We start from the raw sequence: 51,935 nt of genomic DNA, 5'->3' as shown, positions 1-51,935 counted from the left end.
AAGAAATGAAGCATAAATTGACTGTGTCATCTTGCGATGATTAAGGTCACTCAGTTCATTGATAAATCTTTCGACTTAAAATTTCACGAGTGCCCACACAGATTGCATGGTCAAATTGTTAAAGAACGTTGACTTTCAATGCCTTGGCGTTGAACGCTTCAGCAAGTCAGGACGCGTATAATACGCTGCAAATTTATTAAGTCAACAAGTATTTTCGAAAGATAATTTCAAACCCTTGTAGACTCTAGCTTGAGTAAAGAAAAGTTAGAGTTTTAACACTTAAACCAACATTACTTGAGCTGGGCGGTAATTTTAGATAAAAACAAAAGCATGTCAAGCATCCTTTATGACGTTTTTATTTACCACCTTAAATATCGACAAGTTATACACAGCTTATAAATAGCTTACTAACCGTGATACATCCTGTTGATGTGGCTGCATTATAGGGAGCTCTGGCATGATAACAATAGTTTTATTGTCTTTTTTGCCTGTTTGCTGATTAATCAAACCAAAAGCATCAAAAGAAACAAAAAAGCAGCTATCAGTGAGCAGGCGAAACTCCACATATAGTGTTAAAAGACACAACCTTTGATTAAAAGGGACTTTAAGCTTAGTTGAATACGATAAAAGTAGCGTCTTAAGATAGAGGCAATAAGACAACTAGCATTCTAGTTGCCTTACTTATTAACAGAAGGTGGTTAAATAATGGAAACTATAAAGGAGGGGTTTAGTAATTTGTCTCTATGGTACTGAAGCTCTTCGCCATCTAATTGTAGAACAGCAGCTCCCGCACTTTCAGCAACACATTGCCCAGCAGCTGTGTCCCACATCATCGTTGGACCTAAACGGGGGTAAGACTGAGCTACCCCTTCAGCAATAAGACAAAATTTTAACGACGATCCTACTTCGACCATATTATGATCGCCCACCTCTTGTAGATAATTAGCCATGTCAGGGCTTGGATGAGACCGACTTCCAACAATGGTCGGTGTAGTTGCTGCTATCGCTCTAATTTCATTGCGTCCAGATGCCGTGTCTAACCACGCTGTCGAACCATCTGCGAGCCAACTTTTATTTAATGCTGGCGCATGAACAACGGAGAGAGTTGGTTTCCCCTCTTCTATTAAAGCAATGTTAACGGTGAATTCACCATTTTGGCGTAAGAACTCTTTAGTGCCATCTAATGGGTCCACCAGCCAAAACACGCTCCAATTCTGCCTTTCAGACCAAGACGTATGTGCTGACTCTTCAGATAAAATGGGAATGTCAGGTGTTAGCATCATTAAACGTTCAACGATAATATCATTCGCTGCTATATCGGCAGCAGTAACCGGACTGTGATCCGCTTTTTCTTCGACATAAACATCAGAGTGATAGTGATTCATGATCGCCTTGCCTGCATCCAAAGCAATTTCATAAATAGACTCAAGTAAAATACTCACTCATAACTCCTTTTAATCGCGAATAATTGCTCGTTTTCGTAATGAATGTAGTGACAACTCAACCAGCTCTGCAACAGTTTTATCGCCAGCGTGTAAATGGATTTCAGGATTAACAGGCGCTTGATACTCGGAATCAATACCGGTGAACTGTTTTATTTCCCCTGCACGTGCTTTTTTATACAGCCCTTTAGGGTCACGCTTCTCGCACACATCTAATGAGGCATCAACAAACACTTCGATAAACTCACCATCTGGTAGTAAGTCTTTTACTAATTGGCGTTCTGCTCTATGTGGTGAGATAAATGCGCTTAATACAATAAGGCCCGCATCTGCCATTAACTTAGCAACTTCCCCAATACGACGAATATTTTCACGACGATCTTCTGACGAAAAACCAAGATCACGACACAATCCATGACGCACATTATCGCCATCCAATAAATAGGTATGATAACCAAGCTCAACTAAGCGATTTTCAAGTGCGCCCGCAACGGTAGATTTACCTGCACCACTTAACCCTGTGAACCATAATACACATGGCTTCTGCTTCTTTTGCTCAGCTCGTGAAGACTTATCTACATTATGTCTATGCCAGACTATGTTTTCATTATCATGGGATTTAACTATCGTGGTCATCATTGACTCCGTTCCATCGTGCGTGTTCATTAAATTCAAAAAGGAAATAAGATAGGGATTAAAGTGAGCACTACTACTGAGTAAACAATCGAAATCGGTAAGCCGATACGTAAATAATCCCGTAATTTATAATTACCGACACTAAAAACTAATAAATTGGTTTGATAACCATAAGGAGAAATGAAACTTGCACTAGCACCAAACAACACAGCCATAATAAAAGGCATAGGGTCTGCGCCATATCCTAATGCTAAGCTATAACTAATCGGAAATGACAAAGCAGCGGCTGCATTGTTTGTTACCAACTCGGTCAATATTAGAGTCAATAGATATACAGCAATCAAAGCACCGTATATTCCCCAACCATTGAATGACACCATCAACATGATTCCCATTCGTTCAGATAAACCACTGGTTATCATTAATTGCGCGAGGGACAATGCCGAGCCTACTATGACAAATATATCAATTGGAAATTGGCGTCTTAACTCAGTGAAAGAAATGATTCCTGTTGCAAGTAAAACCAATATATAAGCAGCCAACCCTTTAATAAGCGGAAAAATACCGGATAATGCAGCAACAATTACCATTAAAAAGCCAATTAGAACGCCTAAGCTTTTTGTTCCATCTAAGCGAGCACTTGAATCTAAACCATTAACCAGAACAAATTCTCGATTAAGCTTCTGCTTTTTATCATGGAATTTTTTACCTGGTACAATCACTAACGTATCGCCAGCATGTAGTTCTATATTGCCTAAGCCACCAGCTAACCTTTCATGTCCCCGCCGTATTGCAACCACAACCGCATCAAAACGATCTCTGAATTCGACATCTTTTAACGTCTTACCCCGTATACCTGCAGAGTGGCTCACAATCACTTCCATCATTGATTGACCATTGAGGTGATGTTGACCAAATAAATGCAATCCGTTGATCTCTTGTAGAGTGGTAACACTTTCTACATCACCACAAAATAATAAAGTATCACCAGCCTGAAGCTTGGTATCAGGACACACTGGTGCAATAGTTTGTCCGTCTCGTAATAACTCAGCTAAAAAAAGGCGGCGTAAAGCTCGGAGTCCGTTTTCTGATACGGTTTTACCCACTAACGGAGAGCCACCTTCGATTCTCGCTTCTAAAAAGTACGGTAATTCGTCATCCGCGCCGTCATCATAGCTAGGAAGGAAATGGCTAAGCGGGATCAGAACAATTAAACCTACAAACAAAACAGCTAGGCCAATCATCGTAGGGGCAAAGAAGCCGAGACTCGGTAAACCCGCATCTTCAACAAAGCTATTTATAATTAAATTAGTTGATGTACCAATTAAGGTGAGTGTTCCACCTAATATCGCAGCATATGACAGTGGAATAAGTAACTTCGACGGAGCGTGGGTTTGATTACGCTTAACCGCACCAATCAACGACACCACTACGGCGGTATTATTGGTAAAAGAAGAAAGAAACGCCGTTGATAAACCCAGTTTTGCGACAACCAGAGAATGTCCACCCTCTGAAATTTGTCGCCCAACCCAGCTTATCAAACGGGTTTTTTCTAAAGCAATAGAAGCAAGTACCAACAAAACTAACGTTAATAATGAAGAATTAGTAAAATTGCCTGCCAACGTTGGCAAATCAATCATTCCCGTTTGAAATCCAATAAAAGCTGAACCTGCAAACAAATATGCAGGTTTAATTTTCGTGGTTATCAAACACGTCACTATCACCATTAGCATGGCCAGAACGACACCCTGCTCCCAGTTCATGCTGCTACCCCAGTAACTTACTAATGTCGTTGGCATTCCAATGAGGGAAGTGCTTACGAACTAATGCATTAAATTCAATTTCAAATGCACTGAAATCACCAGTAGGTAATACGGTTTGATCAATTAATGCTTCACGCACCATACCAGCGCCAACCGTCACATTAGTTAAACGATCGATGATAATGAATCCACCAGTATCGATACTATTTTGGTAAGCATCTACCGCAATGGCTTCATTTAATACCACCTCACATAAACCAATACCGTTTAATGGCAATGCCTCGATAGTAAAAGTCTCAAGGTTATTGATATCAACTTGATGACGAATACCTTGTACTGAACCAACCGTCTTCTTACCTGCGACTTTGATATCGTACTGGCGACCAACCTCTAATGGTGCCTCTGCCATCCAGACAATGTCAGCCAACAAGTTATTACTTAATGGAACATCATCATCAGCGGCAACAATTGTATCGCCACGACTAATATCGATTTCATCTTTAAGTGTTAATGTTATCGCTTGCCCTGCGTATGCTTCAGGTAGATCACCATCAAATGTCACGATACGATCAATCGTCGAGATTTTCCCTGACGGTAATGCTTTAACTTTATCGCCTACCTTCACAAGGCCTGACGCAATCGTACCTGCAAAACCTCGGAAATCTAGGTTGGGACGATTAACATATTGCACAGGAAAACGAAAATTGCTGGAATCTTGCTCCTGAACAAAATCAACATCTTCAAGTAACGTTAGTAATGAGTCACCTTTATACCATGGCGTTTTCTCACTAAGACTCACTACGTTGTCGCCATCTAAGGCTGAAAGTGGTATTAATTTGATATCAATATGTTTATTTAGTTTTTCAGCAAATTCTAAATATTCATCGCGAATGGATGTAAAGCTTTCTTCATCAAACTCCACAAGATCCATCTTATTGACTGCCACGATAAAATGGCGAATCCCTAAAAGGCTTGCGATATACGAGTGACGACGTGTTTGATCTAATACGCCTTTACGAGCATCGATCAAGATAACAGCGACATCACAGGTTGATGCCCCCGTAGCCATGTTTCGTGTGTACTGCTCGTGCCCAGGAGTATCAGCAATGATGAACTTACGCTTTTTCGTCGAGAAATAACGATATGCAACATCAATGGTAATCCCTTGTTCACGTTCTGCTTGCAGCCCATCAACCAATAATGCGAGGTCGGGTTTATCACCCGTGGTCCCTACCTTTTGGCTATCGGTATGAATAGCAGCTAACTGATCTTCATAAATTTGATGAGAATCATGGAGCAAACGCCCAATCAAGCTACTTTTTCCGTCGTCGACGGAACCACACGTCAAGAATCGAAGCAGTGATTTATGATGGTGTTGGTCTAAATAGGCTTCGATACCTATCTCTGCCACTTGTTGTTCAATAATACTGTTCATTCATCTTTCCTTAGAAGTAACCTTGACGCTTTTTCAATTCCATCGAGCCAGACTGATCGTGATCAATCGCTCGACCTTGACGCTCACTTGAGGTCGCCACCAGCATCTCTTCAATAATGCCGGGCAATGTATCGGCTTTCGATTCAATCGCACCCGTTAGCGGATAACATCCTAATGTTCGAAAACGGACACTCTTGTGTTCAATCTTCTCGCCCGGTTGCAATTTCAATCGGTCATCATCAGCCATGATCAACATACCGTCACGCTCAACAACAGGCCGTATATCCGACAAATAAAGCGGGACGATCTCGATATTTTCTAGATAGATGTATTGCCAGATATCCAACTCGGTCCAATTTGATAATGGGAAGACACGAATGCTTTCACCTTTATTAATTTGACCGTTATAGGTTTTCCATAACTCAGGACGTTGATTTTTTGGATCCCAAGTATGGTTTTTGTCACGGAATGAATAGATGCGTTCTTTAGCTCGTGATTTTTCTTCATCACGACGCGCACCACCGAATGCCGCATCAAAACCGTATTTATTCAATGCCTGTTTCAAGCCTTGGGTTTTCATTACATCGGTATGTTTTGAAGAACCGTGCTCAAAAGGGCTAATCCCCATCGCCATACCTTCAGGGTTTTTATGTACTAGAAGCTCAAAACCGTATTTTTCTGCGGTACGATCACGAAACTCGATCATCTCGCGAAATTTCCAGTCGGTATCAACATGTAAAAGAGGAAATGGAATTTTCCCTGGATAAAATGCCTTCCGAGCTAAGTGCAACATGACTGATGAATCTTTCCCGATGGAATACATCATCACAGGGTTATCAAACTCAGCAGCCACTTCACGAAGAATATGAATACTTTCCGCTTCAAGTTGCTTGAGGTGAGTTAATCGTTTTGGATCCATGACTCTCTCCATGTTATGCCAGCTTTACAACAGCAGACTGTTGTAATGACTGCTCCTGTTTTCCGAACCAATGTAACTTTTCTGATAAATTAACCACCTCACCGATAACAATTAGTGATGGTGACTCAGCATTTTTCGCCAGTTGCTCAAGTTCGCTCAACTGACCTTTGATAACTTTCTGATTTTTCTGCGTGCCCCTTACAATAATCGCGATCGGCGTATCACCTGAACGACCATTAATAAGCAGTTGTTGCTGAATATGACCCGATTTCATCAAGCCCATATAAATAACGAGAGTTTGTTTACCGCGCGCTAATGTCGACCAATCCATCTGATCGCTTTCAGCTTTTAAGTGACCAGTAACAAACATTGCGGTTTGGGCATAATCACGGTGAGTTAACGGAATACCGGCATAAGCTGTCGCCCCAGCCGCCGCGGTTATACCTGGCACAACTTGAAAAGGGATATTGGCGTCAAATAACACTTCAAGCTCTTCAGCACCCCGACCAAAGACAAAAGGATCGCCCCCTTTCAAACGCACAACACGTTTTCCTTGCTGGGCATATTTAACGATAAGCTGATTCGTCTCTTCTTGGGGCACACTGTGGAAGCCTGCTTTTTTCCCGACACATACCAACTTGGCATCTCGGCGGACTAAATCCATCACCTCATCAGAAACGAGGTAGTCATATAAAATCACATCGGCTTGTTGCATTAACTGCAATGCACGCAAGGTCAATAATCCTGCATCACCTGGACCAGAACCAATAAGCGCAACTTGACCTTTAGGTGGAATAGATAGAGGTGAAATAGATTGTGTTAGATTAATTAACTCTTGCTTGGCATCTTGCTCTTGGCCAGAAGCCACAAGCTCTGCAAACCGACCATCAAAAGCTTGTTCCCAAAATTGACGACGAGCAGAAAATGAGGTGACTGTTTTCGCTAAGCGAGCACGAAAATTACCCGCTAGAGTCGCCATGCGTCCTAAATGCTGTGGTAATAACGCTTCTAGCTTTTCACGGATTAAACGCGCAAGAACAGGGGCTTTGCCTGATGAGGAAACCGCAACAAGAATAGGAGAGCGATCAATAATAGAAGGAATAATAAAACTACAACGCTGTGTATCATCCACCACGTTGACTAATACTTGGCGCTGATTCGCCGATTGATACACCAGTGCATTAACGGCTTTACGGTCAGTCGCCGCTATCGCAAGAAAAATACCATCAAGGTGTGAAGGTTCAAATTCATCAGCTACATGGCTGACTTGCTGTTGCTCAATGGCTTGTTGAAATGCTTGATTCAACACTGGTGCAATAACACGAACATCCGATCCGGCTTTCAATAGCATGCGAGCTTTACGCCATGCCACATCACCACCGCCCACCACGAGGCAAGGTCTACGCTTCAGATCCGTAAAAATTGGCAAATAATCCATTTCCAGTGCCCTACATTTATTAACTTAACTGCACTATAGCTGTAGGGTGATATTACTTGTAATTCTATAATCTAATCTTTTATTCCAAAAAGTTTGATCAAAAACAAAAAAAGACATCAACGATGAAAATTGAACAATAAAAGCAGAATTTAGCTAAAAAGAGTCCTTATCACAGAACAATTTAGTAATAGAACTAAAATAAACTAGATCCGTTGGACTTAACTTATACCTTTTTTATCTTAGTAAAATGAATGGAAATCGTTTAAATCCCCATCGGTAACAAATTGAATATGCTCTATGCCTCAAAAAAACGAGATACGAAGCACAATAATATGAGAGGCACTAATTACTTCCACGGTATATTTGCTACCTTAAGCATGCTTTCCCATGCCTAACCTTCTGGAGAAATACATGAAATTATCTGCCAAGCCACTGTCATTAGCCATATTGGGTGGTCTACTAATGATGGCTGGTCCTGCTACTGCTGAAACCATTAAGCTGCGTATTTTAGAAACAACAGATATCCATACAAATATAATGGATTATGATTACTATAAAGACGCACCAACAAAAAAAACTGGCCTTGTTCGTACCGCGACATTAGTAAAAGAAGCACAAGCAGAGGCAACTAACAGCGTATTGGTAGATAACGGTGATTTGCTGCAAGGTAGCCCAATGGGTGACTACATGGCAGCAAAAGGGATTAAAGCAGGCGAAGTTCACCCTGTATATAAAGTAATGAATCAGCTTGGTTATGAAGTGGGGAACTTGGGTAACCACGAATTCAACTACGGCTTAGACTTCCTAAAAACATCTATTGAAGGGGCTAACTTCCCTTACATCAACTCGAACGTGATTGACCTAAAAACAGGTAAAAACATGTTCACACCATACATTATTAAACCTTACATGTTTAAAGATACTGATGGTGTAGAGCACGAAATTAAAGTGGGTTATATCGGCTTTGTTCCACCTCAGATCTTAATCTGGGATAAGAAAAACCTAGAAGGCAAAGTTGAAGCGTTAGACATCAAGCAAACTGCTGAAAAATTTGTACCACAAATGAAAGCAGAAGGTGCAGATGTTATTGTGGCGATTCCACACTCAGGTGTATCAACCGACCCGTATAAAGTGATGGCTGAGAATTCTGTTTATTATCTCACAGAAGTAAAAGACATCGATGCTATTGCATTTGGTCACTCACACGGTGTATTCCCAAGTAAAGAATTTGCCAATGTTCCAAATGCTGATATTGAGAAAGGTACCATCAATGGTGTCGCTGCTGTTATGCCGGGTCGTTGGGGTGATCACCTTGGTGTCATGGATTTAACACTTAATAAAGAAGGCGATTCTTGGGCTGTTACTAACGCGCAAACAGAAGCTCGTCCAATTTTTGATAAATTCGAAGGTAAGCCAATCGTTGAAGCCGATGCAGAACTAGTCAAAGCCGTTAGCGAAGATCATGACGCTACACGTACATTTGTAAACCAACCAATTGGTAAAGCAAGTGATGTGATGTATAGCTTCCTAGCGTTAGTACAAGATGATCCAACCGTACAAATCGTCAACTTGGCGCAAAAAGATTACGTTGAGCGCTTTATTCAGGGCGATCCTGATTTAGATGGTACACCAGTACTTTCTGCAGCAGCACCATTCAAGGCCGGCGGTCGAGGTAATGATCCTACAAACTTTACTGAGGTTGAGTCAGGCCAGCTAACATTCCGTAATGCAGCAGATCTTTACCTATACCCTAACACCCTTGTTGCAATGAAAGTAACGGGTAAAGAAGTGAAGGAATGGCTAGAGTGTTCAGCAGGCCAGTTCAATCAAATTGATCTGACTAGCTCCGATCAACAAGGTCTTATTAATTGGGATGGCTTCCGCACTTATAACTTCGATGTAATGGACGGCGTTGAGTACGGAATCGATTTATCGCAACCAGCACGTTATGACGGTGACTGTAAGTTAATCAATGCAGATGCAGAGCGTATTACCGGTTTAACCTTCAATGGCAAGCCCGTTAATCCTAAACAACCGTTTATTATTGCAACTAATAACTACCGTGCTTACAGTGGTAAATTTGCAGGTACAGGCGAAGACTTCGTTGCTTTCGCAGCTCCTGATGAAAACCGTACCGTTGTTGCCGATTACATCAGTCGCGTAAGTAAAGAAGAAGGTCAGGTTGTACCAAGTGCTGATAATAACTGGTACTTCACACCGCTGAAGAGTGATAAAAAGTTAAACATCACTTTTGAAACCTCACCAAGTGAAAAAGCCGCGGCGTTTATCAAAGAAAAAGGTCAATATCCAATGAAAAAAGTGGATACAGACAAAGTGGGCTTTGCGGTTTACCAGTTAGATCTTCAAGCTAAATAAGCACCATTTATCATAAAATGAAGATATAGATATACCGCGGCTTAGGCTGCGGTATTTTTTTGCTATGATGCTTAAAAAGAAAAATGAATCGATATTAATATGAAAGAAGCACTAAACCAGTTTTTACAACAGCTAGGTGCCACCAGCGAGCAAGCGCACTACATATCAGAACAGGCTAAGTTATTAGAACTTCCCACTCGCCATATATTACTCAATCAAGGCGAGTATTCAGAACATTGCTTCTTTTTACTCGATGGGGTTTGTCATGCATGTTATTTAACAGAAGACGGCAATCAATTCAGCAAAGAGTTTTATTGGGATCAGGACGTTTTATTAGGGTTTGAAAGCCTTATAACCCATCAAGCATCGCCTTTTTTATTAGAAACATTGTCTGCCTGCCAGTTGCTTTCTTTACCAATCCAATTATTACAGGAATGGCGAGAGCAAAATAATCCTCTTTACATCAAGCTTATTGAACGCCAGTTAATCTACAAAGAACAGAAAGAGCGTTTTATGTTAATGCATACACCTGAAGAACGCTTCAAACTCTTTAGTGAAAATTTCCCTGCTTTATTAGAGCGTATAACAGATTATCAATTGGCGTCTTACCTTGGCATTAGCCCGATAAGCTTAAGCCGTATAAAAAAGCGTATAAATGAAGAATAATCACAGGATATATTAACAATTGTTAAGGCGGAGCCGCCACGAAACCATTACCTTATAGATATCTATCTCGATTATCTAATAGCCTCATCCAGGAGTAAAACGTATGCAGTGGCAATGCCTTTCTTTCAATCAATTATCAACAGACCAGCTGTACGACCTGATTAAACTGCGGATCGACATTTTCGTTGTTGAACAAAATTGCCCTTTCCATGATCTCGATAACCTCGACCGAAGAGACGGCACTCATCACTTACTTGGTTATAAAAATGATGAATTAGTCGCTTATCTCCGTTTATTACCTGCAGGTACAACTTACGATAATGTCAGCATGGGCCGTGTGGCTACCTCAGATTCCGCGCGAGGTACAGGTATTGGGCATCAGTTATTAATACAAGGTCTTGAGCATGCCGAATTGCTTTGGCCAAAACAAGATATCGATATTGGTGCACAAGAGCACTTACAAGCTTATTACAAGCAGCATGGTTTCAACGTAATTTCAACCATGTACTTAGAAGATGATATTCCACATGTTGATATGCGTTTAACGAAAAGCTAATCCCACGAATTAAGCATCGCTATTTATTCGTGTTCCCATATAAAAAAGGTCACCAATGTGACCTTTTTTATGCAGAGAGACTGACGGTTATAGACTACTTCCCACGCGCAAAACTTCCATCAGAACGACGGAAATACATCGTAGAACCAGCACTACTTTCAATCTGCAGCGCATCGAGTTTACCATCTGGGGTTTGCTTATAACGCAACCATTGCCCTGATTTAATCTGACTTAATGGCTTACCTTCCCCTTCTATTGCGGCAACTGCATATAAATCCGATAACGGCAGTGACTTTTCGCGGAAGATATTCGATAGGGTTTCACCTTTCTGCACTTGGTGTTTTGCCCACTCACTCGAAATAGAACTCTTCGTTGTCTTTACTGACGCAGACGGTGATACAACAGCAGCCTTAGGTTTAACGGTATTTAATGGCTGAATCTTATTTGTAATAGCACGAACTCGTTTTTCAACAGGCTCTTCAAACTGCGCAGCTTCTTCGCTTGTTGTCATTTCTTCACTGGTAATGTTTAACGCAATATCTCGTCGAACAGAGGTATCTTGTACTCCAATGTCATTATTAAGTTGCTCTGTTGTGGGAAGCATAAGCAGCACTAACACACCAGGAACAAGAACCAATAGTACACGACGGTGTAAAACAGGAAATTGCTGCCACCTATTTACTAGTGGCGTCATTTTCTCTAGTAATGAGGTTTTTACTTTACTGAAATTCACTTTATCAAAAGAAAATTCAGGTAGTTTAAATTCACTTTTCTTCACTGAACGGCGTTTGGCCTGTCCCATATACAACACTCCCGAGCTTCTTAAGCCACACAATCACGGAATACTAATTCAAACATTTACCCAGTGGGGTCGAAACTGTTATCCTTCCTGCTTTAATTCACTCTACATTAAGAGATGACAAAAATGTCTGACGTTAAACTAGATACAGTTGAAACTAAAGCAAGCTACGGTATTGGTCTACAAATGGGCCAACAACTAGCACAAAGTGGTCTTGAAGGCCTTAACGTTGCTGCTATTGCTAAAGGTATCGCAACTTCATTAACTGGCGACATGCCAGAAATCGAAGTTGATGAAATCAACAATGCACTTCGTGAGCTTCACACTACTGCTGATGCTGCTCGTCAAGAGCAAGCTAAAGTTGCAGCTGCTGACGGTGAAGCTTTCCTAAAAGATAACGCACTACGCTCAGAAGTAACAGTAACTGAGTCTGGTCTTCAGTTTGAAGTTCTTGTTGAAGGTAACGGCGAAATCCCTACTTCTGACAAGCAAGTACGTGTTCACTACCACGGTGAGCTAACTGACGGTACTGTATTCGATAGCTCAGTAACTCGCGGCCAACCTGCTGAGTTCCCTGTAACTGGCGTAATCGCTGGTTGGGTTGAAGCTCTACAGATGATGCCTGTTGGTTCTAAGTGGAAACTATGTATCCCTCAAGATCTTGCATATGGCGAACGTGGCGCAGGTGCTGCTATTCCTCCATACGCAGCGCTAGTATTCGAAGTTGAATTACTAGACATCCTGTAAGTTCCCCTCGGTAACTTCCAGTAGATTACAAAGAAGACGAGACAGTGTTCACATTGTTTTGTCTTCTTATTCCCTCGCTCTACTTTGCCCTTCTAGTAAATCACATTTAAGCTATATTAATTATAACTTTCACACTTTCTCCACTAGGATTATGAGGAACCTATCAGGAGAATGACATGGATAACATTCAAAAAATAACCCGCCGTATTTTCAGTTTTACAACACTTTTCGTTCTACTGGTTTCCAGCCAAGTCAGTATGGCATTTAGTCTCTCTGACATTTTTGGTGGCGGCGATGAAGAACAAGCATCAGTTGCAACGAACCCTCTTACAGAGTTGCTCGCAGGACAGCTTGGCGTTTCACCAGAACAAGCAGCCGGCGGTGCAGGTGCACTTCTCTCTATGGCTAGCAGCCAACTTTCAGGCGATCAAGCCACTGAACTGGCCAATATGATCCCCGGCAGTGATGCTCTAACCAGTGCTATTCCTGCAGGGTTAGGCAGCCTACTTGGTAACACCGAGGGGTTAAATCAAGTTTTCTCTGCACTTGGTATGGATGCTAGCATGGTCAGCCAATTTATACCTGTTGTTCTACAATTCGTGGGTGATCAAGGTGCAAGTGCTGGGCTGGTTGAATCCTTAGGTAAAGTGTGGAGTCCTACAAGTTAATCATATCCAAAAAAAATCACGTCAAAATCATACAAGTAAAATATTGTATCTTGTCATGAACACGTAAAATAATGACATAAAAAAAGCCTTATCTACTAATAGGTAAGGCTTTTTTACAGTAAGCAAATATTACACATTAACGATTAAATACCAGATCCATCCGATTCCGCATCTTCTTCATGTAAACCACACTCTCGCTTTAAACCAAAGAAACGGGTTTCTTCTTCCGTCATTCCAGGCTCCCACTTTTTAGTCGTATGTGTATCCCCCATAGAAAGGTAGCCTTCATCACGAAGAGGATGATAAGGAAGGTCATATTGATTCAAGTATTGCTCGATATCATGATCCGTCCAATCGATAAGAGGCAAGAATTTAAATACACCGTTTTGAATCGCCAACACCGGCAATGATGCACGAGAACTTGATTGTTCACGACGTAATCCTGAAAACCATGCGCTTACATTCAATTCATCTAATGCGCGTCGCATAGGTTCGACTTTATTCAAGCGGTTATATTGTTTAATACCGTCAACCCCTTGCTCCCACAACCTACCGTATCGTGCCTCTTGCCATGCAGAGCTTACTTCTGAACGGTACACATAAAGGTTTAACGATAAACGGCGAGTCAGCAGATCAATGAATTGATAGGTTTCAGGAAACAAATACCCCGTGTCCGTTAAAATAACTGGGACTTTAGGGGATTCATTCGTGACCAAATGCAACATCACAGCAGATTGAATACCAAAACTAGACGCAAGGGCAAATTCACTACCAAGATTCGCCAGTGCCCAACGTACTCTTTCCTGTGCAGAAAGCGCTTCAAGTTCAGCATTAATCTCAGCCAATTGAAGGATCTGTTCTATCTTCGTTTTTTCCAGTAAATCTGCTAATGCATAGTTAGGCATAAAAATCTCTCTTAGATACTAGAACGGGTTCAATAATGCCTGCACGAACAGTAAAATCGCCAAAGTCTTCGCCGTCTTCACGTTCATTAGCCCAGCGACCAACAAGCAGATCAATTTCATCCATGATTTGTGGCACTGTTATGTTTTCACGGTACATTTTAGGAACACGAGTACCGTTACGATTTCCGCCAAGGTGCACGTTATAACGACCTGGAGCTTTACCTACTAAACCGATCTCAGCCAACATGGCACGACCACAGCCATTCGGACAGCCCGTTACACGCAAGATGATATTGTCGTCTTCTGCAAGGCCATGCTTGGCTAACACACCTTCGACATCCGTAACAAAGTCAGGTAAAAAACGCTCGGCTTCTGCCATCGCTAATGGACACGTAGGGAAAGCCACACACGCCATCGAATTTTTACGCTGCTCACTGACACCATCATCGATCAAGCCATGATCGCGAGCGATCTGCTCGATCTTATTCTTATCTGCCGCAGGTACACCTGCCACAATTAAGTTTTGATTCGCCGTCATGCGGAAATCACCTTTATGAATTTTGGCAATTTCAGCGACACCTGTTTTCAGCGGTTTTCCTGGAGTATCTAACAAGCGACCATTTTCGATAAATAACGCTAAATGGTGCTTACCGTCGATGCCTTCAACCCAACCAATACGATCGCCACGGTCAGTAAATTCATAAGGACGAGTCGCTTCAAAGGCAATGCCAGCGCGCTTTTCAACTTCCGCCTTAAAAACATCAACCCCAACACGATCTAAGGTGTATTTAGTTTTCGCATTTTTACGGTTAGAACGGTTACCCCAATCACGCTGCGTCGTAACTACCGCAGCAGCTATATCAAGCGTGTTAGCCAAAGGGATAAAACCAAAGTCATCGGCACGACGTGGGTACGTCGTTTTATCACCATGAGTCATGGCTAAACCACCACCGACCAACACATTAAAGCCGACGAGCTTGCCATTATCAGCAATCGCAATGAAGTTAAGGTCATTGGCATGCACATCAACATCATTCTGTGGCGGGATCACCACCGTCGTCTTAAATTTACGAGGTAGATAATTGCTGCCTAAAATAGGCTCTTCATCTCCCCCTTCGACCTTTTCACCATCGAGCCAAATTTCAGCATACGCACGGGTTTTAGGCAGTAAGTGTTCACTGATCTTTTTTGCCCACTCATACGCTTCTTGATGTAATTCAGATTCAATCGGGTTAGTGGTACAAAGTACGTTACGGTTCACGTCTCCAGCAGTCGCAATTGAATCAATGCCTATGCTGTTCAGTGTTTGATGCATCAACTTAATATTGGGTTTCAACACACCATGAAACTGAAATGTTTGACGAGTTGTTAAACGAATACTGCCGTATAAACTGCTTTCTTCAGCAAACTTATCGATTGCTAGCCACTGTGTTGGAGTAATGATGCCACCGGGCATACGCGCACGCAGCATCACATTGTGCAAAGGCTCTAACTTTTGCTTTGCACGCTCAGCACGAATATCACGATCATCTTGTTGATACATGCCATGAAAGCGAATTAACTGGAAGTTATCAGCCGTAAAGCCACCAGTAATACGGTCTTGAAGATCATCAGCAATGGTGCCACGTAAGAAATTACTTTCACGTTTTAGACGTTCGTTATCTGATAGTTTTTGTTCAGTCATTAGTACACATCCTTTTGATAACGCTTGCTCTTACGTAGCTCATTTAAATATTGTTCAGCCTGTTCACGGCTTTGCTTCCCTTGCTGTTCAATCACAGTCAGTAACGCGTCGTGGACATCTTTCGCCATATGGTTCATATCACCACAAACATAAACATGTGCACCGTCTTGTAACCATTGCCATACCTGCTCGGCATGCTCTAACACACGGTGTTGTACGTATATTTTCTCTGCTTGGTCACGACTGAATGCCACATCAAGTTGCTGTACCACGCCTGATTTCAGGTACTTTTGCCATTCGACTTGATACAAGAAATCATCGGTAAATGTACGGTCGCCAAAGAATAACCAATTCTTACCTTCAGCTTCTCGGTTATCCCGCTCTTGTACAAATGCACGGAAGGGGGCGATACCGGTACCAGGACCAATCATAATGACCGGAGTATTATCATCTGCAGGCAGTTTAAAATTATTGTTTTCTTCAACAAAAACTTTCACCGCTGCGCCTTCTTCCAGACGATGAGATAAGAAGCTAGAAGCGCCACCTTGACGGCTTTCTTCACCTTTTTCGAATTCAACAACGCCAACAGTTAAGTGAACTTCTTCACCCACCTCTTCCTGACTAGAAGAAATAGAATATAAACGAGGCGTTAAACGACGAAATAAATTAGTAAGTTGATCAGCACTTAATTGGGTTTTCTTTTCAGCTAACACATCAATGATTTGAGTATTACCCGAGTATTCACGAAGCTTATTTTTATCTGCCACCAGCTTTTCTAACTTTTTACTCTCAGAAAGCGCAGCAAATTTCGTCACCAGCTGTGGGTTCGCGGAAGTAATTTCATATTGGCTAACTAAAGCCGTTACAAGTTGAATGCTTTCACCATCAACCTCAACCAGCTCTTCACCTGTCAGCCCCACTTTGGCAGCAATGGCTAACGCTAATTCAGGATTATTTTCATACCATACGCCTAGCGCATCACCAGCTTGATAAGTTAAGCCTGAACCTTCTAAATCAATTTCTATATGGCGAACATCTTTACCAGAATTACGACCAGTGATCTTCTGACTAGTCAGCAGTGTCGCTTCATATGGATTCTGCTTGGAGTATTGCGACACAGCCTGTTGAGATTGAGTAACAGGCAGCTGCACAACGTCAGCATCACTCGCTGATAATGTCTCTTTAGCTTTGGCTAATGCCTTTACTCGCCATTCCGCTGCAGGTGCATCATAGTCAACATCACAATCTAAGCGATCTAACATAGGCTGAGCGCCAAGCTTGCTTAAGTAACTATCAAAGTCTTTCGCCGTTTGGCAGAAGAATTCATAACTTGAGTCACCCAAGCCAATAACGGCATATTGTAGGTTAGGCAGTTTAGGGGCTTTCTTCGACTGTAAGAATTCATGTAAGTCGATCGCATCATCAGGTGCTTCGCCTTCACCATGGGTAGAAGCAATAACAATGACATGGGTTTCTTTCGCGAAGTTTTTACCTTTGTAATCACCTGCTGAGACTAACTCAACCGCAATACCCGCCACAGTCGCCTCTTCCTTTAGCGCAACGGCAACCCCTTTAGCATTACCTGTTTGTGACGCATAGATAATGGTTAATTTACCAGCGGGCTGTACAACGTCAACAACGCTGGGCTGTGATACAGATTGAAGGTGAGTTGAAGCCTGAGTTTGACTTAGCCCCCAGAAGTAACCACTGATCCATGCAAGCTGCTGAGGTGATGATTCAGCAGCGGCTTGTTGTAGCTGATCTATTTGTTGATCATTGAGTGGGCTGGCTACAGCCGATAATTCCTTAAGTAACATGACACGACGTTCCCTATACATTGCGTTATGTTAGATTAGCTACAGAATGAAATAACAAGAAAGAATAGATGAGAATGTTTTATAACTTTTAGTTAGGGCTAGGGCCGTAAAGTTTCAGCTCAATTGACCATTAAGCTTGTAGTTTGGCGGGATGAACAAAAGAATACGTTAGAAGGCGTCGGCAATTCTCACTTGATGAAAACCCACTTCAAACGCACTTTCTGTTGCTGAGTCGACATCTTGATAACATTTTTCGCTACCAGTATGGTCAGTTAAAGGGACTAATCCTCCACGACGGTGACGAAACTCCACAATCCATCCGTTAGTTTGGATTGATGGCTCAACAACAGCTTCCACTAAGTCGCTGGTTAAATATAAGCGTTGTAATTCATCTATAGTCATAATCCTGTTTCCTGATGAATGTGTCACTTATTAAAAATGGTACAAAAATAGAGAAACAGGCAACAAAAAAGCCACGAATAATTCGTGGCTTTATAATCTTCATACAATCAGTCAGGTTTAGAAATCTAATTCTACACCAGCAAACCAGCCGTCAAGCTTCACGCTACTGCTGTTTTTAACGCTATCAAAATCGTAATCCATCACACGGTAACCACCGCGAACGTTTAGATCAAGCGCAACCAAAGGAATTGTCCACTTAACACCTGCTAGACCATCAACAGTGCTGTTGCTGTTGAAGTTACTGAAGTTTAAATCACCAAATATAGCAAGAGGTGTCATCGGGATACCCACTTCTACGTTACCGTAGATGCTAGGCTGCCACTCATCAAACGTCTCATTCTTCACTTTGCCAGAACCGAACTTCGTCATGGTAAGACCAAGATCGAATGCAATCGCATCGTTATCTAAGATTTCGTAGTAAGCAGTTAAATCTGTTTGTTCGAAAGCAACAGCACCAGTATCGATATCGTTGTAACGAAGACGGAAGTTAGGCACTAGTGGGATAAAGTGCTCAAATGCTACGTAAAAAGAAGGAGATGTGTCGTCGCTTTTATCATTTGTGCTGCTATTGATTTTCGCATTAGCATCCCATACGTCAACGCCGGCTTTAACCCCTAAAAGTGCTGCAGCTTGTGCTGGTACTGCTACAGAAAAAGCCACAGCAGCCGCTACAGCTGTAAGCATTAATTTGTTCATTCGAGTCTCCGCTCTTATAAGTATTTTAAAAAATCGGCAAGACTATAGCAGAAGCTGTACAAGAAAACCGCACTTCATTCGCTTTGCTGAATTATTGAGCCCAAAAATACTTATTGTTCCTATACAAACTAATGCGATACCGCTAGTAACGACGACGGTATGTCGAGCTTTCTCGGTGAGACTTATCAGCTTTTTTCTCACGATAAAACCACACAACAACCGCAATTAATGCAATCCATGGTAATAGCTTAAACACAACTCCAATCATACCCGCGACCACCATAATGGCAAAACCAGCAGCCACAGCAAGTAATACACCAATCATACTGACACCGGTAAAAACCAGTACTAATGAAAAAGCGATTAAAAATAGAATTTCGATCATATTCATTCCCCTTTATTATCTACATCTAACTACTGCACAAAGTAAGCCATCATTTTAATTAGAACATAAATCATTGTATTTCATGATGATACAAAAAAAGCGTAATCTTTCATTAAGATTACGCTTTTTAAGTTTGGTCAAAATAACCATTTGTTATGGTAAATATAGCCAACCTTTAATCATTTAGAGCAAAACTGTATTAGTTATACATCGAGATCATGGGGAACTTTGTCTAACGCGTATTGCACCACTTCAATACCAGAACCTGGTTTATGCGCATTCTCACTAATATAACGACGCCACTGACGTCCACCAGGTATGCCTTGAAATAGCCCAAGCATATGACGGGTGATATGGCCTAGTTTAGAGCCATTCGCCAACTGGCGTTCAATATAAGGAAACATTGCTTCTGCAGCCTCACGACGTTTAATTATGGGCTTTGAACAGCCAAATAAACGTTGGTCGACTTCTGCCATCAAGTACGGATTTTGATAAGCCTCGCGACCCACCATTACCCCGTCCATATGGTTCAAGTGTTCTTCCATCTCATCAAACGTCTTAATGCCGCCATTAATAGCCATGATTAGATTTGGAAAATCACGCTTTAATTGATAAACACGTGGATAATCAAGCGGTGGGATCTCACGGTTTTCTTTCGGGCTAAGCCCTTTGAGCCACGCTTTACGCGCATGTACCGTAAAATTATCACAGCCACTCTTCTCGTTGACGGTACCGATAAAATCAACCAAGAACTGATAAGAATCCTGCTCATCAATACCAATTCGAGTTTTAACAGTAACGGGAATATCAACCACTTCACGCATTGATGAAACACATAAAGCCACCAAATCGGCTTCACCCATTAGGCAAGCACCAAAACGCCCATTCTGAACACGATCTGATGGGCAACCTACATTCAGGTTAATTTCATCATAGCCACGCTCTTGAGCTAGTTTCGCACAGTGTGCTAAATCGACAGGGTTCGAACCACCCAATTGCAATGCGACAGGATTCTCTTCTTCATTAAACGTCAGAAAATCGCCTTTACCATGAATAATTGCCCCTGTTGTAACCATTTCGGTATAAAGCAAAGCATTGTCACTTAATAGGCGATGGAAATAACGACAATGGCGATCAGTCCAATCAAGCATCGGTGCAACGGAAAAACGCTGCATTGGATAACCAGAATTATCTTGCGTTTTTATTTCATCATTTTGGTTATTCAATAAAGCATCAGTGACCATTGTCATACCTTCATTCTAAGTGGAACTATAAATACAAAATATTGCTAATCGGCTTTTCAATACTTAAAAAAGTAAAAAGCACTGTGTTTCTTAGCAAGGTGCGCTAGTTTACGCGATTTATTAACGAAGCCCAAGATAGAAACTAAAACCCGATAACAACCAATCCACCTCCCCCATTAAAAAATGTAAAGGCGGATATACTCACACATAACCTCACCTTTTATTTCAAAGGGTTAAAATTAACATTGTTACCCACCCTTCTCGCCATTCTTTACAAACCCCTCCGAATACACTTACGTTATAAACGTCTATTACAAGTCAGTGACATTGTAGGGGGCCGCTATTAATCTGCGTATTCCATTATTTTTGTCGAATACATCTGGTAGCGTGATCAAACACACGAAATATTCTCCTGATTGTTCTAGAATTTATAGACCAGACATACGTTTATCGAATGCTGTGATAAACTGTCTGACTTATCGCTGTTTTCTGAGGTTTTAATGGCTAATCAAACGCAACTGCTGAATAAAGCACAACAGCTTTGCGATCAACGAGGAGTTAGACTTACACCTCAACGGTTAAAAGTTCTTGAATTAATTATTGAGCACCACAGTTCAATAAGCGCTTATGAGTTATTAGACTTACTAAAAGTCACCGAGCCTCAAGCAAAACCACCAACAATATATCGTGCGCTCGACTTTCTATTGGCTCAAGGCTTTATTCATAAAGTTGAATCGACTAACAGCTATATAGCTTGTTGTGTTCTTGGACACGCCGATCATTGTTCACAATTACTGATTTGTGATGAATGCGGCTATGTAGAAGAATCTCATGATGATGATTTAGCAAAATTATTGCGCCAAAAATCAGAAAAATATGGCTTCAAAATTAATCATCATGTCGTAGAAAGCCACGGTATTTGTCGTAAGTGTCAGAGCAGCAAATAATATTTTAAATTTTCATAGGCACAATACGTAATTATGCGAGCAGAATTCGTAAACCCTTTCTTAGCATCACTTTTGAATGTTCTGAAAACCATGGCGTCAATGGAATTGGCCCCACAAAAGCCACGCATTAAAAAAGATGAAGTGGCACGCGGTGATGTATCAGGTTTAATTGGCTTGATTGGTCCACAAACGAAAGGATCAATGTCGATTACCTTTGATGAAAACCTCGCTTTAGAAATCATGCAACGCATGCTTGGTGAGCGCCCAAATGGTATCAACGAAGAAGTTACTGATATGGTAGGTGAAATCACCAATATGGTAACGGGCGGGGCTAAACGTATTTTAGCTGATAAAGGTTATAACTTTGAGATGGCAACCCCAGCAGTAGTCTCAGGGCGAGGTCATACAATTACCCACAAGACGGATGGTGCCATCATCATCATGCCTTTCAATTCTGAATATGGTAAAGCGTTCATCGAAATCTGTTTTGATTAACCCAGCTTAACCCCTCAGATAAAAAAACACCGCTAATGCGGTGTTCTTAGTATCTTTTATTTCTAACCGCTATTCCACAACGTGTGGCTTATTTACGCCATTGTTTGAATGCGTTAATAAGGCCGTTCGTTGAGCTATCATGGCTCGTAATACTGCCTGCATCTTTTAGTTCAGGAAGAATCTGGTTAGCTAGCTGCTTACCTAATTCAACACCCCACTGATCAAAGCTAAAGATATTCCAGATAACACCTTGAGTGAAAATCTTTTGCTCATATAGAGCCATTAAAGAACCCAATACTTTCGGGGTTACTTGTTTAATCAAGATAGAGTTAGTTGGACGGTTACCATCAAATACTTTAAACGGTACTAAGTCTTTCACTTCACCTAAAGTCTTACCTGCTGCAACAAATTCAGCTTCAACTTGTTCTTTCGTTTTACCAAATGCCAATGCTTCTGTTTGTGCAAAGAAGTTAGCCATTAGCTTCGGATGGTGATCCGTTAATGGATTGTGGCTAATTGATGGTGCAATGAAATCACATGGGATTAGCTTCGTGCCTTGGTGAATCAACTGATAAAAAGCATGCTGACCATTGGTACCTGGTTCACCCCAAATAATAGGACCCGTTTGGTAATCAACAGGGTTGCCGCCACGGTCTACACACTTACCGTTTGATTCCATATTACCTTGCTGGAAGTAAGCAGCAAAACGGTGTAAATATTGATCGTATGGCAGAATCGCTTCAGATTCAGCACCGTGGAAGTTGTTGTACCAAATGCCGATTAACGCCAGAATCACTGGTAGGTTTTCTTCTAACGGTGCCTGTGCAAAGTGCTGATCCATATCATGGGCACCATCAAGTAGCTCAACAAAGTTGTCGAAACCAATCGATAAGCAAATAGATAGACCAATAGCTGAGCATAGCGAGTAACGACCACCAACCCAATCCCAGAATTCAAACATATTGTCAGTATCGATACCAAACTCAGACACTGAACCTGCATTGGTTGAAAGTGCGGCAAAGTGCTTAGCAACATGTGCTTGATCTTGGGCTGTAGCTAAGAACCAATCACGAGCAGAATGTGCATTCGTCATTGTTTCTTGTGTTGTAAAGGTTTTTGATGCAATCAAGAATAACGTTGTTTCTGGGTTCAAATTTTTCAGTGTTTCTGCGATATGCGTACCGTCAACGTTTGATACAAAGTGCATGTTCAAACGCGTTTTATAAGGTACTAATGCTTCAGAAACCATGTAAGGGCCAAGATCTGAACCACCGATACCGATATTAACAACATCGGTAATTTTTTGTCCTGTATAACCTTTCCAATCACCGTCAACGATGCGTGCAGTGAAGGCTTTCATCTTCTCTAGTACAGCGTTAACTTTAGGCATAACGTCTTCACCATCAACAACGACTGGTGTATTGCTACGATTACGTAATGCAGAGTGAAGAACAGCACGATCTTCAGTTTTATTAATCTTTTCACCACTGAACATTTCGGCAATCGCTGCTTTTAGTTCAGTTTGCTCAGCTAATGCAAATAGCTTCGTCAGCGTTTCTTCTGTGATAAGGTTTTTAGAGTAATCAAGCAGAATATCTGAACCGAATGTTGCAGAAAACTTAGTAAAACGCTCGCTGTCGTTAGCAAACAAGTCGCTTAATTGTAGATCTTGCGCATCTTCATAGTGTGCAGTCAGATCTTTCCAAGCTTGAGTATGCGTTGGGTTGATGTTTTTCAACATGGTGAAGTTCCTGATATTTTTAGTTGTACAATCCATCGAGCATTTCGAATCAAATCACTCAATGGATCCCCGATATTCAAATGTTGTTGTGGCGCATACAGTCTGTTTATCAGACTTTTTTGTAATTTTACAACTTATGACGGATTATGACGTGAATACGCATATACCGTCATTGAGTCAGGTCACGAAAACCAAGAGTAAATAATAGCCGTTATTATTACTAATTGTTCCAGTCACATCTCTGATTGCAACAGAGCTTTAATCAAGACGCAAGAATTAATGTAGTTTCAAAAAACAATTCAACTGAAAGCCAAACCTTATAGTTTTCATTTTACATCCGATGAAATTGAACAACAAATTACAAAAACACGCCAATTTTTTGTTGGTTTAGTACATAGTTTAATTCAACAGACTTCTTATAAGTCTTACCTATAATTTGACGAAGGCTATATGCCGACATCCATCCTTAGTAAGAATATTATAGTGTCAATTTTTTCAGGGTAATTAGCATTAGAAGCTGATAAGACATAAACGAAAGAAAATACTAAGAGCATGCCGATCTCCACTGTCTTATTTTGACGATTCAAGAAGAATAATTGAGAGATAAAAGATTCATAATACAATGGAAGGCAATAAGTACCGAGTCATGGAAACCTCGATACTTATATCATGGGATAGAACAATTAAAACGGCTGGTTAATCATTACGCGAAACATATTATCTTCACTACCCCATGCGATTTCAGTACGAACAACCACACCTTCAACTTGGAAACGAATCGCACCACCGGCGCTCCATTTCATATCTTTATGTAGCTCAACTAAATTATATTCATCCGCAACACGGCCGATATCAACGAAAGCCACCCACTGCCACCATGGTACGTCATACCAATCAAAAACGGGCCAGTCACCTAAGGGTTGCCAGTCTGGCAAGACTCGATATTCCATGCTGTAACTCAATGCTGAACGATCAACATAACGACCGCCTTGGAAGCTACGTAAACGATATAGACCACCGAGTCGAGTACCTGCATATTCTGGCGGGCGATTATATTCATCTTTGCCATTGATATTTTGGGTATTATTCCAACTAGGGGTATCGCCGGTATAAACATTAAAAGCAAAGACTTGTTGATCAATAAGATCTTTAAATGCACCTAAATCCCAAAACCAGCTTTGGCTCAGTTCCCATCTCCACCATTCCGGACTATCAGTATCACCGGGGGAATAGGTTACAGAAAACTGGCTACGGCTACCTTCTGTAGGATTACGGGTATTATTACGGTTATCCCAATCAAAACGTGTTTCAAGCCCCCACACACTGGTCGGCTCTTCAAAGCCTATATCACTAGCTGTAGAATCGGTAAACTCTCGACTTTGATAAAATGGCCGAAATTCTAATGACGACACCCCACTCGTCCATGGGCTGCTTCCTGTCAGAGTACGCACTGGCTTAATCGCCGCCATGAAACCCTCAGATTCCCCTGCTCCAAACGGTAAAATATAGCGAGCAGTCAAACGGTATTGGGCTTCTTTACCATCAGCAATAATGGCATCGTCTTGAGAAGAATCATTCAATGTGCCGTCACCCACATAATAATCAGCCTGATTAAAATCAGCAGCGTACAGCTCAGCACCAAATAACCATCGACTATCTTGTGACAACACATAATTGTTCGCAGCAAGAAAGGTTATCCACGAATTTTTATCGGTAATAACACCCACACCAAGCAACGAGGCTTGAGGCTGCCCAGCACTTTTAATCAAGCCTGCCGCACCAACCGCGAACCCTAAAGAGTCACTTGAAAAAGCAAACGGAACGGCCGCAAAATCAGGGGTATATTTTTTTTGATGATCATCAGATAAAACTGATGCTGAATGCAATAAAGCCGTAGCAAGGGCTACGGCTTTAATTTTTTTATAGAAATTCAAATTAATCTGTTCTTCACTTTGCGATTATAAATAGGTCATATCAACTCGTGATGTTAGCTTGGTCACTAACTCGTACGCGATTGTGCCAATATGCTCAGCGACAACTTCTGCAGGTAAACCATTTCCCCACAAAACCGCTTCATCACCGACTTTATCTTGCGCATTAGGCCCAAGATCGACAGTCAGCATGTCCATAGACACACGCCCAGCCATGGGTACGATACGACCGTTAACTAAAACTGGGGTGCCATTCGGGGCTGTACGTGGGTAACCATCACCGTAACCAATCGCAATTACGCCGACTTTTGTATCACGCTCACTGGTCCATATGCCACCATAACCGACTTGCTCACCTTCTTTCACATCACGAACTGCAATTAAGCTAGAAGTTAGTGTCATCACAGGTTGCAGGTTAAATGCTTCAGCTGAACGGTCTGGTTCAATAAATGGAGAAACACCATACATAATAATGCCAGGACGAATCCATTCAAGCTGGCTATCAGGCCAGGCCAAGATCCCCGCCGAAGCAGCCAAAGAACGCTCGCCACTGCAGCCTTCCGTTAACGATAGGAAGGTATTAATTTGTTGGTTAGTGACATTACTCGTCAGATCATCAGCACAACCAAAGTGACTCATATATCGCAATGGTTTGGCGACATTATCGCAGGCATGTAAGCGTTGTACAAAATCATCTAGTTGCTCAGGGCGCACACCTAAGCGATGCATTCCCGTATCAATCTTCAACCAAACAACCGCTTGGTTGTCTAATTCAGCCGATTCTAGCGCCTCTAGTTGCTCGATTGAATGGACGACAGTATGAATATTATTTGTCACGATAATAGGTAAATCAGATGCGCCATAAAAACCTTCTAATAATAAGATAGGTTTAACGACCCCTCCTGCACGTAACGTTAATGCTTCTTCAATACGAGCAACACCAAATGCATCAGCATCAGGTAAACTTTTTGCTACATGTAACAAGCCATGTCCGTATCCATTCGCTTTCACTACGGCTAATAATTTACTATTCGGTGCCTGTAAATGCAGTTGTCGAATGTTATGTGTTAGCGCGTCGGTATTGATATAAGCTGTCGCCGCTTTCATCGTTAATTCCTAATTCCTAATTCTAAGATCATTCTTCATCGAATGCAGGTCCTGCATAATTATCAAAGCGCGAGTATTGACCTTGGAACGTTAAGCGAACAGAGCCAATAGGACCATTACGCTGCTTACCAATGATAATTTCTGCAATGCCTTTTAATGCACTTTCTTCGTTATACACTTCGTCACGATAAATAAACATAATCAAATCGGCATCTTGCTCGATCGCACCAGATTCACGTAAGTCAGAGTTAATCGGGCGTTTATCAGCACGCTGCTCCAACGATCGGTTAAGCTGCGAAAGGGCAACAACAGGAACATTCAATTCCTTCGCCAATGCTTTAAGAGAGCGTGAAATTTCAGATATTTCTAAAGTACGATTATCTTGCATGCCAGGCACGCGCATTAGCTGAAGGTAATCGATCATGATCATGCTTAGCCCGCCGTGGTCACGAGCAATACGACGCGCCCGTGAACGCAATTCGGTTGGTGTTAAGCCCGAGCTATCATCAATGAACATATTCTTCTTCTCCATCAGAATACCCATTGTTGATGAGATACGCGCCCAATCTTCATCATCAAGCTGACCGGTACGAATTTTCGTTTGATCAACACGAGATAATGACGCCAACATACGCATCATGATTTGTTCTGAGGGCATTTCCAATGAAAAGATAAGCACCGGCTTTTCTTGGTCCATTGCTGCGTTTTCACACAAATTCATCGCAAACGTGGTTTTACCCATAGATGGACGTGCCGCAACAATGATTAAATCTGAACCCTGCAGGCCTGCGGTTTTCTTATTGAGATCACTAAAACCAGTCGATACACCCGTAACACCATCTTGTGGCGTTTGGTATAGCAGTTCAATTCGCTCTAAGGTTTTTTCCAGAATGGTATCAACACTCTGTGGACCTTCATTATCATTGGTGCGCTGCTCTGCAATCGCAAAAACTTTACTTTCTGCCATGTCGAGCAAGTCTTCACTGGTACGCCCTTGCGGATCATACCCGGCATCAGCAATATCATTCGCCACACCAATCATGTCTCGAATTAATGCTCGCTCACGAACAATCTCGGCGTATGCTGCAATGTTTGCCGCTGAAGGCGTATTTTTAGCTAATTCTGCAAGGTAAGCAAAACCACCCACATCTTCTAATTTATCTGCACGCTCTAAATGTTCAGACAACGTAATAAGATCGAGGGGCTGCCCGCCCTCAAGTAACGCTGCTGTAGCTTCAAAAATAATACGATGGGGACGACTATAAAAGTCTTTTGAGACAACCTTCTCCGCAACGCGATCCCACTTTTCATTGTCCAACATTAAACCGCCCAGCACAGACTGCTCGGCTTCTAATGAATGTGGAGGCATTTTGATTGCATCCATCTGGGTATCTTTATATTTTTTCGGTTTACTATTATCAGCCATAATGATCGCGCGGTTACCTGAAACGAAGCCTGTTAGTATACCTTATTCATGTCATCTCTACGCATATCTCGTACAGGATAAATAGAAAGATGCCTTTTTGTTGATAAGATGATTATGACGTTTTTTCTGCGAGCAAGATGTATCCCTTTGCTATTCTTGACCAAAAGCTGACAATTTTAAGGTAAACTGCCCGCCAGCATTTATACCGACACGCTATTTAAATAATACTCGAGCAACGGAGGACACTTGGCAAGATACTTACTCGCTTTACTACTGCTTGCCAGTTCTCACGCTTATGCTGATGATGACGATACTCCAAACCTCCCCCCTTCACCGCTATCTACGGAGATAGAGCTTGGTTACCAATCATTGTCGGGTAATTCAGACTCACAATCGTTGAACACGCGGCTTGGACTTACGTATGTAAAAAACCAATTCCGTCACTCAGGTGAAGCAAAGTACTTATTAGTCAATAAAGATGGCGAAGAAGACAAACGTAAAGGTTCGTTAGAATTACAGTCAGATATGAAAATTAATGAGCGTGCCTATCTATTGGGTAATGCTAATTATGTTGACGATCGCTATGGGCCGTACTTTATCGATTTTACCTTAGCAACAGGTATGGGTTATCAGCTCTTACGTCGCGAAACCGTCTTGATGGAAGTGGAAGCTGGTCCAGGCTATCGTCATCAAGAACCCAATCTTGATGAAATTAGCGACGATGACATCGTCTTACCAGATACGGTCGACGAACTGATTATCAGGGCAAGTACCAAAGTAACGTGGAAGCCAGTTAAAAATATGGAATTGAATCTACGACTAACAGGCATAGCGGGTAACAGTAACAGTACGTTAGAAAGTGAAATAAATCTGACTAGCTCTGTGACCGAACACATTGCGATAAAGATTAGCAGTTCACAAAAATATAATAGTTGGGTACCCGATGGTTTGAAAAAGAGAGATTCAACCATGACAGTCAATTTACTGTTTAAGATTTAGTGCATCGGTTTCAGGGAAGAAGTTCTGTCGAAACCGTTAAATTCAGTTATGAATGGCATATTACAGATACAAAAAAACCAGCCCAAAGGCTGGTTTTTTTTATTAACACTAAAAACTATTACTCTGCAGCAACAATTGTTAGGTTAACTTTAGCGAATACGTCAGAGTTTAGCTGAATGCTAACTTCGTATTCGCCAGTGTTACGTAGCGCGCCTTCAGGTAGACGAACTTCGCTCTTCACTACTGCTTCGCCTGCCGCTGTAATAGCGTCAGCGATATCGCGAGTACCGATAGAACCGAATAGTTTACCTTCGTCACCTGCTTTAGATGCGATAACGATCGCTTCTAGAGCAGCTAATTTTTCTGCACGAGCTTCAGAAGCAGCTAGTTGCTCAGCAACTTTAGCTTCTAGTTCTGCACGGCGAGTTTCGAACATTTCAACGTTAGCTTTAGTAGCCATAACAACTTTACCCTGTGGGATAAGGAAGTTACGAGCGTAACCAGACTTAACGTTAACTTGATCGCCTAGGCTACCTAGGTTACCGATTTTATCAAGTAGAATAACTTGCATTATCTTGTCCTCTTTATAAGTCTAAAAACTACTACGCTTACAGATGCTTATCTGTGTACGGTAGAAGTGCTAGGTAACGAGAACGCTTGATAGCGCGAGCTAGCTGACGTTGGTATTTAGCACGAGTACCAGTGATACGGCTCGGTACAATTTTACCAGCTTCAGTAATGTAGTTTTTTAGAGTAACTACGTCTTTGTAGTCGATCTCTTGTACGTCTTCTGCAGTGAAACGACAGAATTTACGACGACGGAAGAAACGTGCCATGGGCTAATCTCCTGAACAAATTATTTCAATGTGGTCGGCATGCAACACTAATTTACCTATGCCATTACGGCCGGTTTGGTATGAGATAAATCCCGCTACCTTAGTGTGTACGCCAACGGCTAAATCTTGAGTGAGAACTTGTAGACCTTTACCACTGATTACTACATTGATGTAGCAATACACCTGCCGAAGTAAATCAGCTTCCCGTTGGTAGGAGCGATGCTCAAGCACAAAGTGACAATGAGGCACACCTGCCGGGGATTGGCTTCGCTTGGGGTCTTTGGCTATAACACCAGACAACTCCAGACGATTGGTCATATTACAAATTACTCAGCTGCAGCTTCGTCTTCAGCTTGTGCTGGAGCTTCTGCACGTGGCGCTTCTGAACGATCTGAACGCTCTTCGCGGTCGTCACGCTTAGTGAAACGCTCTTCTTTAGCCTTCATCATTGGAGATGGCTCAGTTACAGCGTTTTTCGCACGCATGATCATGTTACGGATCACAGCATCGTTGAAACGGAAAGTCGTTTCAAGTTCGTCAACTACAGACTGCTCAGCTTCGATGTTCATAAGAACATAGTGTGCTTTGTGCAGTTTGTTGATTGGGTAAGCCATTTGACGGCGGCCCCAATCTTCTAGACGGTGAATTTGACCACCAGAATCTTTGATTGAACCAGTGTAACGTTCGATCATGCCAGCAACCTGTTCGCTTTGATCAGGGTGCACCATGAATACGATTTCGTAATGACGCATTGGTTGCTCCTTACGGATTAATCAGCTTCCAGATTTGGCTCGGTTAACCAGAGGAAGCAAGGAACTAAAAAAAGAACCGAGAATTTGGACACCGAATAGTATAGAGAATACCCAGTTGAAGCAAGAGATTTTAGGTATTAATCCCAGTAAAAATGAAAATAAAAAAGGGCTGTGAAAATCACAGCCCTTTTATGTACTTCATAATGTCGCTATCTAGCTAAAATAAAAGACTAAATCTGACGTTGACGTACAGCTTCAAATAAACAAATACCTGTCGCGACAGACACATTAAGACTTGAAACAGAGCCAGCCATTGGGATCTTGATTAAGTCATCACATGTTTCACGCGTCAGACGACGCATTCCTTCACCTTCAGCACCCATAACAATGGCTAATGGCCCTGTTAGTTTACTGTGGTAAATATCATGCGTTGCTTCACCAGCAGTACCGACAATCCACACACCTTTGTCTTGCAGTGCACGCATGGTACGCGCCAAGTTCGTTACACGTACCAGAGGCATCACTTCAGCAGCACCACAAGCTACTTTACTTGCGGTTGCAGTCAGCTGTGCTGCACGGTCTTTAGGAATAATTACCGCAGCGGCACCAGCAGCATCAGCATTACGTAAACAAGCACCTAGATTATGAGGATCAGTTACGCCATCTAAAATCAATAACAGCGGATTTTCAGAGCCTTCTAAGATGGCATCTAAATCGTGCTCATTAAGCTGTTTTGCAGGCTTAACACGAGCAATAATACCTTGATGAGATGCGCCTTTAGCTTTGTCGTCTAATGCTTTACGACCTGCTTGCTGAATAGTAATACCTAAGTCTTTCAATTCAGTAAGTAGCGGCATTAAGCGATCATCTTGACGATCTTTTAGCACAAATACTTCGATTAAACGTACCGGGTCTGTCGCTAAAACAGCTTTTACGGCATGAATACCGAAAATCATGTCATTACTCATTAATTAGCCTTCTTCTCTAACCGTTCTTTTTTACCAGCACGCTGTTTCTTTCGTGCCTTGCTTGATTTCTTCACTTTACGCTTAGGGTCGTTCGCTTTCTTTGACTTTGGATCCCCCGTAGCAGGACCTTTATCACCCTCAGCCAATGGTACAGCACCTTCTTTCAGCTTTTGGCGCACCGATGAGCGTACTCTCTTTGATTTCGAACGATGCGCAGTTTTTGCTTCACCATCTTCAACAATGAACGCTTTCTTAGCTGGGTTCCCGCCGAATGAGCGCATACCTTCTGCTTTACGCATTCGCTGTTGTTTTTTCTTTGCTGTTTTACCTTCACCACGCGGTTTACGGTTACTACCAGCAATATCAAAATCAATCTGGCGATCATTCAAATTAATGGCAGCAACCTTAACCTGAACCGTATCACCTAAACGGTAAACCAAACCAGAACTGTCGCCAATCAATCGCTGACCAATAGCATCATATTGGTAGTAATCATTCGCTAAATTCGAAATGTGTACTAGGCCATCAATGTTCAGCTCTTTTAAACGAACAAAGAAACCAAAGCCTGTTACATTCGCAATCACACCTTCGAATTCATCGCCGATATGGTCTTGCATGTACTCACATTTCAGCCAATCAGCCACATCACGTGTTGCATCATCTGCACGACGCTCTGTCATTGAACATTGCTCACCGATTTTATCAATATCATCGAATGAGTAATGATAACCACCAGTTGGTGTCCAGCGATCTTCGTTCTTACCTTCATTTTTCGCAATTAAGTACTTAATTGCGCGGTGTAAGGTTAAATCAGGGTAACGACGAATTGGTGACGTAAAGTGCGCGTATTGCTTCAGTGCTAAACCGAAGTGACCGATATTATCGGCTTGATACAAAGCTTGCTTCATAGAACGAAGCAACATGGTTTGAATCAATTCTTTATCAGGGCGATCATGAATTAGCGTCGCCAATGCCGCATAATCACGCGGTGTAGGCTCAAGACCACCCGATAAATGCAGGCTTAACTCACCCAAGAAATCACGGAAACCCTGTAAGCGTTCTTCGCCAGGAACATCGTGTGCACGATACAATGCAGGCTCTTTGGCTTTTTCAACAAAACGTGCTGATGCAATATTGGCTAAAATCATACATTCTTCGATGATTTTATGTGCTTCGTTACGCTCTGCAGGCACAATGCGGTCAATCTTACGATCTGCATTGAAGATAAACTGCGTTTCGATTGTTTCAAACTCAATCGCACCACGCTCTTCACGTGATTTCTTCAGCACTTTATACATGCCAAAGAGTTCTTCCAAATGAGGAACTAATGGCGCATAACGTTCGCGTAACTCTTCATCACCATCCAACATTTTACTCACTTTGGTGTAAGTAAGACGTGCATGAGAATTCATTACCGCTTCGTAATGCTTATAACCTGACAGGTTACCTGAATCGGAAATGGTCATTTCACAAACCATACACAAGCGATCGACTTGTGGGTTCAGTGAACATAAACCGTTCGACAACACTTCAGGTAACATCGGGATCACTTCGGAAGGAAAGTAAACCGAGTTACCACGTTTAGTTGCTTCGTTGTCTAATGCTGAAGCTGGACGAACGTAATGGCTTACGTCAGCAATTGCTACCCATAAACGCCAGCCACCTGACTTTTTACGCTCACAAAAAACAGCATCATCAAAGTCACGAGCATCTTCACCATCGATCGTAACTAACGGTAAATCACGTAAATCAACACGTCCTGCTTTTGCTTCTTCAGGTACTTCTTCGCCTAGCCCCTGAATTTGCTTCGTAACTTCAGATGGCCATTCGTTTGGAATATCATGGGTACGTAGGGCAATTTCGATTTCCATACCCGGTGCCATGTTTTCGCCCAACACTTCGACGACTTTACCTACCGCGTTATGCTGACGAGTGGCACGTTGATTGATTTCAACCACCACAACATTTCCCATACGAGCCCCCATGCGGAAATCGTTCGGGATCACGATATCTTGCGAAATGCGGGAATCGTCAGGCACCACGTACCCCATGCTCTCTTCAATGAAGAAACGACCCACAATTTGCTTGGTGCTTTCTTGTAAAATACGAACAACACGGCCTTCACGACGTCCACGTTTATCGACACCTGACACTTGCGCCAAAATGTAATCACCGTGAATCACACCACGCATTTGGTGGCTAGGCAGCATAAGGTCATCTTTGTTTCCGACACCTTCAGGGCGCACGAAACCAAAGCCATCACGATGACCAATAACATGACCTTTAATGAGGTCGAGACGTTCAGGTAAGGCGTAACACTGACGACGAGTAAAAATAAGTTGACCATCACGTTCCATCGCACGTAAGCGACGACGTAAACCTTCGTAATGGTCATCTCCTTCTAGCTTTAGTTCAGTAAATAACTGATCACGGCTAACAGGAGCAGAAAAGCCACGAATTACTTCAAGTAGAAGTTCACGGCTTGGAATTGGGTTTTCGTAATTTGATGCTTCGCGATCGCGGAAAGGATCGACCGGTAAATCGGTTGTACCTTTGGACATAAGCTGATCCATGTTGGCAAAATATACGTTAGGTATACTCAAACCATAGGTGAACAGACGGGAGCAAAGCAAAAAACTTTACTCCACTAATAAGATGGGAAGTTATTGTTATATGCGTTATTCCGTTACAGGACGATCAAGCAATACAAGTAACGGTGGATTATTATCAATTAAGCTTAGCAAAGTATGTTTATCAAGCTCAGCTAAAAACGCACTTCTTGCTGATGCCAAAATTCCTTTTAGTTGGCAGGCTGGCGTAATATGACAAAAATCTTCACTGCAATTAACGATCTGCAGCGGTTCAGTTGCACGCACCACATCACCCAGAATAATTCTGTTAGCAGGCATTCCTAAACGAATACCACCGTTTTTTCCTCGCACAGTATCCACATAGCCAAGTTGACCTAATTTATTAATGATCTTAACCATGTGGTTACGGGATACACCATAAACTTCAGTCACTTTACTAATGCTGGTTAATTCGCCCTCAGGCAAAGTTGCAAGGTATATCAAGGCACGAAGGCCGTAGTCTGTAAAACTGGTTAACTGCACAATAACTCCTCTTTCGTCCATTTTAATCTTGTTCTTGACTAAAAGATACAGATCAGATACAACTTATAAGGTGCATTATAAATATAACTTTAAGAGAAAGTCATGATAAGTCAACAAACTATTGATATCGTTAAAGCAACAGCGCCAGTTGTCGCTGCAACAGGCCCAAAACTAACCGCGCACTTTTATGAGCGCATGTTTAGCCATAACCCTGAACTCAAAGATATTTTTAATATGAGTAATCAGCGCAATGGCGATCAACGAGAAGCATTATTTAATGCAATTTGCGCCTATGCGAACAACATCGACAATCTAGCCGCCCTATTGCCTGCTGTTGAAAAAATCGCTCATAAACATACAAGTTTCATGATTACTGCTGAACAATATCAAATTGTTGGCGGTCATTTATTGGCAACGATTGATGAATTGTTGTCACCAGGACAAGAAGTATTAGATGCTTGGGGTGAAGCATACGGCGTACTTGCCAACGTATTCATTACTCGCGAAGAAGCGATCTATCAAGAAAATGAAGACAAAACGGGTGGCTGGCGTGGAACGCGTGAATTTACATTAATCGAAAAAACACAAGAAAGTGATGTTATTACCAGTTTCACTTTCAAGCCAACAGATGGTGGCACGGTTTCAAACTTTAAACCGGGACAATACCTAGGTATCTACCTCACTCCTGACGCCTTTGAATTTCAGGAAATACGTCAGTACAGCTTATCATCAGCGCCACGTACCGATAGTTACCGAATCTCGGTTAAGCGTGAAGAAGGCGGTAAAGTCTCTAATTACCTGCACAATGAACTCACTGTTGGTGATACCGTACAACTTGCCGCACCTGCAGGCGATTTCTTTTTAGATGTACCGGCAACTACACCCGTTACATTAATTTCAGCTGGTGTAGGTTTAACACCAACATTATCAATGTTAGATGCGTTAACAGAGCATCAAGCATCAGTGCATTGGTTGCACGCAACTGAAAATGGTAGTCACCACGCCTTTAAAGATTATGTGAATGCGCTGGCAGATAAGTACGATCATATCAGTGCGACAACTTGGTATCGTGAACCACTCGCCACTGATCGCCCAGCTGAAGATTTCGATTACCAAGGCATGATTGATTTGAATGTTGTTGCACCGCAATTAATTGACCCTGCAACGCATTATTACTTCTGTGGTCCAGTTGGTTTCATGCAGCATGTTGCAAAACAGCTTATTGAATTAGGTGTGCAAGAAGGCAATATTCACTACGAATGCTTTGGTCCACATAAAGTACTATAAAAGATACTGTGGGAACGTGCTGAAGCTGCTCACTGATTCAGTATGTACAATAAAAGCGAAGTGTCATAGTTCTAAAGCGTAGCCAATGGTTACGCTTTTTTATTAGGGGGAATAAGGGGTCAAAAATCGAGATAATTAAGACAAGATAAATCTTTACCAGAAAGTATCACGACGTTTTGCTCGTGCAATAATGTTTTCAGGCATCCGGCGCTCAAGCCCCATACGTAACTGGGCAATCTTTCGATGCGAGCTCTTACTGGCCGTTACTGTGTTATACAACCAGCGATATGCATCTTCAAAATCCAGTGGGCTACCGTAATTATTCAATAATAACTCAGCAAGTTGAATGCGGGCATCAACATTGCCCATTGCAGCAGCTTCACGCAAATATGGGATAGCCCGTTCACGGTCTTGTTGAACTAACGTGCCTTTTGCATAATAACGACCAAGCTGTTCAAGTGCCGCTGGTGAACCTTGGTGCGCAGCAGACTGCATGTAATACACGCCTAACTCAACATCCCGCTCAACACAGACGCCCCAAGCCAGCATATCGCCATACAAGAACTGGTAAGAGGGGGATTCTACGCGTTTCGCTCGTGCTTCAATATCTTGTACCAGCTGGCAATCATCTACTTTTAGTTGCTGCAGATGGGTATTGCTTTCAAATAACTTAATCAATTCAGCGTCAGTGTAAACAGGCACAGCATCACCTACATCTTCCAATGCATATACAGGTGTAACTACCAGTAATGTCGAAAATAATAAGTGACGCAGGTTCATCAACTAATCTCTCTTAAGCCGTAAATAGCTTATCGACCACACCATTTCAGACTTTAGAGAAAAGCGATAAAAAAACGGCAACTTTTTGCCACTTAAAAATAGACTAGAGGGTAACATCAAATAACAGGCAATAAAAAAGCCAACCTTTCGGTTGGCTTTCATCAAACATTATCAATTACCTTATTAGGTAATTATTCACCGTATGGGTGAACCTTGATAATAGTTTCATTACGATCTGGACCAGTCGAAATAATATCGATTGGCACACCCGTTAACTCTTCAATACGAGCAATGTAATTTAATGCTGCTTGTGGAAGCGCATCAAGTGTCTTAGCACCAAACGTATTTTCAGACCAACCAGGCATTGTTTCGTAAATTAGCTCTAGGTTCTCGTAAGCATCTGCAGCCATTGGAGAAACACTTAAAGTTTTACCGTCTTGAGTTTTGTAACCAGTACAAATCTTGATCTCTTTTAAGCCGTCCATTACGTCTAGCTTAGTTAGGCAGAAACCCGAGATTGAGTTGATCTGTACTGCACGACGCATAGCCACGGCATCAAACCAACCAGTACGACGTAAACGACCTGTCGTTGCGCCAAACTCGTTACCAACTGTACCTAGGTGCTTACCAACTGGGTCTTGCTTATCTAGACCATCGTATAGCTCAGTCGGGAATGGACCTGCACCTACACGTGTACAGTATGCTTTCGCGATACCTAGGATATAACCTAAGTGACGAGGACCGAAACCAGAACCAGCAGCAACACCGCCAGCAGTAGTATTAGAAGATGTTACGTACGGGTAAGTACCGTGGTCAATGTCTAGAAGTGTACCTTGTGCACCTTCAAACATGATCTTGTCGCCACGCTTACGCGCCTCATCAAGCTCTTGTGTTACATCGATAACCATCGCAGTTAGCACGTCAGATTGCGCCATAACGTTTGCTAGTACTTCATCGTAGCTTACAGGTTCAGCATTGTAGTAATGCTCAAGCTGGAAGTTGTGGTAAGCCATAACTTCTTTAAGCTTCTCAGCAAATGCTTCTTTATCGAATAGATCGCCAACACGTAAACCGCGACGTGCTACTTTATCTTCGTACGCAGGACCGATACCACGGCCTGTTGTACCGATAGCTTTCTTGCCACGCGCAACTTCGCGCGCTTGGTCAAGAGCGATATGATACGGAAGGATTAGCGGACAAGCTTCTGAAAGGAACAAACGCTCACGAACAGGAATACCACGTTCTTCTAGTGGACCCATTTCTTTCATCAACGCATCAGGAGAAAGTACAACACCGTTACCGATAATACACTTAACATTGTTACGCAGAATGCCTGATGGAATCAGGTGAAGGACAGTTTTTTCACCGTCAATGACTAGGGTGTGACCTGCATTGTGTCCGCCTTGGTAGCGAACTACATATTTTGCATCTTCGGTTAATAGGTCTACTATCTTACCTTTACCTTCGTCACCCCATTGGGTGCCAAGAACGACTACATTATTTGCCATCTTCTTCGTCTATCTGTAGTTAAAAAAGGATTCTAGCACCTTACTGTACGCCTTGCAGTCATTTTTTAACGGTAAGGAATATTTCAGCAAGAAGGGTATCACGAATACATACTTACCTGATTTACATACTGCGATACATCATGTAAGCAATAACACTGCCAGTAACAACAAGGCATCCGCCAATGCGGCGTAAGTTGTTATCATTCTGTTGGCTTAGCTGGCTCACCATATCTCGCCACCCTTTAGGTGCAAGTAGTGGACCTAACCCTTCAACAATTAAGACTAATCCTAGTGCCATCCAAATCGTATTCGACATATCTTGTTTCTCTGTAATAACACCGTGGCATTGTTGCCACAAAAAAAAAGACAAGGCTAATGCCTTGTCTTCTTATCTAACATCAACCGCGTATTAGTTTACGCCGTTCGACTCTTTCATGTACTTAAAGAACTCTGTATTCGGATCAACGATCAGAATATCGCTCTTAGAACTAAAGCTCTTCTCATACGCCTTTAATGAACGTAAGAAGTTATAGAACTCTGGATCTTGATTAAATGCATCAGCATAAATCTTAGCAACTGTTGCGTCGGCACTACCACGAAGCACTCGTGCTTCACGATCCGCTTCTGCAAGAATTTTCGCTACTTCAAGTTCAGATTGAGCACGGATTACTTCCGCTTTCTCTCTACCTTGTGCACGGTGCTTACGCGCAACAGACTCACGCTCAGCTCGCATACGACGGTATATAGATTCACTGATCTCATCCGGAAGGTTGATTTTCTTCATACGGAAATCAACAACTTCAACACCCAAATCTTTCATTGCACTTACTTTTGTTTCAGCAAGTACATCTGCCATGATTTGATCACGCTGACCTTCCACTTCTTTACGAGGTGCAACTTCAGCAATAATCTCATTCACAACGGCTTCAGCAGCAGCAGGTTCATCTACAACTTCAACAATAGCTTTACGCTCTGGGCCTGAAACAATTTGCTTGATTTCTTTCGAACCAATTTCGGCACGAAGGTTATCAACAACTTTACGCTTTAAGAGTGCTTCAGCAGTCGACTTATCACCACCACCTGTTGTTAGGTAGTACTGACCAAAATCACTGATACGCCACTTTACGTACGTATCGATGATTACATCTTTTTTCTCTGCTGTTACAAAACGGTCAGCTTGGTCATCCATTGTCTGCATACGTGCATCTAGTGTACGTACACGGTCAAATAGTGGCACTTTAAAATGTAAACCAGGCTCGTAAATACGAGCAACTTCAGTATTGTTGTCTTTCAAGATACGACCAAAACGTACCACAATACCGCGCTCACCTTCATTCACTACGAATAAAGACATGAGTAACAGAGCGATAAAGATGACAACCACTGGGATCATTAATTTACGCATGATTAATATCTCCCTTGACGGCCAGTATCAGAACGTGGTGACGTCGATGCTGGAGTTGGGCTTTCAACCTTTTCAAGCTCGATACCATATGAACTGCTTGATGTACCGGCTTTAGTCTTCGTATCACCAGATTGATTCATTAGTTTATCAAGCGGTAAATACAACAAGTTACCATTCGACTTAGAGTCAATCATCACTTTGCTGGTATTGCTGTAAACACGTTCCATCGTTTCAAGGTACAAACGACTACGCGTTACATCTTTAGCAACTTCATACTCAGGCAATAATTTCTCAAATTGAGCCACTTCACCCAGAGCACCATTGATGGTTTTCTCAGAATAACCTTGTGCTTCTTTCTTCAAACGTTCTGCATGACCAGTTGCTTTAGGCAAAATATCGTTGCTGTAAGCTTCAGATTCACGCACAAAACGTTCTTCATCTTCTCGTGCGGCAATCGCATCATCAAAAGCATCTTGTACTTCTGATGGTGGACGTGCTGACTGGAAGTTCACATCAACAACAAGGATACCCATGTCGTAATTTTCAATGATCTTCTCAATCGCTTCTTGAGTACTCGCTCGAATAACCTGACGACCCGTTGTTAAGGCCTCATCCATCGTCGAATCACCAATCACAGCGCGCAATGCAGAATCTGTTGCTTGGCGTAAACTATCATCAGCATTTGTTACGCTGAATAAGTAGTTTTGCGCTTCAGAAACACGGTATTGCACATCCATTTCTACTTTCAATACGTTTTCATCTTTGGTTAACATTAAACCAGAGCTGCGTAGTGAACGAATTGCCTGAACGTTTACCGGCGTAACTTCATCAACAAATGTAGGCTTCCAGTTAAGGCCAGGATCAACCATTTCATAAAACTTACCAAAACGTAATACTACGCCTCGTTCAGCTTCACCAATGGTATAGAAACCTGAAAAACCCCAAACTGCAGTAGCCAGCACTGCAACTACCCCTAAACCAATAGCGCTGCCACCAGTTGAAGGACCTTTTTTATTTCCATTCCCAAAAATACCACCAAGTTTACGACTTAGTTTTGAAAAAACCTCGTCGAGGTCTGGTGGTCCTTGCTCACGTCCGCCGCGATTCTTATTACCCCAAGGGTCTTTATCACGGCCGTCGTTGTTACCAGGCTCATTCCACGCCATTATAGAACTCCATCAATATGATATGACGACAGTTTTAATCCATTAAGCAACGATAAAGTCATCTAACAAATTACTTTCTTTTTTTTGTAACCGTGACCAATCGGCCAACGGTAATCGAATATCAACCATTAGGCATCCATCAGATTCATACTCTTCACGCAAAATACAGCCAAGCTGATAAAACTTACTTCGATATCGACCCGCATTCTCAGGCGGTAAACGTAAAGTATGTTTTACCATGGTGCCAGAAAGACGTTCAGTTAACGCTTGGAACAATAGGTCAATACCTATACCTTCCATTGCAGATACCCAAACACAACGGGGAAGCCCGTCTTCATCTCTTTCTATGCGAGGTTCAGCACCTTCCAAGCAGTCAATTTTATTCATGACTATCAAGCGAGGTACATCACCAGCATCGATTTCATCTAGCACTAAATGAACTGCGTCCATGTTTTCACGGAAACGCTCATCACTGGCATCAACCACATGAAGCAACAACGTCGCTTCTTGGGTTTCTTTCAGTGTTGCTTTAAATGCAGCCACTAAATCGTGGGGTAAGTGACGAATAAATCCTACTGTATCAGCCAGAATTGATGTCCCCACATCAGCTACATCTATTTTACGTAATGTTGGATCCAGTGTTGCAAACAGCTGATCAGCTGCGTACACCCCTGCATCTGTAATGCGATTAAACAAAGTAGATTTACCGGCATTGGTATAGCCGACCAGAGAAATAGTAGGAATTTCAGCACGGTTTCGTGCTCGTCGTCCCTGCTCTCGCTGTTTTGACACTTTATCTAATCTACGTAAAATTGTCTTAATGCGATCACGCAATAAGCGGCGATCCGTTTCCAGCTGAGTTTCACCCGGGCCTCGAAGACCAATACCACCTTTTTGACGCTCAAGGTGAGTCCAGCCTCGAATTAATCGAGTTGAAATATGACGTAACTGAGCAAGTTCCACTTGAAGTTTACCTTCGTGGGTACGTGCACGCTGGGCAAAAATATCAAGGATTAAACCTGTTCTATCTATCACCCTACATTGACACAATTGCTCAAGATTACGCTCTTGCGCTGGAGATAGGGAGTGGTTAAATATGACAATTTCGGCTTCTTCAGCACGAACTGCATCGGCAATTTCTTGCGCTTTACCTTCTCCCACATAGTACTTAGGGAGGGGAGTTTTTCGGCTACCAGTGACAACACGTAGCGTATTCACTCCCGCAGAGGAGACCAGCATTTCACATTCGCTTAGATCTTCCCATTCCCCGTCTTGCGTGAAGTTGATATGAACAAGAATCGCCTGTTCACCGGCTTCATAACGGTCAAACAAGCAATCAACTCCTTACTTTGAATAAAATATTATTCTTCTGCTTTTTCTGGGGTAGCTGGACGATCGCTCGCATGGTGATGATTCACCGGACGAGCTGGAACAACTGTAGAAATTGCATGCTTATAAACCATCTGGTTAACAGTGTTTTTAAGCAGAATCACAAACTGATCAAATGATTCAATCTGGCCTTGAAGTTTAATGCCGTTCACCAGGTAAATTGAGACCGGTATTCTTTCACGACGCAGCGCATTCAAAAACGGGTCTTGTAGAGATTGCCCCTTAGCCATTCTTTTTTTCCTTATTTATTTATTTATTTGTAGTTGTAATTAGCAACGAACACAAACTAAAAAATACGCAAAACAATTCAGAGTATACACGCTAATCAAACATCACATCTAATTGAGTTTGTGACTGTTTGTAACGCAGCATCCCCATTATTGCTATCCAACCACGTCAAATCTTTCCAGCCACGTAGCCAGGTAATTTGACGCTTCGCCAATTGACGGGTTGCACAGACACCACGGAAGACCGCTTCGTCTAAATCACAATTCCCGCCCAAGTAGTCCCACATCTGTCGATAACCAACGCAACGAATTGATGGCAAATCGGGGTGAAGATCACCTCGCTGATACAAAGCACGTACTTCTTCTTCAAAGCCAGCTTCGATCATGTTCTCAAAACGTTGTTCGATCCGTTGATGTAAAACAGCCCTATCCTTGGGTGCTATTGCAAATTGATGAACCCGATATGGCAATGGTTCACCTTGAGTTTTCGTCAACTCAGTTAATGTTTTACCTGAAATACGAAAAACTTCTAATGCTCGAGATAAACGTTGTGGATCATTAGGATGGATCCTAGCTCCCGAAACTGGGTCAATCCTTACTAATTCCTCGTGCAAAAATTGCCAGCCTTTCTCTTGTGCTTCTCGTTCTATCCCAGCTCGAACGTCTGGGTCCGAAGCCGGTAAAGGTGACAAACCTTCAAGTAAAGCCTTGTAGTACAACATAGTACCACCGACCAACAAGGGTATACGCCCTTCTGCAACTATATCAGCCATTTCTTTAAGTGCATCAGTCCGGAAGTCTCCAGCAGAATAACTTTGCGCTGGATCACGAATATCAATCAAACGATGCGGTGCTAACGAAAGTTCTCGCTCATCCGGCTTCGCAGTTCCGATATCCATCCCCTTATAAATAAGGGCAGAGTCGACACTAATCAACTCTACAGGCAATTGTTCTCGCAAACGAATAGCAAGATCAGTTTTTCCTGATGCAGTTGGACCCATAAGAAAAATAGCTTGTGGTAATGGCTTACTCATATAAAAAGGCTTCTATTGCTTTACTAACATCTACGGGGCGAAGTAAATATTGGTTATGTTGTTCAATATCACTTCCCCACAGTTGTTCTAGTTCGGTCACTAATTGGATCGCCTGAGACAAACTAAATGTATCAACGGGCATCACACACTGTGTTGCTAACCAATCCCATAATTTATCCCAGCCCTGTGCGTCAGGATCTTCTGCGATAGATAACAAGTAGGTTAACAAATTTGGGATAAGCTGTTGTAAGTTTTGCTGCCTTAAAGGCAAACAAACCGACAAAATAATTAATCCAGACTTACCTTTCGCTTTTAAATTGATACCTAACTGTTTTAAAAGCAGTGCATGTTGCTCTGCACATGCTATCAAATCTGACTCAACAGGCACTGAATGTGGGATCAATAACGGCTGAGGTTTCAATCCTTCCGTGGCAGCTAAGCGTAACTGGCCTTTATGATGCAAGCGTTGAGCATGATCGAGTGACAGTACATGAATACCATCATGCCGACTAACCAATAAATAACGCTCTGCCACAATACTCAGTGCTTTGCCTAACCCGACTCCAACTTGGGTATCAACCACATTTTGTCGAGTAACAGCAGTGGTACGGCTCTCACCAGTTAACGTTGTACTAGCTTTTGCTGATGCGCCTACCGATGAAGCGTGTGAAGGTATTGATGGTGGTGTTTGAATGAGTCGTTGATAAGCCGCGACTTCCTGCTTTGAAGGCCCGATTTCTGGTTGATATCCAGCATTATTACGTCGTTGAGCTGTATCATAACTCGATTGCGAACTTCGCCCTGATCCGCTATTCCCATTACTCTGTGGTGAAAGGCTATCGATAGCACGCTTACCATTTGTATAATCTGAACGCTCTACTGCACGATCATTGCGTTCTCGCTTATCATTTCGTTCTTGGTGTTGTGTATTCGATGCTGACTCACTCGCCACAGAAGAAGACAACCATTCTTCAGGTTGCGCTTTATTCGGGTAGTTTGGGCTGTCTGCAATTGCCTGTAATGCGGGCGCGGCTTCTGCTATTTGGTGAGAGTGAGCACTCTCTACCGATTCAGAGGCAGTATCAGCATAAGGTGTCGCTATTGCGCTTGCCCGCTGTGGCGCATGATAACTCTGCTGCTCATCCATCGCCCCTTGCTGAAGAGCACTTTGAATTCCCTGATAAATAAAATCATGTACTAACCGAGCTTGGTGAAAACGCACCTCATGCTTAGCTGGGTGTACATTCACATCCACCTGATGAGGGTCAACTTCAATAAAGAGCACATACGCTGAGTATTGATCGGAGGCTAAGTTGGCCTCGTAGGCTTGACGAATAGCATGATTGATCAGCTTATCTTTCATCATGCGACCATTCACATAACAGTACTGAACATCATTTTGTGACCGTGACCCTTGCGGCGTGCAAATCCAGCCTGATAATTTTAAATCACCATGCTCAAGCTCCACTGCTAATGCATGTTGCAAAAAGCTTTGACCACATGCCGATACTAAACGACGCTCTTTTTGAATTTGTGTTTGGGAAGCGCGATATTGACGAATGGTCTTGCCGTTATGACGCAAGGTAATCGACACATCGAAGCGACTAAGCGCTATGCGCTTTAGCAGTTCATCAATGTGATTAAATTCTGTTTTTTCAGTGCGTAAAAACTTACGACGAGCAGGAGTATTGAAAAAGAGGTCAAGTACTTCAATTGTGGTGCCTATTGGATGTGCTGCTGGTTTTAACTGCACATCCATATCTCGCCCTTCAGCATAGGCAGACCAAGCTTCTTCTTGAGTTGCAGTGCGTGAAGTGAGGGTTAAACGCGAGACAGAACTAATACTGGCCAATGCTTCACCACGAAAACCGAGGCTAACAATGGCTTCTAAATCATCTAATGAAGATATTTTAGAGGTTGCATGGCGACTAAGTGCCAGCCCGAGTTCATCCTTCGCAATACCTTTACCGTTATCGCGAATACGGATCGTACGGCTACCCCCTTTATCGATATCAATATCAATACGAGTGGCACCGGCATCCAGACTGTTTTCGACCAGCTCTTTAACCACAGAGGCTGGTCGTTCTACGACTTCACCTGCTGCAATCTGGTTTGCCAGCCGAGCAGGTAAAATTTGAATCGGCATAATTAACTTCTTGGTATAATTAACGTCTGACCAACTGCTAGTTTATCAGACTTTAGCTTATTAGCATTACGTATGCTATCTACCGAGACCCCATAACTGGTTGCAATTTTACCCAGAAATTCACCGCGCTTAACTTTATGGCTAATCGACTTAGGCGCATCCACTTCCACTTTTAACTTTTGCCCGACCATAACATTGTCAGACTTTAGGTTATTAAGCTGACGAATACTGTCCATCGTAACGCTGTATTTACTGGCAATTTTACCCAGGTAGTCACCACGCTGTACCTTATGTATCACCACTTTCTTAACCGTTGCTGGCGAAGAAGACGCTGATATAGAAGATGTTCTCACTGTATTCGATGCCGAAGAACCAGGAATGATGAGAACCTGCCCAATATGCAAATTATTCGACTTCAAGTTATTCACTGACTTGATCGACGATATCGACACCCCATAACGCTTCGCAATCACACTCAATGACTGCCCTGATGTTACTTTATGTTTCACACCACCTTTGCGAGAAGCAAATAACGTTCCTTCCGGAGGGTTAGTTTCAAAATACGCCAAGATACCTTTATAAATAGCATTGGCTAACTTATTTTGGTGCGATGACGAATTTAATAAACGTTCTTCGGTTGGGTTAGTTATAAACCCAGTTTCAACCAACAACGATGGAATATCTGGCGACTTCAGTACCGCTAAACTTGCGTGTTCTGGTTTGCTTTTATGCAAACGCGTCACTTTGCTGATTTCCTTTAATACATTGGTAGCAACTTCATAGCCTTCTTTGGTCGAATTGCCGAATTGCAAATCAAGTACCGCCATACTGAGGTACTGATCATCATTATCACCAGACAGTACATCACCGCCACCCAGCAATTCAGATTGCTTCTCTTGCTGTTCTAGCCAACGTCCTATCTCGCTATTTGCACGTCGAGTATTAAGTACCCAAACGGATGCCCCGCGAGGCTGGGGCTTAGTAAAACCATCAGCATGTATTGAAACTAATAAATGTGATTTATTTTTACGTGCAATTTCAGAACGCTTATTCAAATTCACAAAGTAATCGCTGCTACGTGTCATTACAGCTTTCATACCTGATGTCGCATTAATTTTGGCTGCCACTTTTTTAGAAACAGCTAATGTTACATTCTTTTCATATTTTCTGGTTGGTCCGATAGAACCTGGGTCTTCACCACCATGCCCAGGATCAATCGCGATAATGATATCATCACGCCCTGAGGGTAATTGTGCCTGTTGGTTAGTGGTTACTTTCCCTGGGGGCTTTTCTTTCTGGGCTATAGAGGCTGCCTTACCATGCGGCAAATCGAGCACTAAGCGATAACCATAATGACCATCTGGCGTCGGTGCTAATGTGAATAGCTTGGGTGTCATACCCGTTTTCGTTTCAAAAACAAGGCGAAAAGATCCCTTATCAGGAGCACTGCTACTACGAATTTTCGTCAATACAGCACTGTCACTTACGATAACAGGTAGTTTAGTTTTTAATGATGTTGTTTTTAAATCAACAACTAAACGGTTAGGTTTAGTCAGTGTAAAATAGGAATATGTCGCCTCACTTTTCATATCAAGCACAACACGTGTTTCATCTGGCGCTGGCCAAACTCGAACACCTTTCAATTCATTAGCTGCAACGATGGAGCTAAATAGCCCCACCATGCCTAATACCCAAATCGTTATACAGGAACGAACAGACATCCTTATCAACACATCTCCAAACGCTTAATCAACATGCAGCCATACTCATTATTGGCTGTAATCGTTACTTGTCGCTGTTCACCTTGATAACGTAATTCCAAGTCGATATCAGGCTCCGGTAACAAGCCCTGCCCTTTTTCAGGCCATTCCACTAAACAAATGGCGTCATTTGTAAAGTAATCACGGATCCCCATAAACTCTAATTCTTCAGGATCAGCAAGACGATATAAATCGAAATGATACACTTGCCAAGGTGGTAACTCGTACGGTTCAACCAAGGTATAAGTCGGGCTTTTAACATTCCCCTTATGTCCTAAAGCACGAATAAAACCACGACTAAACGTTGTTTTACCTGCGCCAAGATCACCATGAAGATAAATCGTTGTCTGGCGTTCACATGCCTTAGCAAGGCTAAGGCCTAAATCTACTGTTGCCTGCTCATCAGCAAGAAAGGTTTCAAATTTTTGCATTATTATCTTTATCTTGGGTTTATTAATTGTCGAATATACGGAAATAGATCACTTGCCAGCATACCACGCTCTCCCTTCTGAGCGCATAAATCAGCCGATTTACTGTGGATCCATACGCCTACACAGGCAGCATCCGCTAAGGATAATCCCTGCCCTAATAACGCGCCAATAATACCTGATAGTACATCGCCCATGCCACCAGTAGCCATTCCTGGATTACCGGCAGTACAAACCCAAAGTTGCTGTCCATCAAAAATAAGGGTTCCCGCACCTTTTAATACCGCCACACCACCGTACTTTTGTTGCAACTTTCGCACAGCAGCAAAACGGTCACGTTCAATCTCGTTAATAGCCATATTTAATAAACGTGCAGCTTCGCCTGGGTGAGGCGTTATTATACGATTCTTTTTATAGTCTGGTGATTGTGCTAATAAGTTCAATCCATCAGCATCAAATACCGTCTTTTTTTCTGTTGATCGTACAATATTGAATAAAGCTTTACTCCAATTACTCGTTCCTAGCCCTGGTCCCAATACGACAACATCAGCCCATTCGACTCTTGAAATGCTCTTATGGGCTTTGTCAGACCAACCTTGTACCATTATTTCAGGTCTTGCGGTTACGATTGACAAAATATTGTCAGGTTGCGTAATAACCGCCGACAGCCCAGCCCCCGTTCTAGCACATGCCTCTGCAGCTAAACGAATTGCTCCCGCCATGCCAATGTCACCACCAATACACAATACTCGGCCATAAGAGCCTTTGTGCGCTGAACGATGCCGTACAGGTAAACACTGCTTAACATGATTGTGCTCTACACGAAATGCGGTTGGTTTTACAACGGTTAAAAAAGTACTCTCCACTTCAAGATCGGCATACAATAACTCACCACAGTGATGGCCAGCTTGACCAGTACACAACCCTTGCTTTATACCAATAAAAGTCACGGTTAACGTCGCATTAATCGCAATGCCAAGCTTTGCGCCAGTATCAGCGCAAAGCCCTGAAGGAACATCAACAGCAATAACTGGTTTACTGACTTGATTCATCATTTCGATATAACGAGCGATATTCACTCGTACCGTTCCGCTTAGCCCAGTCCCTAATAAAGCATCGATGATGACATCCGTTGAAGTAAATGTGGTTGTATCAGAAAATGACTCAACTTTACCGCCAGCAGCTAGCCACGCATCTTGCGCTCTAGCGGCATCCCCCATCAGTGTTTTGGCTACATCAAGTTGCAAAAGTTGCACGTCTAAGCCTGCTTGAAGGGCTAAGCGGGCAACAATATAACCGTCACCACCATTGTTTCCGCCTCCGCAACAAACCGTTATCGAACGCGCGGCTGGAAAACATTTCTTTAAGGTAATGAACACCGCTTGACCAGCACGTTCCATAAGTTCGTACATATCAATATGTAATATTTTTGCCACGGCTTTTTCACCGTTACGAACCTGTTCCGCTCGATATAGCTTTGTCGGTAACTGCGCAATCATCATTACCTGCCTTCTAATCTATCGCCAAGTATATAAATGCTTCACCATAACGATGGCACATATTAATTGAATAAAAACACACTCAAACCACAAAGGCTTTCAAGTTAATAAGTAAGTATAAAAAAAACTCAGCATTACACGAGAAAAACAGTCAAAACCTTGAATATATGCCACATCAATTGATGGACTATTTCTTCCGTTCTAGCCCTTTTGGTTTTAATCTTATGTGGTACACTTCGCACCCCATAATTTACGGCTATTCTCTAACTATCATGAGCATCGATTACACCGCACTCACCCAGCAAATAAAGCTATGGGGAAAAGAGCTAGGATTCCAAGACGTCGGGATCTGCGATGTGGATCTGCAAAAACATGAAGCCCAGTTACAACGCTGGTTAGATGCAGGATACCATGGAGAAATGGATTGGATGGCACGCCACGGAATGATGCGTGCTCGCCCAGCTGAATTGTTGCCGCATACCGTTCGCGTGATCAGTGTAAGAATGAACTACCTGCCTCCAGAGGCTGGATTTGCTCAAACACTCAAGCAACCGCTCAAAGCTTACATTAGTCGTTACTCTCTGGGGCGCGATTATCACAAGCTTATCCGTAATCGCCTTAAACAACTTGGTCAACGAATTGAAAAAGAAGTCGGCCAATTTGGATACCGTCCGTTTGTTGACTCTGCGCCAATTCTAGAGCGTCCATTAGCTGAAAAAGCAGGGCTCGGCTGGACAGGGAAACATTCATTGATTCTAAATAGTGATAGTGGTTCTTGGTTCTTTCTTGGCGAATTGCTCATTGATCTACCACTTCCCGTCGATACACCTCAAGAGAACCAATGTGGTAAATGTGTTGCCTGCATAACAAGCTGCCCAACTGGCGCCATTGTTGAAGAAGGCATTGTCGATGCACGACGCTGCATTTCTTATTTAACGATTGAATTTGATGGTGTAATACCAGAAGAGTTAAGAGAGAAGATAGGAAACCGTATATACGGTTGTGATGATTGTCAGTTAGTCTGTCCATTTAGCCGTAACGGTGAAATCACGCAAGAAACGGATTATCACTGCAGAGACAACTTGTATCAGCAAGATTTAACAACGCTATTTTTATGGGATGAAGCTACATTTCTAAAGAATACTGAAGGCTCTGCCATTCGCCGTATTGGTCATATCCAATGGCTACGAAACATCGCGATAGCAATGGGGAACGCACCTTATAACGAAGACATTCTTGAAACGTTAAACTGTCGATTAGCCCTCAATGAGATACTCGATATACATATTCAGTGGGCAATAAAAAAACAACACGACAAATACGCCAAGAATGCGATTGATGTACTACCATCAAACACGAAAAGATTAGTTCGCATTGTCGAGAAAGGTCTTCCACGAGACGCTTAGCAACATTCAAAATCACGAGCCCGCATACTGTAATACACTGAAGTTATACACACAAAGTGAGAGCTAGCCTACATTCTTAGTGAATGTGGAAAACATTTTCAACACTTCTCTTTCCTACCTGTATCTAAAACATTAAACACAGGTGGTGGATAACAAATCCCGTCTATTCACTCCATAACGAAGCATACTGATCAAGCTGTATATAAGTATAATAAAAACAGAAAAACAGCCATATAAAACAGCACTTTAGCCTGTTAATAATCATATTGTGGATAATTAAAAAAAGAGGAGAGCAAGGAGAGATATAGAGTTATTCACACCGTATCAGCACATGTAATCAACTGACTTACCCACAGACTGATTTTTGTGGATAACTCTGTGAACTAAGCGCTATTTTTCACTTAACAACAAGGGTATAAAGCCTGAAAACATAAGTTTCCATGCTGCTTTATGATTTGGATAAATGAGAGCAGATACGTATTGCAAGCTCTTAAGTATAGCGATGCTATGAAAGGCTTATTACCGTATTTTGATACCAATGCTTCACAGGATTGGTGACTACAGCGCATCTTATTTGCTTTTTATCAGATAAAAAAACCAACCTCATAGAGGCTGTACTGATATATAAACTAAGATGATATATTGAAGCTGATTGCTTCTTATGGTCTTTTAAACCAATGTTTAAAAGCGCTTTGAGGCAACACACTAGATTGTCGGTAATCGATAAACCCAGGAATGCTACATGTGCTACTACTTCCCAGTAGTAGGTATGCATAACTCACTATATAAGTACTGCATATCTTGTCTCTCAACAAGTAAATTGGTTGCGGGAGCTGGATTTGAACCAACGACCTTCGGGTTATGAGCCCGACGAGCTACCAAACTGCTCCATCCCGCGTCCGATTTATATTTCACCGTTAAAGTACGGTAACAACTATTGTTTCATC

47 protein-coding genes and 1 tRNA gene are annotated in these 51,935 nt (G+C 42.3%); 10 read left to right on the top strand and 38 right to left on the bottom strand.

What is annotated here, in order from left to right:
* Positions 1–698: 698 nt before the first annotated feature.
* From cysQ to cysG, 6 genes are read right to left on the bottom strand one after another with little or no spacing between them, the layout of a single operon-like run.
* Complete coding sequence (gene cysQ / locus C9J48_RS26485) at positions 699–1,442, bottom strand: 3'(2'),5'-bisphosphate nucleotidase CysQ (protein WP_006233768.1); 744 nt, start codon at positions 1,440–1,442, stop codon at positions 699–701.
* Between the two features lie 12 nt (positions 1,443–1,454).
* Positions 1,455–2,078, bottom strand: a complete 624-nt coding sequence (cysC, locus tag C9J48_RS26480; protein ID WP_036804452.1) for an adenylyl-sulfate kinase — start codon at positions 2,076–2,078, stop codon at positions 1,455–1,457.
* A 35-nt stretch (positions 2,079–2,113) separates the two neighbouring features.
* A complete protein-coding gene (locus tag C9J48_RS26475) occupies positions 2,114–3,841 on the bottom strand; it encodes an SLC13 family permease (RefSeq protein ID WP_006233770.1) in 1,728 nt (575 codons plus the stop codon).
* A gap of 4 nt (positions 3,842–3,845) precedes the next feature.
* Positions 3,846–5,276, bottom strand: coding sequence for a sulfate adenylyltransferase subunit CysN (gene cysN, locus C9J48_RS26470; protein ID WP_006233771.1), 1,431 nt, complete (start codon positions 5,274–5,276; stop codon positions 3,846–3,848).
* A gap of 10 nt (positions 5,277–5,286) precedes the next feature.
* The gene (gene cysD, locus C9J48_RS26465) at positions 5,287–6,195 is read right to left on the bottom strand and encodes a sulfate adenylyltransferase subunit CysD (protein ID WP_006233772.1); all 909 of its coding nucleotides are present in this window, start codon (positions 6,193–6,195) and stop codon (positions 5,287–5,289) included.
* Positions 6,196–6,208: 13 nt separating this feature from the next.
* Positions 6,209–7,633 (bottom strand): siroheme synthase CysG, encoded by a 1,425-nt coding sequence (cysG, locus tag C9J48_RS26460; RefSeq protein ID WP_006233773.1) that lies wholly within the window; start codon positions 7,631–7,633, stop codon positions 6,209–6,211.
* Between the two features lie 411 nt (positions 7,634–8,044).
* Between cysG and C9J48_RS26455 the strand changes: the two genes are divergently transcribed.
* From C9J48_RS26455 to C9J48_RS26445, 3 genes are all read left to right on the top strand, one after another.
* Positions 8,045–10,009 (top strand): bifunctional 2',3'-cyclic-nucleotide 2'-phosphodiesterase/3'-nucleotidase, encoded by a 1,965-nt coding sequence (locus C9J48_RS26455; RefSeq protein ID WP_006233774.1) that lies wholly within the window; start codon positions 8,045–8,047, stop codon positions 10,007–10,009.
* 99 nt (positions 10,010–10,108) lie between these two features.
* A complete protein-coding gene (locus C9J48_RS26450) occupies positions 10,109–10,675 on the top strand; it encodes a Crp/Fnr family transcriptional regulator (RefSeq protein ID WP_006233775.1) in 567 nt (188 codons plus the stop codon).
* Between the two features lie 103 nt (positions 10,676–10,778).
* Positions 10,779–11,231 (top strand): GNAT family N-acetyltransferase, encoded by a 453-nt coding sequence (locus tag C9J48_RS26445; protein ID WP_006233776.1) that lies wholly within the window; start codon positions 10,779–10,781, stop codon positions 11,229–11,231.
* 94 nt (positions 11,232–11,325) lie between these two features.
* Here the strand turns inward: C9J48_RS26445 and C9J48_RS26440 are convergent, their stop codons facing one another.
* Positions 11,326–12,033, bottom strand: coding sequence for a LysM-like peptidoglycan-binding domain-containing protein (locus C9J48_RS26440; protein WP_006233777.1), 708 nt, complete (start codon positions 12,031–12,033; stop codon positions 11,326–11,328).
* Between the two features lie 123 nt (positions 12,034–12,156).
* On the opposite strand from C9J48_RS26440, the gene bamJ reads away from it, so the two are divergent.
* Both bamJ and C9J48_RS26430 read left to right on the top strand, forming a co-directional pair.
* Positions 12,157–12,777, top strand: a complete 621-nt coding sequence (gene bamJ / locus C9J48_RS26435; protein ID WP_006233778.1) for a BamJ family beta-barrel-assembly machinery protein — start codon at positions 12,157–12,159, stop codon at positions 12,775–12,777.
* Positions 12,778–12,953: 176 nt separating this feature from the next.
* Positions 12,954–13,445 carry a DUF2780 domain-containing protein gene (locus C9J48_RS26430; protein ID WP_006233779.1) on the top strand — a complete coding sequence of 164 codons (492 nt, stop codon included), beginning with the start codon at positions 12,954–12,956 and terminating at the stop codon, positions 13,443–13,445.
* A gap of 143 nt (positions 13,446–13,588) precedes the next feature.
* Here C9J48_RS26430 and C9J48_RS26425 read toward each other — a convergent pair whose 3' ends face one another.
* From C9J48_RS26425 to dusA, 7 genes are all read right to left on the bottom strand, one after another.
* Entirely contained in the window at positions 13,589–14,350 is a 762-nt protein-coding gene (locus C9J48_RS26425) for a phosphoadenylyl-sulfate reductase (RefSeq protein WP_006233780.1), read from the bottom strand.
* A complete protein-coding gene (gene cysI, locus C9J48_RS26420) occupies positions 14,343–16,034 on the bottom strand; it encodes an assimilatory sulfite reductase (NADPH) hemoprotein subunit (RefSeq protein ID WP_006233781.1) in 1,692 nt (563 codons plus the stop codon). Before cysI ends, C9J48_RS26425 begins: the two co-directional genes overlap by 8 nt.
* Positions 16,034–17,851 (bottom strand): assimilatory sulfite reductase (NADPH) flavoprotein subunit, encoded by a 1,818-nt coding sequence (locus C9J48_RS26415; RefSeq protein ID WP_006233782.1) that lies wholly within the window; start codon positions 17,849–17,851, stop codon positions 16,034–16,036. The genes cysI and C9J48_RS26415 overlap by 1 nt, the downstream gene beginning before the upstream one ends.
* Positions 17,852–18,019: 168 nt before the next feature.
* Positions 18,020–18,253, bottom strand: a complete 234-nt coding sequence (locus C9J48_RS26410) for a hypothetical protein (RefSeq protein ID WP_006233784.1) — start codon at positions 18,251–18,253, stop codon at positions 18,020–18,022.
* A gap of 117 nt (positions 18,254–18,370) precedes the next feature.
* Positions 18,371–19,009 (bottom strand): TIGR04219 family outer membrane beta-barrel protein, encoded by a 639-nt coding sequence (locus C9J48_RS26405; RefSeq protein ID WP_006233785.1) that lies wholly within the window; start codon positions 19,007–19,009, stop codon positions 18,371–18,373.
* Positions 19,010–19,151: 142 nt separating this feature from the next.
* Positions 19,152–19,394 (bottom strand): envelope stress response protein PspG, encoded by a 243-nt coding sequence (pspG, locus tag C9J48_RS26400; RefSeq protein ID WP_006233787.1) that lies wholly within the window; start codon positions 19,392–19,394, stop codon positions 19,152–19,154.
* A gap of 203 nt (positions 19,395–19,597) precedes the next feature.
* Positions 19,598–20,638: a tRNA dihydrouridine(20/20a) synthase DusA gene (gene dusA / locus C9J48_RS26395; protein WP_006233789.1), complete on the bottom strand. Its 1,041-nt coding sequence runs from the start codon at positions 20,636–20,638 to the stop codon at positions 19,598–19,600.
* A 500-nt stretch (positions 20,639–21,138) separates the two neighbouring features.
* On the opposite strand from dusA, the gene zur reads away from it, so the two are divergent.
* Positions 21,139–21,585: a zinc uptake transcriptional repressor Zur gene (zur, locus tag C9J48_RS26390; RefSeq protein ID WP_006233790.1), complete on the top strand. Its 447-nt coding sequence runs from the start codon at positions 21,139–21,141 to the stop codon at positions 21,583–21,585.
* A 33-nt stretch (positions 21,586–21,618) separates the two neighbouring features.
* A complete protein-coding gene (locus C9J48_RS26385; protein ID WP_006233791.1) occupies positions 21,619–22,080 on the top strand; it encodes a chemotaxis protein CheX in 462 nt (153 codons plus the stop codon).
* Positions 22,081–22,168: 88 nt separating this feature from the next.
* Here the strand turns inward: C9J48_RS26385 and pgi are convergent, their stop codons facing one another.
* The 4 genes from pgi to C9J48_RS26365 all read right to left on the bottom strand — a co-directional run bounded on the left by pgi (position 22,169) and on the right by C9J48_RS26365 (position 28,285).
* The gene (gene pgi / locus C9J48_RS26380) at positions 22,169–23,821 is read right to left on the bottom strand and encodes a glucose-6-phosphate isomerase (RefSeq protein ID WP_006233792.1); all 1,653 of its coding nucleotides are present in this window, start codon (positions 23,819–23,821) and stop codon (positions 22,169–22,171) included.
* A 683-nt stretch (positions 23,822–24,504) separates the two neighbouring features.
* Positions 24,505–25,755 (bottom strand): BamA/TamA family outer membrane protein, encoded by a 1,251-nt coding sequence (locus C9J48_RS26375; protein ID WP_006233793.1) that lies wholly within the window; start codon positions 25,753–25,755, stop codon positions 24,505–24,507.
* Between the two features lie 24 nt (positions 25,756–25,779).
* Positions 25,780–26,859: an alanine racemase gene (alr, locus tag C9J48_RS26370; RefSeq protein WP_006233794.1), complete on the bottom strand. Its 1,080-nt coding sequence runs from the start codon at positions 26,857–26,859 to the stop codon at positions 25,780–25,782.
* 28 nt (positions 26,860–26,887) lie between these two features.
* Positions 26,888–28,285 (bottom strand): replicative DNA helicase, encoded by a 1,398-nt coding sequence (locus C9J48_RS26365; RefSeq protein WP_006233795.1) that lies wholly within the window; start codon positions 28,283–28,285, stop codon positions 26,888–26,890.
* A 246-nt stretch (positions 28,286–28,531) separates the two neighbouring features.
* Between C9J48_RS26365 and C9J48_RS26360 the strand changes: the two genes are divergently transcribed.
* A complete protein-coding gene (locus C9J48_RS26360) occupies positions 28,532–29,284 on the top strand; it encodes a DUF481 domain-containing protein (protein ID WP_006233796.1) in 753 nt (250 codons plus the stop codon).
* A gap of 118 nt (positions 29,285–29,402) precedes the next feature.
* Here the strand turns inward: C9J48_RS26360 and rplI are convergent, their stop codons facing one another.
* The 7 genes from rplI to nsrR all read right to left on the bottom strand — a co-directional run bounded on the left by rplI (position 29,403) and on the right by nsrR (position 34,953).
* Complete coding sequence (gene rplI / locus C9J48_RS26355) at positions 29,403–29,855, bottom strand: 50S ribosomal protein L9 (RefSeq protein ID WP_006233797.1); 453 nt, start codon at positions 29,853–29,855, stop codon at positions 29,403–29,405.
* 37 nt (positions 29,856–29,892) lie between these two features.
* Entirely contained in the window at positions 29,893–30,120 is a 228-nt protein-coding gene (gene rpsR, locus C9J48_RS26350) for a 30S ribosomal protein S18 (protein ID WP_006233798.1), read from the bottom strand.
* A 3-nt stretch (positions 30,121–30,123) separates the two neighbouring features.
* Positions 30,124–30,438, bottom strand: a complete 315-nt coding sequence (gene priB, locus C9J48_RS26345) for a primosomal replication protein N (RefSeq protein WP_107281294.1) — start codon at positions 30,436–30,438, stop codon at positions 30,124–30,126.
* A gap of 8 nt (positions 30,439–30,446) precedes the next feature.
* Positions 30,447–30,872 carry a 30S ribosomal protein S6 gene (rpsF, locus tag C9J48_RS26340; protein ID WP_006233800.1) on the bottom strand — a complete coding sequence of 142 codons (426 nt, stop codon included), beginning with the start codon at positions 30,870–30,872 and terminating at the stop codon, positions 30,447–30,449.
* A 230-nt stretch (positions 30,873–31,102) separates the two neighbouring features.
* Positions 31,103–31,840 (bottom strand): 23S rRNA (guanosine(2251)-2'-O)-methyltransferase RlmB, encoded by a 738-nt coding sequence (rlmB, locus tag C9J48_RS26335; protein ID WP_006233801.1) that lies wholly within the window; start codon positions 31,838–31,840, stop codon positions 31,103–31,105.
* Positions 31,840–34,401: a ribonuclease R gene (rnr, locus tag C9J48_RS26330; RefSeq protein WP_006233802.1), complete on the bottom strand. Its 2,562-nt coding sequence runs from the start codon at positions 34,399–34,401 to the stop codon at positions 31,840–31,842. The genes rlmB and rnr overlap by 1 nt, the downstream gene beginning before the upstream one ends.
* 117 nt (positions 34,402–34,518) lie before the next feature.
* Entirely contained in the window at positions 34,519–34,953 is a 435-nt protein-coding gene (nsrR, locus tag C9J48_RS26325) for a nitric oxide-sensing transcriptional repressor NsrR (protein ID WP_006233803.1), read from the bottom strand.
* Between the two features lie 102 nt (positions 34,954–35,055).
* Between nsrR and hmpA the strand changes: the two genes are divergently transcribed.
* Complete coding sequence (hmpA, locus tag C9J48_RS26320; RefSeq protein WP_006233804.1) at positions 35,056–36,240, top strand: NO-inducible flavohemoprotein; 1,185 nt, start codon at positions 35,056–35,058, stop codon at positions 36,238–36,240.
* A gap of 153 nt (positions 36,241–36,393) precedes the next feature.
* On the opposite strand, the gene motX is transcribed toward hmpA, so the two are convergent.
* From motX to C9J48_RS26260, 12 genes are all read right to left on the bottom strand, one after another.
* A complete protein-coding gene (gene motX / locus C9J48_RS26315; RefSeq protein WP_006233805.1) occupies positions 36,394–37,020 on the bottom strand; it encodes a flagellar protein MotX in 627 nt (208 codons plus the stop codon).
* A 191-nt stretch (positions 37,021–37,211) separates the two neighbouring features.
* A complete protein-coding gene (locus C9J48_RS26310) occupies positions 37,212–38,528 on the bottom strand; it encodes an adenylosuccinate synthase (RefSeq protein WP_006233806.1) in 1,317 nt (438 codons plus the stop codon).
* 121 nt (positions 38,529–38,649) lie between these two features.
* Positions 38,650–38,844, bottom strand: a complete 195-nt coding sequence (locus tag C9J48_RS26305; RefSeq protein ID WP_006233807.1) for a DUF2065 domain-containing protein — start codon at positions 38,842–38,844, stop codon at positions 38,650–38,652.
* 93 nt (positions 38,845–38,937) lie between these two features.
* Positions 38,938–39,933 carry a protease modulator HflC gene (hflC, locus tag C9J48_RS26300; protein ID WP_006233808.1) on the bottom strand — a complete coding sequence of 332 codons (996 nt, stop codon included), beginning with the start codon at positions 39,931–39,933 and terminating at the stop codon, positions 38,938–38,940.
* A 2-nt stretch (positions 39,934–39,935) separates the two neighbouring features.
* On the bottom strand, positions 39,936–41,099 hold the full coding sequence (gene hflK, locus C9J48_RS26295; protein WP_006233809.1) for an FtsH protease activity modulator HflK: 1,164 nt from the start codon (positions 41,097–41,099) through the stop codon (positions 39,936–39,938).
* A 42-nt stretch (positions 41,100–41,141) separates the two neighbouring features.
* The gene (gene hflX, locus C9J48_RS26290) at positions 41,142–42,431 is read right to left on the bottom strand and encodes a ribosome rescue GTPase HflX (protein WP_006233810.1); all 1,290 of its coding nucleotides are present in this window, start codon (positions 42,429–42,431) and stop codon (positions 41,142–41,144) included.
* 29 nt (positions 42,432–42,460) lie between these two features.
* On the bottom strand, positions 42,461–42,718 hold the full coding sequence (gene hfq / locus C9J48_RS26285; RefSeq protein WP_006233811.1) for an RNA chaperone Hfq: 258 nt from the start codon (positions 42,716–42,718) through the stop codon (positions 42,461–42,463).
* A 95-nt stretch (positions 42,719–42,813) separates the two neighbouring features.
* Entirely contained in the window at positions 42,814–43,749 is a 936-nt protein-coding gene (gene miaA, locus C9J48_RS26280; RefSeq protein ID WP_006233812.1) for a tRNA (adenosine(37)-N6)-dimethylallyltransferase MiaA, read from the bottom strand.
* Entirely contained in the window at positions 43,742–45,895 is a 2,154-nt protein-coding gene (gene mutL, locus C9J48_RS26275; RefSeq protein ID WP_006233813.1) for a DNA mismatch repair endonuclease MutL, read from the bottom strand. The genes miaA and mutL overlap by 8 nt, the downstream gene beginning before the upstream one ends.
* 2 nt (positions 45,896–45,897) lie before the next feature.
* On the bottom strand, positions 45,898–47,577 hold the full coding sequence (locus C9J48_RS26270; protein ID WP_006233814.1) for an N-acetylmuramoyl-L-alanine amidase: 1,680 nt from the start codon (positions 47,575–47,577) through the stop codon (positions 45,898–45,900).
* A 44-nt stretch (positions 47,578–47,621) separates the two neighbouring features.
* Complete coding sequence (tsaE, locus tag C9J48_RS26265) at positions 47,622–48,086, bottom strand: tRNA (adenosine(37)-N6)-threonylcarbamoyltransferase complex ATPase subunit type 1 TsaE (RefSeq protein WP_006233815.1); 465 nt, start codon at positions 48,084–48,086, stop codon at positions 47,622–47,624.
* 8 nt (positions 48,087–48,094) lie between these two features.
* Positions 48,095–49,585, bottom strand: coding sequence for a bifunctional ADP-dependent NAD(P)H-hydrate dehydratase/NAD(P)H-hydrate epimerase (locus C9J48_RS26260; RefSeq protein ID WP_036804459.1), 1,491 nt, complete (start codon positions 49,583–49,585; stop codon positions 48,095–48,097).
* 269 nt (positions 49,586–49,854) lie between these two features.
* Between C9J48_RS26260 and queG the strand changes: the two genes are divergently transcribed.
* On the top strand, positions 49,855–50,988 hold the full coding sequence (queG, locus tag C9J48_RS26255) for a tRNA epoxyqueuosine(34) reductase QueG (protein ID WP_006233817.1): 1,134 nt from the start codon (positions 49,855–49,857) through the stop codon (positions 50,986–50,988).
* 821 nt (positions 50,989–51,809) lie between these two features.
* On the opposite strand, the gene C9J48_RS26250 is transcribed toward queG, so the two are convergent.
* Positions 51,810–51,886, bottom strand: a tRNA-Met gene (locus tag C9J48_RS26250).
* Between the last annotated feature and the right edge of the window lie 49 nt (positions 51,887–51,935).

Source organism: Photobacterium profundum, assembly GCF_003026285.1.
GTDB classification, from domain to species: domain Bacteria; phylum Pseudomonadota; class Gammaproteobacteria; order Enterobacterales; family Vibrionaceae; genus Photobacterium; species Photobacterium profundum.
This window is presented reverse-complemented; position numbering and strand designations above follow the sequence as displayed.

What these genes read in the sequence shown, in the direction of transcription:
- C9J48_RS26475 (WP_006233770.1), bottom strand. Translation starts at nt 3,841, where the DNA reads ATGAACTGGGAGCAGGGTGTCGTTCTGGCCATGCTAATGGTGATAGTG.
- tsaE (WP_006233815.1), bottom strand. Translation starts at nt 48,086, where the DNA reads ATGCAAAAATTTGAAACCTTTCTTGCTGATGAGCAGGCAACAGTAGAT.
- priB (WP_107281294.1), bottom strand. Translation starts at nt 30,438, where the DNA reads ATGACCAATCGTCTGGAGTTGTCTGGTGTTATAGCCAAAGACCCCAAG.
- C9J48_RS26455 (WP_006233774.1), top strand. Translation starts at nt 8,045, where the DNA reads ATGAAATTATCTGCCAAGCCACTGTCATTAGCCATATTGGGTGGTCTA.
- bamJ (WP_006233778.1), top strand. Translation starts at nt 12,157, where the DNA reads ATGTCTGACGTTAAACTAGATACAGTTGAAACTAAAGCAAGCTACGGT.
- C9J48_RS26310 (WP_006233806.1), bottom strand. Translation starts at nt 38,528, where the DNA reads ATGGCAAATAATGTAGTCGTTCTTGGCACCCAATGGGGTGACGAAGGT.
- C9J48_RS26365 (WP_006233795.1), bottom strand. Translation starts at nt 28,285, where the DNA reads ATGGCTGATAATAGTAAACCGAAAAAATATAAAGATACCCAGATGGAT.
- dusA (WP_006233789.1), bottom strand. Translation starts at nt 20,638, where the DNA reads ATGGTCACTGATGCTTTATTGAATAACCAAAATGATGAAATAAAAACG.
- C9J48_RS26415 (WP_006233782.1), bottom strand. Translation starts at nt 17,851, where the DNA reads ATGTTACTTAAGGAATTATCGGCTGTAGCCAGCCCACTCAATGATCAA.
- pgi (WP_006233792.1), bottom strand. Translation starts at nt 23,821, where the DNA reads ATGTTGAAAAACATCAACCCAACGCATACTCAAGCTTGGAAAGATCTG.
- C9J48_RS26445 (WP_006233776.1), top strand. Translation starts at nt 10,779, where the DNA reads ATGCAGTGGCAATGCCTTTCTTTCAATCAATTATCAACAGACCAGCTG.
- C9J48_RS26450 (WP_006233775.1), top strand. Translation starts at nt 10,109, where the DNA reads ATGAAAGAAGCACTAAACCAGTTTTTACAACAGCTAGGTGCCACCAGC.
- rpsF (WP_006233800.1), bottom strand. Translation starts at nt 30,872, where the DNA reads ATGCGTCATTACGAAATCGTATTCATGGTGCACCCTGATCAAAGCGAA.
- rpsR (WP_006233798.1), bottom strand. Translation starts at nt 30,120, where the DNA reads ATGGCACGTTTCTTCCGTCGTCGTAAATTCTGTCGTTTCACTGCAGAA.
- hflC (WP_006233808.1), bottom strand. Translation starts at nt 39,933, where the DNA reads ATGCGTAAATTAATGATCCCAGTGGTTGTCATCTTTATCGCTCTGTTA.
- cysC (WP_036804452.1), bottom strand. Translation starts at nt 2,078, where the DNA reads ATGACCACGATAGTTAAATCCCATGATAATGAAAACATAGTCTGGCAT.
- C9J48_RS26385 (WP_006233791.1), top strand. Translation starts at nt 21,619, where the DNA reads ATGCGAGCAGAATTCGTAAACCCTTTCTTAGCATCACTTTTGAATGTT.
- miaA (WP_006233812.1), bottom strand. Translation starts at nt 43,749, where the DNA reads ATGAGTAAGCCATTACCACAAGCTATTTTTCTTATGGGTCCAACTGCA.
- hfq (WP_006233811.1), bottom strand. Translation starts at nt 42,718, where the DNA reads ATGGCTAAGGGGCAATCTCTACAAGACCCGTTTTTGAATGCGCTGCGT.
- C9J48_RS26425 (WP_006233780.1), bottom strand. Translation starts at nt 14,350, where the DNA reads ATGCCTAACTATGCATTAGCAGATTTACTGGAAAAAACGAAGATAGAA.
- rplI (WP_006233797.1), bottom strand. Translation starts at nt 29,855, where the DNA reads ATGCAAGTTATTCTACTTGATAAAATCGGTAACCTAGGTAGCCTAGGC.
- C9J48_RS26305 (WP_006233807.1), bottom strand. Translation starts at nt 38,844, where the DNA reads ATGTCGAATACGATTTGGATGGCACTAGGATTAGTCTTAATTGTTGAA.
- motX (WP_006233805.1), bottom strand. Translation starts at nt 37,020, where the DNA reads ATGAACCTGCGTCACTTATTATTTTCGACATTACTGGTAGTTACACCT.
- C9J48_RS26430 (WP_006233779.1), top strand. Translation starts at nt 12,954, where the DNA reads ATGGATAACATTCAAAAAATAACCCGCCGTATTTTCAGTTTTACAACA.
- hmpA (WP_006233804.1), top strand. Translation starts at nt 35,056, where the DNA reads ATGATAAGTCAACAAACTATTGATATCGTTAAAGCAACAGCGCCAGTT.
- rnr (WP_006233802.1), bottom strand. Translation starts at nt 34,401, where the DNA reads ATGTCCAAAGGTACAACCGATTTACCGGTCGATCCTTTCCGCGATCGC.
- queG (WP_006233817.1), top strand. Translation starts at nt 49,855, where the DNA reads ATGAGCATCGATTACACCGCACTCACCCAGCAAATAAAGCTATGGGGA.
- mutL (WP_006233813.1), bottom strand. Translation starts at nt 45,895, where the DNA reads ATGCCGATTCAAATTTTACCTGCTCGGCTGGCAAACCAGATTGCAGCA.
- C9J48_RS26405 (WP_006233785.1), bottom strand. Translation starts at nt 19,009, where the DNA reads ATGAACAAATTAATGCTTACAGCTGTAGCGGCTGCTGTGGCTTTTTCT.
- C9J48_RS26440 (WP_006233777.1), bottom strand. Translation starts at nt 12,033, where the DNA reads ATGGGACAGGCCAAACGCCGTTCAGTGAAGAAAAGTGAATTTAAACTA.
- rlmB (WP_006233801.1), bottom strand. Translation starts at nt 31,840, where the DNA reads ATGAGTAATGACATGATTTTCGGTATTCATGCCGTAAAAGCTGTTTTA.
- cysD (WP_006233772.1), bottom strand. Translation starts at nt 6,195, where the DNA reads ATGGATCCAAAACGATTAACTCACCTCAAGCAACTTGAAGCGGAAAGT.
- alr (WP_006233794.1), bottom strand. Translation starts at nt 26,859, where the DNA reads ATGAAAGCGGCGACAGCTTATATCAATACCGACGCGCTAACACATAAC.
- C9J48_RS26260 (WP_036804459.1), bottom strand. Translation starts at nt 49,585, where the DNA reads ATGATGATTGCGCAGTTACCGACAAAGCTATATCGAGCGGAACAGGTT.
- cysI (WP_006233781.1), bottom strand. Translation starts at nt 16,034, where the DNA reads ATGACTGAACAAAAACTATCAGATAACGAACGTCTAAAACGTGAAAGT.
- C9J48_RS26270 (WP_006233814.1), bottom strand. Translation starts at nt 47,577, where the DNA reads ATGGTGGGGCTATTTAGCTCCATCGTTGCAGCTAATGAATTGAAAGGT.
- cysN (WP_006233771.1), bottom strand. Translation starts at nt 5,276, where the DNA reads ATGAACAGTATTATTGAACAACAAGTGGCAGAGATAGGTATCGAAGCC.
- hflK (WP_006233809.1), bottom strand. Translation starts at nt 41,099, where the DNA reads ATGGCGTGGAATGAGCCTGGTAACAACGACGGCCGTGATAAAGACCCT.
- zur (WP_006233790.1), top strand. Translation starts at nt 21,139, where the DNA reads ATGGCTAATCAAACGCAACTGCTGAATAAAGCACAACAGCTTTGCGAT.
- pspG (WP_006233787.1), bottom strand. Translation starts at nt 19,394, where the DNA reads ATGATCGAAATTCTATTTTTAATCGCTTTTTCATTAGTACTGGTTTTT.
- C9J48_RS26410 (WP_006233784.1), bottom strand. Translation starts at nt 18,253, where the DNA reads ATGACTATAGATGAATTACAACGCTTATATTTAACCAGCGACTTAGTG.
- cysG (WP_006233773.1), bottom strand. Translation starts at nt 7,633, where the DNA reads ATGGATTATTTGCCAATTTTTACGGATCTGAAGCGTAGACCTTGCCTC.